General features: G+C 67.8%; 53 protein-coding genes, 1 tRNA gene and 3 pseudogenes (1 of these 57 cut by a window edge). 34 read left to right on the forward strand and 23 right to left on the reverse strand.

What is annotated here, in order from left to right; all coding sequences use genetic code 11:
* Positions 1–176: 176 nt before the first annotated feature.
* Positions 177–572 (forward strand): annotated as a pseudogene (locus A9X01_RS02495) (oxidoreductase); the annotation flags it as partial.
* A 504-nt stretch (positions 573–1,076) separates the two neighbouring features.
* Here A9X01_RS02495 and A9X01_RS02500 read toward each other — a convergent pair.
* On the reverse strand, positions 1,077–1,934 hold the full coding sequence (locus A9X01_RS02500) for an HAD-IB family hydrolase (RefSeq protein ID WP_065119146.1): 858 nt from the start codon (positions 1,932–1,934) through the stop codon (positions 1,077–1,079).
* A gap of 493 nt (positions 1,935–2,427) precedes the next feature.
* Between A9X01_RS02500 and ssd the strand changes: the two genes are divergently transcribed.
* Positions 2,428–3,480 carry a septum site-determining protein Ssd gene (ssd, locus tag A9X01_RS02505; RefSeq protein ID WP_155771893.1) on the forward strand — a complete coding sequence of 351 codons (1,053 nt, stop codon included), beginning with the start codon at positions 2,428–2,430 and terminating at the stop codon, positions 3,478–3,480.
* Positions 3,477–4,463 (forward strand): annotated as a pseudogene (locus A9X01_RS02510) (TadA family conjugal transfer-associated ATPase); the annotation flags it as partial. The gene ssd and the pseudogene A9X01_RS02510, both read left to right, overlap by 4 nt.
* A 230-nt stretch (positions 4,464–4,693) precedes the next feature.
* Here A9X01_RS02510 and A9X01_RS02515 read toward each other — a convergent pair.
* From A9X01_RS02515 to A9X01_RS02525, 3 genes are all read right to left on the reverse strand, one after another.
* Positions 4,694–5,290, reverse strand: coding sequence for a TetR/AcrR family transcriptional regulator (locus A9X01_RS02515; protein ID WP_065119148.1), 597 nt, complete (start codon positions 5,288–5,290; stop codon positions 4,694–4,696).
* Positions 5,291–5,311: 21 nt separating this feature from the next.
* Positions 5,312–8,395, reverse strand: coding sequence for an MMPL/RND family transporter (locus A9X01_RS02520; protein WP_081282177.1), 3,084 nt, complete (start codon positions 8,393–8,395; stop codon positions 5,312–5,314).
* Between the two features lie 159 nt (positions 8,396–8,554).
* Entirely contained in the window at positions 8,555–8,863 is a 309-nt protein-coding gene (locus tag A9X01_RS02525; protein WP_065035912.1) for a hypothetical protein, read from the reverse strand.
* A 155-nt stretch (positions 8,864–9,018) separates the two neighbouring features.
* Between A9X01_RS02525 and A9X01_RS02530 the strand changes: the two genes are divergently transcribed.
* From A9X01_RS02530 to A9X01_RS02540, 3 genes are all read left to right on the forward strand, one after another.
* Positions 9,019–9,642, forward strand: a complete 624-nt coding sequence (locus tag A9X01_RS02530) for a TetR/AcrR family transcriptional regulator (RefSeq protein WP_065035913.1) — start codon at positions 9,019–9,021, stop codon at positions 9,640–9,642.
* 155 nt (positions 9,643–9,797) lie between these two features.
* Entirely contained in the window at positions 9,798–11,138 is a 1,341-nt protein-coding gene (locus A9X01_RS02535; RefSeq protein ID WP_055578468.1) for an IS256 family transposase, read from the forward strand.
* A 193-nt stretch (positions 11,139–11,331) separates the two neighbouring features.
* Positions 11,332–11,922, forward strand: coding sequence for a TetR family transcriptional regulator (locus A9X01_RS02540; protein ID WP_065035914.1), 591 nt, complete (start codon positions 11,332–11,334; stop codon positions 11,920–11,922).
* Positions 11,923–11,943: 21 nt separating this feature from the next.
* Here A9X01_RS02540 and A9X01_RS02545 read toward each other — a convergent pair whose 3' ends face one another.
* The 5 genes from A9X01_RS02545 to A9X01_RS02565 form a co-directional block, all read right to left on the reverse strand.
* Positions 11,944–12,345: a hypothetical protein gene (locus A9X01_RS02545; protein WP_065035915.1), complete on the reverse strand. Its 402-nt coding sequence runs from the start codon at positions 12,343–12,345 to the stop codon at positions 11,944–11,946.
* Complete coding sequence (locus tag A9X01_RS02550; protein ID WP_065035916.1) at positions 12,342–14,567, reverse strand: tyrosine-type recombinase/integrase; 2,226 nt, start codon at positions 14,565–14,567, stop codon at positions 12,342–12,344. The genes A9X01_RS02545 and A9X01_RS02550 overlap by 4 nt, the downstream gene beginning before the upstream one ends.
* Complete coding sequence (locus A9X01_RS02555; protein ID WP_065035917.1) at positions 14,554–15,762, reverse strand: tyrosine-type recombinase/integrase; 1,209 nt, start codon at positions 15,760–15,762, stop codon at positions 14,554–14,556. The genes A9X01_RS02550 and A9X01_RS02555 overlap by 14 nt, the downstream gene beginning before the upstream one ends.
* 27 nt (positions 15,763–15,789) lie before the next feature.
* The gene (locus tag A9X01_RS31760; protein WP_065035918.1) at positions 15,790–17,022 is read right to left on the reverse strand and encodes an ImmA/IrrE family metallo-endopeptidase; all 1,233 of its coding nucleotides are present in this window, start codon (positions 17,020–17,022) and stop codon (positions 15,790–15,792) included.
* A gap of 64 nt (positions 17,023–17,086) precedes the next feature.
* Entirely contained in the window at positions 17,087–17,806 is a 720-nt protein-coding gene (locus tag A9X01_RS02565; RefSeq protein ID WP_065035919.1) for a hypothetical protein, read from the reverse strand.
* A gap of 169 nt (positions 17,807–17,975) precedes the next feature.
* On the opposite strand from A9X01_RS02565, the pseudogene A9X01_RS02570 reads away from it, so the two are divergent.
* The 6 genes and pseudogenes from A9X01_RS02570 to A9X01_RS31015 form a co-directional block, all read left to right on the forward strand.
* A pseudogene (locus A9X01_RS02570) lies at positions 17,976–18,158 on the forward strand (TadA family conjugal transfer-associated ATPase); the annotation flags it as partial.
* Positions 18,155–18,952 carry a type II secretion system F family protein gene (locus A9X01_RS02575; protein ID WP_065119150.1) on the forward strand — a complete coding sequence of 266 codons (798 nt, stop codon included), beginning with the start codon at positions 18,155–18,157 and terminating at the stop codon, positions 18,950–18,952. The pseudogene A9X01_RS02570 and the gene A9X01_RS02575, both read left to right, overlap by 4 nt.
* Positions 18,949–19,524 carry a type II secretion system F family protein gene (locus A9X01_RS02580; protein ID WP_155771887.1) on the forward strand — a complete coding sequence of 192 codons (576 nt, stop codon included), beginning with the start codon at positions 18,949–18,951 and terminating at the stop codon, positions 19,522–19,524. The genes A9X01_RS02575 and A9X01_RS02580 overlap by 4 nt, the downstream gene beginning before the upstream one ends.
* Before the next feature lie 15 nt (positions 19,525–19,539).
* Complete coding sequence (locus A9X01_RS02585) at positions 19,540–19,740, forward strand: DUF4244 domain-containing protein (protein ID WP_065119151.1); 201 nt, start codon at positions 19,540–19,542, stop codon at positions 19,738–19,740.
* A 23-nt stretch (positions 19,741–19,763) separates the two neighbouring features.
* Positions 19,764–20,063 carry a TadE family type IV pilus minor pilin gene (locus A9X01_RS31010; protein WP_253848892.1) on the forward strand — a complete coding sequence of 100 codons (300 nt, stop codon included), beginning with the start codon at positions 19,764–19,766 and terminating at the stop codon, positions 20,061–20,063.
* A gap of 10 nt (positions 20,064–20,073) precedes the next feature.
* On the forward strand, positions 20,074–20,385 hold the full coding sequence (locus tag A9X01_RS31015) for an Rv3654c family TadE-like protein (protein ID WP_366663625.1): 312 nt from the start codon (positions 20,074–20,076) through the stop codon (positions 20,383–20,385).
* Positions 20,386–20,394: 9 nt separating this feature from the next.
* Here A9X01_RS31015 and A9X01_RS02600 read toward each other — a convergent pair whose 3' ends face one another.
* The 3 genes from A9X01_RS02600 to A9X01_RS02610 form a co-directional block, all read right to left on the reverse strand.
* On the reverse strand, positions 20,395–21,435 hold the full coding sequence (locus tag A9X01_RS02600; RefSeq protein WP_065119181.1) for a PAS domain-containing protein: 1,041 nt from the start codon (positions 21,433–21,435) through the stop codon (positions 20,395–20,397).
* 569 nt (positions 21,436–22,004) lie between these two features.
* Complete coding sequence (locus tag A9X01_RS02605; protein ID WP_065119152.1) at positions 22,005–22,901, reverse strand: PE family protein; 897 nt, start codon at positions 22,899–22,901, stop codon at positions 22,005–22,007.
* A gap of 146 nt (positions 22,902–23,047) precedes the next feature.
* Positions 23,048–25,390: a DEAD/DEAH box helicase gene (locus tag A9X01_RS02610; protein ID WP_065119153.1), complete on the reverse strand. Its 2,343-nt coding sequence runs from the start codon at positions 25,388–25,390 to the stop codon at positions 23,048–23,050.
* A gap of 283 nt (positions 25,391–25,673) precedes the next feature.
* Here A9X01_RS02610 and cspA point away from each other — a divergent pair, with 283 nt between their 5' ends.
* The 5 genes from cspA (at position 25,674) to A9X01_RS02635 (ending at position 30,854) form a co-directional block, all read left to right on the forward strand.
* Entirely contained in the window at positions 25,674–25,877 is a 204-nt protein-coding gene (gene cspA, locus A9X01_RS02615) for a cold shock protein CspA (RefSeq protein ID WP_036363014.1), read from the forward strand.
* A 153-nt stretch (positions 25,878–26,030) separates the two neighbouring features.
* Positions 26,031–26,609 carry a hypothetical protein gene (locus A9X01_RS02620; RefSeq protein WP_065119154.1) on the forward strand — a complete coding sequence of 193 codons (579 nt, stop codon included), beginning with the start codon at positions 26,031–26,033 and terminating at the stop codon, positions 26,607–26,609.
* Between the two features lie 207 nt (positions 26,610–26,816).
* Positions 26,817–29,612 carry a type I DNA topoisomerase gene (topA, locus tag A9X01_RS02625; RefSeq protein ID WP_065119155.1) on the forward strand — a complete coding sequence of 932 codons (2,796 nt, stop codon included), beginning with the start codon at positions 26,817–26,819 and terminating at the stop codon, positions 29,610–29,612.
* A gap of 35 nt (positions 29,613–29,647) precedes the next feature.
* Positions 29,648–30,103, forward strand: a complete 456-nt coding sequence (locus A9X01_RS02630) for a MarR family winged helix-turn-helix transcriptional regulator (protein ID WP_065119156.1) — start codon at positions 29,648–29,650, stop codon at positions 30,101–30,103.
* A gap of 85 nt (positions 30,104–30,188) precedes the next feature.
* Positions 30,189–30,854 (forward strand): nitroreductase, encoded by a 666-nt coding sequence (locus tag A9X01_RS02635; protein WP_065119157.1) that lies wholly within the window; start codon positions 30,189–30,191, stop codon positions 30,852–30,854.
* Here the strand turns inward: A9X01_RS02635 and A9X01_RS02640 are convergent.
* Entirely contained in the window at positions 30,851–32,458 is a 1,608-nt protein-coding gene (locus A9X01_RS02640; protein WP_065119158.1) for an adenylate/guanylate cyclase domain-containing protein, read from the reverse strand. The genes A9X01_RS02635 and A9X01_RS02640 overlap by 4 nt on opposite strands.
* 154 nt (positions 32,459–32,612) lie before the next feature.
* Between A9X01_RS02640 and A9X01_RS02645 the strand changes: the two genes are divergently transcribed.
* Positions 32,613–33,818, forward strand: coding sequence for a DNA polymerase III subunit delta' (locus A9X01_RS02645; protein ID WP_155771888.1), 1,206 nt, complete (start codon positions 32,613–32,615; stop codon positions 33,816–33,818).
* A gap of 64 nt (positions 33,819–33,882) precedes the next feature.
* A tRNA-Thr gene (locus A9X01_RS02650) sits at positions 33,883–33,958 on the forward strand.
* Between the two features lie 9 nt (positions 33,959–33,967).
* Here A9X01_RS02650 and A9X01_RS02655 read toward each other — a convergent pair.
* Both A9X01_RS02655 and A9X01_RS02660 read right to left on the reverse strand, forming a co-directional pair.
* A complete protein-coding gene (locus A9X01_RS02655) occupies positions 33,968–35,092 on the reverse strand; it encodes a PE family protein (RefSeq protein ID WP_065119160.1) in 1,125 nt (374 codons plus the stop codon).
* A gap of 60 nt (positions 35,093–35,152) precedes the next feature.
* Complete coding sequence (locus A9X01_RS02660) at positions 35,153–36,955, reverse strand: hypothetical protein (protein ID WP_065119161.1); 1,803 nt, start codon at positions 36,953–36,955, stop codon at positions 35,153–35,155.
* Between A9X01_RS02660 and A9X01_RS02665 the strand changes: the two genes are divergently transcribed.
* Positions 36,921–37,862 carry an NAD-dependent epimerase/dehydratase family protein gene (locus tag A9X01_RS02665; RefSeq protein WP_065119182.1) on the forward strand — a complete coding sequence of 314 codons (942 nt, stop codon included), beginning with the start codon at positions 36,921–36,923 and terminating at the stop codon, positions 37,860–37,862. The two genes, A9X01_RS02660 and A9X01_RS02665, sit on opposite strands and share 35 nt — an antisense overlap.
* Before the next feature lie 76 nt (positions 37,863–37,938).
* Here A9X01_RS02665 and A9X01_RS02670 read toward each other — a convergent pair whose 3' ends face one another.
* The 4 genes from A9X01_RS02670 to A9X01_RS02685 are packed head-to-tail and all read right to left on the reverse strand — an operon-like array spanning position 37,939 to position 40,800.
* Complete coding sequence (locus A9X01_RS02670; protein WP_036363044.1) at positions 37,939–38,280, reverse strand: DUF2304 domain-containing protein; 342 nt, start codon at positions 38,278–38,280, stop codon at positions 37,939–37,941.
* 13 nt (positions 38,281–38,293) lie between these two features.
* The gene (ppgS, locus tag A9X01_RS02675) at positions 38,294–38,989 is read right to left on the reverse strand and encodes a polyprenyl-phospho-N-acetylgalactosaminyl synthase PpgS (RefSeq protein WP_065119162.1); all 696 of its coding nucleotides are present in this window, start codon (positions 38,987–38,989) and stop codon (positions 38,294–38,296) included.
* A 33-nt stretch (positions 38,990–39,022) separates the two neighbouring features.
* Entirely contained in the window at positions 39,023–40,315 is a 1,293-nt protein-coding gene (locus tag A9X01_RS02680; protein WP_155771889.1) for a hypothetical protein, read from the reverse strand.
* Positions 40,312–40,800, reverse strand: a complete 489-nt coding sequence (locus A9X01_RS02685; RefSeq protein WP_065035937.1) for an inorganic diphosphatase — start codon at positions 40,798–40,800, stop codon at positions 40,312–40,314. Before A9X01_RS02685 ends, A9X01_RS02680 begins: the two co-directional genes overlap by 4 nt.
* Positions 40,801–40,889: 89 nt before the next feature.
* Here A9X01_RS02685 and dacB point away from each other — a divergent pair, with 89 nt between their 5' ends.
* The 4 genes from dacB to hpt are packed head-to-tail and all read left to right on the forward strand — an operon-like array spanning position 40,890 to position 44,915.
* Positions 40,890–42,278 carry a D-alanyl-D-alanine carboxypeptidase/D-alanyl-D-alanine endopeptidase gene (gene dacB, locus A9X01_RS02690; RefSeq protein ID WP_155771890.1) on the forward strand — a complete coding sequence of 463 codons (1,389 nt, stop codon included), beginning with the start codon at positions 40,890–40,892 and terminating at the stop codon, positions 42,276–42,278.
* A gap of 41 nt (positions 42,279–42,319) precedes the next feature.
* Complete coding sequence (locus A9X01_RS02695; protein ID WP_065119184.1) at positions 42,320–43,360, forward strand: zinc-dependent metalloprotease; 1,041 nt, start codon at positions 42,320–42,322, stop codon at positions 43,358–43,360.
* Positions 43,339–44,301, forward strand: a complete 963-nt coding sequence (gene tilS / locus A9X01_RS02700) for a tRNA lysidine(34) synthetase TilS (protein WP_065119164.1) — start codon at positions 43,339–43,341, stop codon at positions 44,299–44,301. The genes A9X01_RS02695 and tilS overlap by 22 nt, the downstream gene beginning before the upstream one ends.
* Complete coding sequence (hpt, locus tag A9X01_RS02705) at positions 44,298–44,915, forward strand: hypoxanthine phosphoribosyltransferase (RefSeq protein ID WP_081282178.1); 618 nt, start codon at positions 44,298–44,300, stop codon at positions 44,913–44,915. Before tilS ends, hpt begins: the two co-directional genes overlap by 4 nt.
* 3 nt (positions 44,916–44,918) lie before the next feature.
* On the opposite strand, the gene A9X01_RS02710 is transcribed toward hpt, so the two are convergent.
* Entirely contained in the window at positions 44,919–45,650 is a 732-nt protein-coding gene (locus A9X01_RS02710) for an SIMPL domain-containing protein (RefSeq protein ID WP_065119185.1), read from the reverse strand.
* 614 nt (positions 45,651–46,264) lie between these two features.
* Here A9X01_RS02710 and A9X01_RS02715 point away from each other — a divergent pair.
* Both A9X01_RS02715 and A9X01_RS02720 read left to right on the forward strand, forming a co-directional pair.
* Positions 46,265–46,564, forward strand: coding sequence for a PE family protein (locus A9X01_RS02715; RefSeq protein WP_065119166.1), 300 nt, complete (start codon positions 46,265–46,267; stop codon positions 46,562–46,564).
* 17 nt (positions 46,565–46,581) lie between these two features.
* A complete protein-coding gene (locus A9X01_RS02720) occupies positions 46,582–47,799 on the forward strand; it encodes a PPE family protein (protein ID WP_081282179.1) in 1,218 nt (405 codons plus the stop codon).
* A 21-nt stretch (positions 47,800–47,820) separates the two neighbouring features.
* Here the strand turns inward: A9X01_RS02720 and A9X01_RS02725 are convergent, their stop codons facing one another.
* Genes A9X01_RS02725 through A9X01_RS02735 form a run of 3 tightly spaced genes read right to left on the reverse strand, consistent with a single transcriptional unit; the run spans position 47,821 to position 50,983 of the window.
* Positions 47,821–48,834 (reverse strand): zinc-binding dehydrogenase, encoded by a 1,014-nt coding sequence (locus tag A9X01_RS02725; RefSeq protein WP_065119167.1) that lies wholly within the window; start codon positions 48,832–48,834, stop codon positions 47,821–47,823.
* Positions 48,834–50,021 carry an LLM class flavin-dependent oxidoreductase gene (locus A9X01_RS02730; protein ID WP_155771891.1) on the reverse strand — a complete coding sequence of 396 codons (1,188 nt, stop codon included), beginning with the start codon at positions 50,019–50,021 and terminating at the stop codon, positions 48,834–48,836. The genes A9X01_RS02725 and A9X01_RS02730 overlap by 1 nt, the downstream gene beginning before the upstream one ends.
* On the reverse strand, positions 50,018–50,983 hold the full coding sequence (locus A9X01_RS02735; RefSeq protein ID WP_065119169.1) for an alpha/beta fold hydrolase: 966 nt from the start codon (positions 50,981–50,983) through the stop codon (positions 50,018–50,020). Before A9X01_RS02735 ends, A9X01_RS02730 begins: the two co-directional genes overlap by 4 nt.
* An 82-nt stretch (positions 50,984–51,065) precedes the next feature.
* Between A9X01_RS02735 and A9X01_RS02740 the strand changes: the two genes are divergently transcribed.
* The 8 genes from A9X01_RS02740 to A9X01_RS02775 form a co-directional block, all read left to right on the forward strand.
* Positions 51,066–51,479 carry a VOC family protein gene (locus A9X01_RS02740; RefSeq protein WP_065119170.1) on the forward strand — a complete coding sequence of 138 codons (414 nt, stop codon included), beginning with the start codon at positions 51,066–51,068 and terminating at the stop codon, positions 51,477–51,479.
* Between the two features lie 154 nt (positions 51,480–51,633).
* A complete protein-coding gene (gene ftsH / locus A9X01_RS02745; protein ID WP_065119171.1) occupies positions 51,634–53,841 on the forward strand; it encodes an ATP-dependent zinc metalloprotease FtsH in 2,208 nt (735 codons plus the stop codon).
* A complete protein-coding gene (gene folE / locus A9X01_RS02750; RefSeq protein WP_065119172.1) occupies positions 53,838–54,440 on the forward strand; it encodes a GTP cyclohydrolase I FolE in 603 nt (200 codons plus the stop codon). Before ftsH ends, folE begins: the two co-directional genes overlap by 4 nt.
* A complete protein-coding gene (gene folP / locus A9X01_RS02755) occupies positions 54,437–55,279 on the forward strand; it encodes a dihydropteroate synthase (RefSeq protein ID WP_155771892.1) in 843 nt (280 codons plus the stop codon). The genes folE and folP overlap by 4 nt, the downstream gene beginning before the upstream one ends.
* Positions 55,272–55,673, forward strand: a complete 402-nt coding sequence (gene folB, locus A9X01_RS02760; RefSeq protein WP_065119174.1) for a dihydroneopterin aldolase — start codon at positions 55,272–55,274, stop codon at positions 55,671–55,673. The genes folP and folB overlap by 8 nt, the downstream gene beginning before the upstream one ends.
* Positions 55,670–56,170: a 2-amino-4-hydroxy-6-hydroxymethyldihydropteridine diphosphokinase gene (gene folK, locus A9X01_RS02765; RefSeq protein ID WP_065119175.1), complete on the forward strand. Its 501-nt coding sequence runs from the start codon at positions 55,670–55,672 to the stop codon at positions 56,168–56,170. The genes folB and folK overlap by 4 nt, the downstream gene beginning before the upstream one ends.
* Positions 56,170–56,649, forward strand: coding sequence for a DUF3180 domain-containing protein (locus tag A9X01_RS02770; protein ID WP_065119176.1), 480 nt, complete (start codon positions 56,170–56,172; stop codon positions 56,647–56,649). Before folK ends, A9X01_RS02770 begins: the two co-directional genes overlap by 1 nt.
* A 77-nt stretch (positions 56,650–56,726) precedes the next feature.
* A protein-coding gene (locus A9X01_RS02775; protein WP_065119177.1) for a DUF6779 domain-containing protein crosses the window boundary here: on the forward strand, positions 56,727–57,010 show its beginning. 1,015 nt of this gene lie beyond the right edge of the window; the window shows 284 of its 1,299 coding nt (coding positions 1–284); it begins with the start codon at positions 56,727–56,729; the stop codon falls past the right edge of the window.

Raw genomic sequence — 57,010 nt, forward strand, 5'->3', positions numbered from 1 at the left:
GGCCGGGTCGCTATCTCGGCGAGCAGCTCCAGCCGCGGTGCGATCTGCGGGTCGCTGCGCGGACGGCCCAACCGCTCCTCGTCCACCTGGTCGGTCGCCGCCAGCACATGCAACCGCGCCAGCGCCTGCAGCGGCGCCTTCTGCCACACCGCGACCAACGGGCCGCCGCCACCCTCGAGCGGTTGGGCCGTCCGCGCAGCGACCCGCAGATCGCACCGCGGCTGGAGCTGCTCGCCGAGATAGCGACCCGGCCCACTGCGGCGTCGGCACCGGTGGTCGCCGCGGTGGCGCACGGAGAGTTGTTGACGCTCAAACCGTTTGGCAGCGCCGACGGTGTGGTCGCGCGCGCGGTGTCCCGGCTGATCACGATCGCGACGGGCTTGGACCCGCACGGACTTGGTGTGCCAGAAGTGAATTGGATGCGCCAGCCCGCCGCCTACCGTGATGCCGCCGTCAAGTTCGCCTCGGGCACACCTGACGGAGTGGCCAGCTGGCTGGTGCTGTGCTGCCGTGCGTTGAGGTCCGGTGCGCAGGAAGCCATCTCGATTGCGGATTCTTTGCCGGGACGTTAGCTAGCAGACCGCCGAACCGTCCGCGCCCTGAATCGGGCCGAAATGCGAAGCGGGCGACGACCGAAGAGATTCGATCGCCGCCCGCCAGCACGGTCCTCCGGTTACCAAGCGTGCACCTGTGGGGCTGCGTGGGTGGCCTCGGCGCGTTTGCGACACTTCCTGCTGCAGCCCCACCCAAAGGACTGTCGAGGCAATCCGTATTTCGCAATTACGCAGGCCCGCAACACTTCTGCCATTATCGCGGCTATGACGCAGCGTGGGTGCCGGAAACCGTGCTGGGTGCCCGGGTCGGGAGGACGATCCTTCTCTTCCGGATCGACCTTGGCCTCACCGGGCTGCCGTGACTCCTTTGTACTACTAGACCACAAGCTCAGCAAGGCCTAGGAGCGCGAAAGTTGATCCGGGATACCGGAAAGCTTCGTATTGCGCGCTGCGCGTGTTTGCTACGGGACGAGTGAGGAAGTTGGGACGCCAGTGCCAGAGCGGCGCACCACCAAGGCATGCCTAGAACGCGAAGCGACGCAACAGCGCGTAGGTGACCGCGCCGGCGGCCAGGGCGCTGATTCCGACCGCGGCCGTGGTGGCGACGGCGGCACCCGACGGGGCCGGGATCCGATCGCGCAACGACACCGGACGGGAGAACGACAACACCGGCCACCCGCGTTCGACGGCTTCCTTGCGCAGAGTGCGATCGGGGTTGACGACCGACGGGTGGCCGACCGCCTCGAGCATCGGCAGGTCGGTGATCGAGTCGGAGTAGGCGTAGCAGTGCTCCAGCGGGTAGCCCTCGCGAGCGGCGAGCTCGCGGATCGCTTGCACCTTGCCTTCGCCGTAGCAGTAGAAGGCGACCTCGCCGGTGTACTTGCCGTCTTCGACGACCATCCGGGTTGCCATCGCGTGCGTGGCGCCCAGCGCCCTGGCGATCGGCGCCACGATCTCCTCGCCCGAGGCCGAGACCACCACGACGTCGCGTCCGCACAGTTTGTGGGCGGCGATGAGATCTGCAGCCTCGGCGAATACCAGCGGCGTCACGATGTCGTGCAGCGTCTCGTTGACGATCGATTTCACCTGCGCGACGTCCCAGCCGGTGCACATGTTGGCCAGATGAGTGCGCATCCGATCCATCTGGTCATGATCGGCGCCAGAGAGCAGGAAGATGAATTGTGCATAGCTCGACTTCAACACCGCGCGCCGGTTAAGCAGGCCTTGGGCGAAGAAGGGTTTGCTGAAGGCCAGTGTGCTGGACTTGGCAATGATGGTCTTGTCCAAGTCGAAGAACGCGGCGGTGCGGGGGCTCGGATCAGCGGCTCCCGGCGTCTGCGTCGAGGTTTGCTGCGTCGCGGCCGAGTCGGGGGCGGTCACCAATCCAGCATAGGTCCGCGATCCGGAGATGCCGTGAGGCTGAGCCCAAATCGGACCGCTGAAATCCCTATGTTGTTGTTCTGCCCGCGGTGTTTTCAGGGGTCAAGCCGCGTTTTTCTTTCATCGCGGTACTTGCGTGAAGCCCGGCTGGCATGTGTATAGTAAGCATTACTCGGCCCTGAGCCGAGGGTGCATCAGCCCGACCCCCCGGGGCTGATACACGACGACCTCCGCCTCCTCCCCCCCTGGCGGGGGTCGTCCCTTTTGTAGGGCAAAAATTCCTCGCCCGGATCTGCGCACGCCCGTTGTCGGATGCGTTGCGGAGCGGCCGTCAAACCTCGACCGAGCGGGTGCTCAGCGAACCGCTTGTCCACAGCCTCGTTCTTATCCACAGATCGGGCTTTGGCACTGGTGTCCAAGATCCCTGGGCCAGCACGGTGGAGGAATGACTGATCCCTCGCACCGGGAACCGGCCGGTTGCGGCGTGCTGGCGGTGCTGGACGAACCTCAAATGCGGGACGAATTGGACCGCATCGGTGCTGCGGTCGGTATCCGAGTGGTGCATGCCGGCGGGCCGAACCCGGTGACCAGGAAAACGTGGTCGGCGGCCGCGGCGGTGGTGCTCGACCAAGCTGCGGCCGACCGCTACGGCCAGACGGCGCTGCCGCGGCGGGCCCACGTGAGCATCCTCACCAGCACCGAAGCCGGGGTCGACACTTGGACGGCGGCCGTCGCCGTCGGTGCCGAGCGCGTGTTGAGGGTGCCGCAGCAGGAGGAGGAACTCGTCGCCGAACTCGCCCGCGCCGCCGAAGCGGCCCGTGACGAGAGTGCGCTCGGAGAAGCCGTCGCCGTCGTCGGCAGCTGTGGTGGCGCCGGAGCATCGTTGTTCGCCGTAGCCCTGGCGCTGGTTGCTTCCGAGGCGCTGCTGCTCGACCTCGATCCGTGGGCGGGCGGTATCGATCTGGTGCTGGGCAGCGAGAGCACGCCCGGCTTGCGGTGGCCTGACCTGGCGTTGCAGGGCGGACGGCTGAACTGGCCGGCGATGCGCGAGGCGCTGCCGCGGCACCGAGGAATCAGCGTGCTGTCGGGCACCCGGCGGGGCTACGAGGCCGACGCTGGCCCGGTGGACGCCATCGTCGATGCCGGGCGACGCGGGGGAGTCACCGTGGTGTGCGATCTGCCGAGGCGGCTGACCGAGGCGACGCACGTCGCGCTCGACGGAGCCGACCTGGTGGTGATGGTGAGCCGGTGCGATGTGCGGGCGTGCGCGGCCGCCGCGACCTTGGGCCCGGTGCTGGCGTCGATCAATCCGAATCTCGGGCTGGTGGTGCGGGGACCGGCCCCGGGTGGGTTGCGAGCTGCCGAGGTCGCCGACATCACCGGGCTGCCGCTGCTGGCGGCGATGCGCGCCGAGCCGCGGTTAGCAGAGCGGCTCGAACACGGCGGGTTGCGACTCGGGCGGCGATCCGCACTCGCCGCGGCCGCGCGCTCGGTGCTGGGTGTACTTCCCGATGGCCGAAAGGCGCCGAACGGCAGGGCCGCATGAGCGCGTCGTTGATTGAGCGGGTGCGTGAGCGGTTGGCGGCCGAGCCCGGCCCGCTGCGGCCCAATGTGGTGGCGGCCGCGATCCGGGCGGAATCGGGCGGGATCGTCGGCGACACCGAGGTGTTGGCCAATCTCCGGTTGCTGCAGACCGAGCTGACCGGCGCCGGCATCCTCGAACCGCTGCTGTGCGTAGACGGCACCACCGACGTTCTTGTGACAGCGCCCGACGCGGTCTGGGTCGACGACGGAAACGGCCTGCGGCGCAGCTCGATTCGGTTCCCCGATGAGGCCGCTGTGCGGCGGCTGGCGCAACGGCTGGCGTTGACCGCCGGTCGTCGCCTCGACGACGCGCAGCCGTGGGTGGATGGACTCCTGACCGGGATTGGTGCCGGCGGGTTCGCGGTCCGGTTGCACGCCGTGTTGCCGCCGGTGGCCGCCGACGGCACCTGCCTGTCGTTACGGGTGTTGCGGCCGGCCACCCAGGACTTGGCCGCCCTGGCTGCGGCCGGTGCCATCACGAGTGAGGCGGGTCGGCTGGTCGCGGACATCATCGCCGCCCGCCTTGCCTTCCTGGTGTGCGGTGGCACAGGGGCGGGCAAGACCACCCTGCTGGCGGCGATGCTCGGCGCGGTCTCGCCGGCGGAGCGGATCCTCTGCGTGGAGGACGCCGCCGAGTTGGCGCCGCGCCATCCGCATCTGGTGAAGCTGGTCGCCCGGCGGCCGAACGTCGAAGGCGTGGGCGAGGTGACCGTTCGTCAGCTCGTCCGGCAGGCGCTGCGGATGCGGCCCGACCGGATCGTTGTCGGTGAAGTCAGGGGTGCCGAAGTGGTGGACCTGCTCGCCGCCCTGAACACCGGGCACGAGGGCGGAGCGGGCACGGTTCACGCCAACAGCCCGGGCGAAGTGCCCGCGCGGCTGGAAGCGCTGGGCGCGTTGGGCGGGCTGGACCGCGCCGCGCTGCACAGCCAACTGGCGGCGGCGGTCTTATCTGTAGGCGGTTAAGGGGTGTTTCTGGTTGTGTCCCATGATGTCGTTGAGGGTGGTTTCCTTCGTGGGGGACAGTGTTATCTGTGGGTCGTATCTGATGGTGGCGGTGTTGTTGAGATTCGTTGGCGTTGCTGGTGGATGGGGCGATGTGAGTAGTGCGTCCTGGGGTCGGTGGGTGGGGTGTGGGGATGGGGCCGCTCAAGCTTCGGCGGGAAGGCGCGGTGCTTTTATTGGAATCCGGCGAGGGTGATGTGAAGGGCGTGTTGTAGTTGGGTGTGCAGTGGCGGGGTGGTGGTGTTGAGCCAGTGTTGGAGCACGATTTGTGCAGTGCTCAGGGCTGTGTGGATGAGCAGTGTGGGGCGGATGTCGGTGGTGGGGTCGGTGTTCATGCGGGTTGCGACCATGGTGGTGAGTTGGCGGGTTTGGTTGTCGCTGAGCAGTGTTGAGCTGTTGAGTAGGTGTGGTGCGGTCTGCAGGGCTTGTTTCCACTGTTGGGAGTGTCGGTTGGCTGTTTCGCCGAGGTGATCGGCGAGGAGGTGGATGAGGGAGGTGGCCGCTGTTTCGGTGTGTGGGCGGGTGTTGTAGGTGGTGGTGATGTGGGCGATGGCTTGTTGGATCGGTGCGGTGAGTAGGTGTTCTTTGTTGGGGGCGTGGCGGTAGTAGGTGCTGATGGAGATGCCGGCGGTGGCGGCGATGTCGTCGGTGGTGACTGCGGAGTAGCCGTGTTGGGCGAAGAGTTGGTGTGCGGTGGCGTGGATGTGGGTGAGTAGTTCGGTGCGGCGTCGGTCTCTGAGGGTGGGGGGTGTGGGGTTGGCGGTGGTCATGGTCGGTCCCGGTGGGTGTGCCTAGGTTTGGGCGGGAGCGGGTTTGTGGCGCAGTGGGTTTCGTTGTGGCCACCAGCTGATTTCGCGGAGCAGGGTGGCGATGGCGGGCACGGTGAGGGTGCGCACGACGAAGGTGTCCAGGAGTAGGCCGCAGCCGATGATGAGTCCGGCTTGGATCATGATTGCTATCGAGCCGATCATGAGGCCGAACATGCTGGCGGCGAAGATGAGTCCGGCGGAGGTGATGACGGAGCCGGTGTTGGCGATGGTGCGGAGCACGCCGACGCGGATGTTGCGGGTGGATTCTTCGCGGAGTCGTGAGATGAGCAGCATGTTGTAGTCGGCGCCGACGGCGACCAGGATGATGAACGCCAGAAGTGGTACGGGCCAGGCAATTTCATTGCCGAGGCCGTATTGGAATACCAGGGTGCCGATTCCTAGTGATGCCCCGTAGTTGAGGATGACGGTGCCTAGTAGGTAGAGCGGTGCGACCAGGGCGCGGAGTAGGACGATCAGGATGAGGCCGACGACGAGCAGGGTGGCGATGGCCATCAGACGGAAGTCGGCGGAGAGCAGGCGTTGGATGTCTGCGTTGACGGCGGGGAATCCGGCGATGGCGATGGTGGTATTGGCCAGTGAGGTGTTGGGGCGTGCTGCGTCGGCGACTTCGGTGAGTCGGCGGGCCAGGGTCATCGCGTCGCTGCTGTAGGGGTCGTAGCTGGATTCGATGGCGTAGCGGGCGGTTTTGCCGTCGCCGGACAGGAAGTGTTTGGCGACGTCGGCGAATTGTTGGTTGTCGAAGACGTCGTTCGGGAGGTAGAAGCCGCTGGCGGTGTCTGTTCCGGTTGCTGAGCGTGCTGATTGTTGGAGTTGGGCGGCGATTTTTCCCATGCCGGAGAGCGTTTCGAGGTTGCTGTCGACGAGGGTGTGGACGCCGGTGGCCAGGGCGTGGGCACCGGATGCGAGTTGGTGGACGCCGGTTTGGAGCTGTCCGATGTTGGCGGCGAGGTCGCCGGAGCCTGCGGCGCCTAAGGCGTTGTCCAGGGTGGTGATGAGCCGGGTCACTTCGGCGAGGGTGCCGCCGCCGGCGTTGGTGTCCGGCTGATAGAGGTCGGCGAGGGTGGTGAGGTGGTCGAAGAATCCGTTGTCGCGCAACGTGATGAGTAGTTGGGCTTGGTCGTGCAGTTGGGTGCATTCGGTGGCGGCGGCGCAGGCGGGCCAGCTGCTGATCGCGGCGATGAGGGGTTCGAGAGTGGCGATGGCGGTTTGGGCTTGTTCGGCTTGGTGGTGTAGTGCGGGTCCAGAGGCGATCGCGTGCTCGACGGTCGGGGCGGTAGTGGAAAGCTCTTGCAGCAGCGACCGCAAACGCTGGGTTTGGATGCCCGCGGTTTGGGCTTTGCCTAAGAGCCCGATCAGCGGGGTCAGCGCGGTGCCCAGGCTGGTGTCGAGTTGGGTGAGCCCGTCGGCGAGCTGGTCGGCGCCGTTGGCGAGTCGGCCCAGATCGCTGCGGCGGGATTGGCCGTCGTTGACCGCGCCGGCGAGCCGGTCGCCGATTTGGCCGTTCTGCCAGGACAGTTGGGCTTGTTCGAGGCGGTTACCGCCGGGGCGGGTAACTCCGGAGACTTTGGTGACACCGGGTAGTTGTGCGATGCGGGAGGCCATTTCGTCGAGGTCGGCCAGTCCTCGGCTGGTGCGCATGTCGGTGGGTGATTGCACGACCAGGAACTCGGTGATCACGGTGTCTTTGCGGAAGTGGCGATCCAGCAGTCGATACCCTTCGTTGCTGGCTGAGGTGGTGGTTTGGCCGTGGCGGTCGTCGTAGCTGATGCGCATGGTGGTCGCCACCGCGCAGAGCGCTAGGACGAAGATCAGGCTGGCTGCCAGCAGCGGCATGGGGCGTCGTACGACGGCCACCGCGATCTGGTTCCAGTAGCGGCGGGTCCGGTCGGTGTTGGGTTCACCGATCCCGCGGCGGGCGGCCAGCGTGAGTACGGGGGGAAACAGGGTGACCGTGGCCGCGAACCCGATGACCACGGCGATGGCGCAGGCCGGGCCGAGTGCGGCGAAGACACTCAGTTCGGCGAAGGTCATGGACAGAAATGCCAGCGCGACGGTGGCGGCGGAGGCCGCGATGACACGGCCGATGGTGGCGGTGGCGTGGATGACCGCGGCCTGGGCGGGCACGTGTTGGCGGCGCTGTTCGTGGTAGCGGCTGATTAGGAACACCGAGTAGTCGGTACCGGCGCCCAGCAGGATCACCGTCATGAACGCAATGGTGAATTGAGAAACCGGCATGCCGGCTTCACCGAGTCCGGAGAGCACACCGCGCCCGACCGCGAGGCTGACACCGATGACCAGCAGCGGCAGCATCGCGGTGAACACCGACCGATAGATCAGCAGCAAGATCATCGCGATCAGCCCGGCGGTGGCCACCGAGATGAGGATCAGATCTTGTTCAGCGGAGTCGATTTGATCGCTGAAGGTGGCCGGCGGGCCGGTGACACGCACGGTGGTCGGCGAGTGCCCGAAAACCTCGGCGACGATCCCGCGTACCGCCCGCACCGATTCCGCGGCACTGGGATCACCGAGGGTTCCGGCCACCCCCACCGGCACATACCATGCTTTGCCGTCCGCGCTGAGGGCTTGCGCTGCGGTGACCGGGTCGGCCAAGAGGTCTTGGACCTGCTGGACGTGGCTGGTGTCGGCCCGTAACCGCTGGATCAGCGCGTCATAGCGCTGCCGGACCGGCGGGGTCAGCCCGCTGGGATCCTCCATCGCGACGAAGATCGTGGTCTTGGAGCCTTGTTCACCGAACGCCGAGCCCATCCGGTCCACGGTCTGCAGCGACGGCGCACCGGGCGGTATCAGATGCACCGACTGGTGCTTGACGACCGTTTCCAGTTGCGGGAAAAGGATCGCCAGCACCACCGCGGCGACGATCCAGGCTCCGATCACCAACGTTGTATGCCGGATCGCGAAGCCCGACAGCCGCGCCAGGCGCTCACTGTAGGTGTCGCGGCCCCGCGCCGCCGCCGCGGCGTCACGCTGCTCCTCGGGGCGGCTCAACGTCGCCATGCCCGCATCGCCCCAGCCCTTGATTACCATCCCGGCCCCCCGGCGGCATTAAGAAAACTGTCGGTATCGCAACAGTACTCTCGGTATCTTCGTGCGGCATCTGGCGAATCGCAACACCCCCGATTGCCGATCGCCGCCTGCCCGCGCGGTCACGCCACTGCCCCCCGCCAGCGGCAGTCGCGACTGCGCTCAGTCCGACATCTCCCGGTTCATCAATTCGTCGTCGAGATAGGAACACGACCGCGGCGGATAGTGGCGGGGACGCACGCGATCGCCCGTGGTCGCGACCCGGGCGTGCCCGAGCTTGGCCAGGTCGTGGCGGACGTGGCGGACCTCCTCGACGAGCGCCACGCCGGGCAGCAGCCGCTTGGCCGCCCGCGCCACCGCTGCGCCGGTGCGCCCGGTAGCTGTTGCAAGCCGCCGTTTCGGCGACGTCGCCGCCGTCGGGCCCTGGATTTGGCGCCGGATGAGTTCCCGGCGTTGTAAGTGATTCACCATGGCCTTACCCCCTCGGTGTTGGCCTGCGCGGCGATGCCAGTACTAATGGTATCTCTCCGATACTAACAGTATCGTTTCGGAGAGCGCCAGTCCCGTAGCGGTGCGGGTCCGCGGTATCGGCGTCAACGCCCAGCGGTGAGGATTACGGTGAACAGGTGGAGTCGGGTGCAGAGGAACGCGTGGTCGATGACGACGACGAGGTGGATCCACGCCTGGCGCGGTCACGGACCCGGCTGCTCGACGCCGCGGCCAAGCTGCTCAGTGCCGGCGGTGTCGAAGCTGTCACCATCGAGGCAGTGACCAAGGCCTCCAAGGTGGCAAGGACCACCCTGTACCGCCACTTCACCAGCTCCACCCACCTGCTGGCCGCCACCTTCGAGCGGCTGCTGCCCCAGGTCAGCCCGCCGCCGGCGCAAGGCCCGCTGCGCGAACAGCTCATCGAGCTGCTGAACCGGCAAGCGGTCCTGTTTCAGGAGGCACCGTTGCACGCCACCACGCTGGCCTGGGTCGCCCTGGGGCCAACACCGCAGCGCCCCGACGAGGTCCGTGACCGCTACGCCCTGCGCGCCCGCGTCGTGGCCCACTATCGGCAGCCTTTCGCCGAGCTGTTGCAAAGCCCTGCCGCCGCCGAACTCGACGACTTCGATGTTGACCTCGCCATGTGCCAACTCGTCGGCCCGATCGCCTTCGCCCGCCTGACCGGCCTGCGCGCCATCAACCGCGAGGACTGCGAACACCTCATCGACGACTTTCTCAACGCCCACGCCCGCACCCGATAACGCCGGCCGGTTCGACGCCGTCGGCAACCAGGGACTCACCGCTGCACCGCCCACCGTTGTGGTACGAAGGTCGCGTCCTAAAGCCGGTGTAAAAGGGGCCGGGCGTAGGTTCTGCTTCGAGACCGCCAAGTCATCGAAGGAAAGGACCTACGCCCGTGCCTGCACGAGTATCGCCGACCGATCGTGTTCGCGCCAAGATCGACGAGTTGTTCGCCTCGGATCGTGAGTTGCCCGAGATCCTGGAGGAGGTGGCACGGCTGGGTGCGCAGTTGCTGATGCAGGCCGCGTTGGAGGCCGAGATTACCGAGTTCTTGGGCCGTGAGCGCTACCAACGCAGCGCCACCGCAGCAGACGCGCAGCCCGGTGCGCGTAACGGTTATCGGGCTGCGACGGTCAAGACCACTGCCGGTCCGATCACCCTGGAGCGGCCCAAGCTGCGCGGCACGACCGCCGCGTTCGCCTCACGGCTGTTCGGCAAGCACGTCACCAAGACCAACGCGCTGGAATCGCTGGTGATCGCTTCGTTCGTGCGCGGGCTGTCGGTGCGCGATGTCGAAGCCACCCTCGCCGATGCGCTGGGTGATCAGGCCGCGATCTCGAAATCGACTGTCTCCCAGATATGTCAAGCCATCAAGACCGAGTACGACACCTGGGCGCGGCGCCCGCTCGGCGATGTGGTGCTCGATTACCTGTTCCTGGATGCCTCCTTCTTCCGGATGCATCCCGGCTCACCAGCCGAGCCGATCCTGGCCGCGTGGGGCATCACCACCGCCGGCAAGCCCATCTTCGTGGGCCTGGCCCCCGGAGTGGTGGAGTCCACCGACGCCTGGGCGGGTTTCCTGACCGATCTCACCGAGCGGGGGCTGGGGTGTCCGCTGCTGGTCGTCTCCGACGGCGCGGCCGGCCTGATCGCGGCGATCGAGCAGATCTTCCCGACCGCGCTGCGTCAACGCTGCCTGATTCACCGAGTCCGCAACGTGCTGGCCAAGATTCCCGCCGGGATGCAGGCCGAGATCCGCGACGGCTACTGGGCCTGCTTCGACACCGCCGAGGCCACCACCGAGGCCGGCCCCAACCTCGTCGAACTCATCGACGCCCGACTGGACGTGTTCGCGGCCCGCTACGCACCCACCTACCCCGCGGCGATGAAGATCCTGCTCACCGACCGCGCGGGCCTGACCGCTTACCTGCGGTTCCCGCCCGAACATCAGCACCGTATTCGGCATTCGAACTTCATCGAACGCACCTTCGGTGAAACCCGCCGCCGCACAAAGGTTATCGGTCGCTTCCCCGGCGAAACCAGCTGTGTCAGCATCGCCTGGGCCGTACTGGACCGCGCATCTCGCGGCTGGCGCGGACTCGCCATGACCCCGGCCGGGGTACGCCAGCTCCAAGACCTACGCCGCAGCCTGCTGCACCCACCCCGACAACTACGGCCCCAGCACGCCCCAGACTCCGCGAGCAGCACCACCGAAGCCATCAGCGCAACGGCGTAACATCACCCACCGAAGCCAGAAGCTCCGAAGGACCATTTACACCGGATTACGGACGCCACCTGGTACGAACGGTAGCGTAGGGATACTGCTCGTAGCGGGGGGTCGGTATGGGTGACTGTCGGGCCGGTGGAACACGATCACCGTCGAGAGCGGGTTGCCCGGGGCGGGCTCGCGGATCCGGCGCCGAGATGTCATGACCGCGGCGCAGCCTGCCGCTGACGCACCCCACGCGAGTGCGATCCTGGATGCGACCCTGCATGCGGCGACCCGCGGGGGCTATAGCGCGGTACAGATGCGTGCGGTGGCTGATGTCGCCGGCATTGGTGTGGGGACGCTGTACCGGTATTTCCCGTCCAAACCGCACCTGCTGGTCGCGGTGTTGCGTCGCGAATTCGACCGACTGGCCGCCGAGTGCGCGTGGCACCACCACGACATCACGCCTGCCCGGCGGGTCGCCGCCCTGACCTCACGACTGCACGCCGAATGGCAGCTCGACCCGAAACTGACCGAAGCCACCACCCGCGCCCTGGTGGTCGCTGATGCCACCGCAGCGCCCACCGTCACCCAAGCCGCCGACATCCTGCACCAGCTTTTCGCCCGCGCCCTGGGCGGCAACACCGTCACCGAGCGCCACCACGACCTCGCCGGACTGATCACCGATGTGTGGCTGGCCAACCTCACCGCGTTCAGTGGCCACCGGCTCTCGGCCGGCCAAGCACGTGAGCGCATCGACCGGGGCACCGGACTGCTGCTGCGCCACGCCTTCGGGCCAGTCGACCGCTGAGCGGCGCGTCCAATTGCCCGCTTAGGTGGCCGAGTCCCGTCGTTCCAGTTCGCCTTGCAGGACCGCGATGATCTGGTCGCGTTCACGCAGTTGGGTGCGCAGTCGCGCGATGTGGGTGTCTTTGGCGGTCAGTCGGTTGCGCAGTGCGGCGACGATGCTGGACTCGCCCGGCTCCGGTGCGGGCGGCGGGCCCTCGCCGACCGCCCTCAGCGTGCGGTGCGCCTCGATCTGGGCCAGCAGCTCGGGACGGTTGTGGATGCTTTTGCGGGTCACTCCGGCGCGGCGGGCGACGCTGCTGATGGTGATGTCGGCCTTCTCGCGGCGCAGGCTTTGCAGTGCTTTGCGGGCTCGGGTGTCGACGGAGTCCCGTCTTTTCTGGGTGTGGGCGGCCAGAGCGTTCAGCGATGCTTGTGTGGCGGTCACGGGCGTTGCCGCGGGTCGGCTTTGTGCAGGGCCGAGTCGTGGGCGCCGCGGGTGGCGATCGGCGTCAACGGCAGCCGCTTGTGGGTGCCGGCGCCGCTGATCCAGGCCGCGGTGTCGGACTGTTCGGCGGCCAGCCGGTCCAGGATGGCTTCCAGGGAGTGTAGCTCGCGCAGCCGGGCGGCGATCCAGACGTTGTCGTCGGTCAGTTCCCGGCCGGTGCGGGTGCGGTATTGATCACGGCGCAGCTCGATCAGCGCCAAGGTTCTGGCATGCTGATCAGCCAACTCGGCCCGGTGGGTGACATCAGTTGCGAAATGCCCACAACTCAAACACGCGTTCCCCCTGTCGCACGATTTCAACGGCGGCAGGAGACACACTCCGTTGGGCAGCACCCGGTCGGTGCGGGCCGACAGTTGAGTCATATCCAGGATGTCAGCGGGGCTGATCGCGATCTCGACGCCGTGGGCGCCGATCTTCTTGTGCTTGAGAAACTCTGCTTCCGCGGTGGCGGACAGGGTCGCGGCATAGCGCATCGTCATCTCCGGGCTCTTGTGCCCCAGATAGCGCTGCACGACATGGATGGGGACCCCGTCGTTGAGCAGCTCGGTGGCCCGGGTGTGGCGCAGCCGGTGGGTTTGACTGAACCGTAACGGATTTCCCGCCGCATCGGTCAGGCCGTGCAGGTCGTCGAGTTTGACCAGCGACTGGGAATAGGTGGCGTATGGGCGGGGCCGCTGGCCGTTGAGGTTGCTTTTGGTGCCGATGAACAAGTACTTGGGTGTCAGGTGCGGAAACCTCGCCTTCAGCCAGCGGTGTTGTTCGGCAATGACGTTGACCACCGCTTGCTCGACCAGGATGGTCGGCTCCACCCCGTCGACTTTGGTCTGCTGGTAACGCAGCTTGGCGACGAATGCATCAGGGTCAGCGTTGTCGACGTCGGGCGACGTTCCCGGGATGGGTTGCAGCGGCTGGTGGTCGAGCATCAGGATTTCAGAGGCCCGCCGCCCGGTGAGGGCCTGCAGCAGCCAGATCCGGGCGGCCTGGGGATCACCGAGGCCTTTGACCAGCGAGACGCTGCCATCGGGATGGGTCAGCCCGACCAGGGCGGTGCGGTCGGCGGCCAGCACGTCGAGGTAGGCCAGCATGCGTTGCAGTTCGGCGGTGGAGTACCAGGTCAGCTCGCGGGGCCGGTGGGCGCGGCGGGTGCGGAAAGCTGGGCCCCACAACCGTGTGTGTGCCGCACTCAGTTGCGCCCAGCGCGGTTCGCCGGTGGCCGCGGCCGCCTCGGGGCCGTGGTCGACCATGAACGTGTAGAACACCTGGGTCTGAGACTGGGTAGCGTCAATGGCGGCCTGGGACAGGGGTTTGTCCGGCTTGGCCCCTGCGGCAGGTGATTTGAGGTATTCGGTGAATTCGGTGAACATCAGCCGCAGCTGGGCGGGATCCTCGGTGAGTACGGGGTCGGTGGCGCCGCGGGCGGCCAGAAACGGTCCGAGGTGTCGCGCGGTGTCGCGGCAGCGTTCCACCGCTGAAGACCACCGCAGCAGCTCGGCGTCTAGACAGGTCCGTAGCCAGAACCGGACCCCTTCGCGCAGCCAGGCCGGGGTGATCGCGGCAAGGTTCAGGGTCAGGTCGTGTCGGGGCTCGTGTTCGCGTTGCGGAATGCGGGGATCGGCCTGCAGGTCCCAGATGTCGTGCGCCCACCAGGCGGTGTCGGTGCAGCGCACCGACAGATACAGGTGCAGATGCTCCACCAAGTGAGTGATGTTGCGTCGGGCACCGGCAGAGGGCAGCCGGGCGTTGCGTTTCTCGAAGACCAGCATCGCCGCCCGCACGATCGCGGCGGACTCCAGGTCGGTGATGCTGGCCGGTGGGCGGCGGCGTTGGCCGCGGTATTCGGTGGCCGCGGCGCTCAACGCCTGGCCGGCCCAGCGCAGCAGCGACGGTTCGATCTTGCGCAGGCCTTCGTGGTGACAACACCACACCCACCAGGCGATCTCGTCGGCGAACCGTGGCGGCACCGCGGCGGGGGTGAAGTCGTGCTCGGCGCGGCCGCGGTGTTCACGCAGGTAGTACCGGTTACGCAGGAACACGGTATCGGCGGGTGCGGCGTCGATCTGATAGACCGGGCGCCGCCAGGCCTCGGGCACGGCCGACCACTGCGCCTGCCACGACGGACTGGATTGGCGGGCAACAGGTGTGGGGTCGTCACGGCTGGGCATCGGTGAGCCCTTTCCAGCCGGCCACATAGTTGCGCCAGTGCGCCAGGCTGCGCATCTCGGCGTCCTCGGTGACCCACCCGTAGGTCGACAGGGTGGTCTGGACGTCGGCGTGCCCGAGGCGGCGCATCACCACGTGCGCGGGCACCCCGGCCAGCAACAGGGCGGTGGCGTGGGTGTGTCTCATCCAGTGCGGAGTCCACTCCGGCGGCAACTGCGGGTGAGCACCTTTGATGCCGCGGACCTTCTCATAGATCGTCTCCATCCGCATCGGTGAGAACTGCTCTCCCCGAGCAAGATTGACGAACACAAAATGGGTGCTCAGATCGGGGACCGTCACGTCGGCAGCCATCGCGACGAGCTGCCACACATACTCCGAATACAGCGCTTCCAGATCATCACCGATATAGAGCCGCCGCGTCCCGGTCTTGGCCCGCACCCCGTGCGGATGGTCCTGGCGGTCGACGACATCGAGGAACGGGGTCCCGCCGGCGCCGATGTGAAAGTCGTGATGGCGCAGACATAACGCCTCACCGGGACGCATCCCCGTCTCCGCGAGCACCGCGAAATACAAGCGGTTACGCACCGCGGCCGGCCCACCCGACCACCCGCCGTCGCCGGTCTGGACCGAGCAGCCATCCAGAATCGCGTTGACCTGCTCAGGCGTGAGAACCGGGGTGGCGCTGCGGCCGGGGCTGCGCAGGCCATAGATCGGGCGATCCCCCTGACGCTGCGGTCCGACCCCGTCGAGGAACCCCACGTAGCGGCGGTAGCGCCGCGCCGAGCCGCGGGAGGTGAACAACCGCTGGTAGGGCAGATCGGCGCCGTGTGCGTCGGCGTGATATCGATACATCGACAACACCGCCGCCGCCCGCGGCTGCAGTGATGACGCCGCCAGCTTCTGGGCCGGTGGTCCGATCCTGGCTGCGCCGGGCAGATCCCCGGTGCGCAGATACCGCAGGAACTGCCCGAACAGTCTGGTGGGAAAGTCATCCCAGGCATGCCCGGTGTGCTCGAGGACGGTGAACCACTCGGCGATCCCCGCCGCATACGCCCGCACCGTGTTCGGCGAACCGCCGCCATCGCGCAGGAACCGCAGATACTGCGCGGCCGCAGGGATCGGCAGATGGTCGGCACCGACCACGGTGTGGGTGTCGGGCTCGCCGTCGCTGAAACTCACCCGCTGAACTCGCGCCACTAGTCAGTCCCCGACCCAGACAGACCTTCAGCCCCGCCGCCGCCGGCCCACCGGAAACCTCACCACATTGGAGTGCGTGCCGGTCATCGCCACCACCGATGCCGGCTCCTCGACCACCCGCGCAGTGTTGGCCGGCGGCCCGGTGCGCTGACCAACGGCGAAGTCCTCCAACATGTCCTGCGGCCAGATCAGGCCGTACGGGGCCAACATCACCGGCGACGTCGCCGAGAACGCCATCTCCAACCACTTACTGAGCAGCCGCGGACGCTCCACCTCGCGGTCTTTCCAGCCCGGCTCGACCCGGCCCCACGTGGTGTCGGTCTCGGTGTTCGTGCGGGTGTAAAGCTGGCGCCGCAATGCCTCAAACCGCTCGTCGCTCAACAGCTTCGAGGTATGCAGATGCTTGAGCAACGCCCCCAGTGAAATCCCCCAGCGGGCCTTGACCGGCAACAACTCCGCCAACGACGGTGCACGCGAGACCTCATCGGCCAGCACCGCCGCCGGCGCCAAGAACTCCGAAGCGAACGCTGAGGCCTGCTCTTCCCGCTCCTCGTTGACCGATCCCGCGGCATGCAACACCAGATGCCCCACCTCATGCGACAGCGTCCACCGAGTCCGCTCCCACGAACTCGACTGCCGCACCACAATCAACGGCCTGGTGTTGAACTCACCGACCCGCACCGAATACCCCAGATGCTTATCGAGCTTGCCGGTGGAATCCTCATCGCCGAGGATGCGCCGCGACGACGACGTCAACAGCCGGCGCATCACAATCGCCACCCCGTTGCGTTCAATCTCATGCGTCAGATAACCGATCGGCGCATCCGGGTCCAACCCCCACGCCTTGCGGACCTCCGCAGCCGCCTGATCCACCGGTGTCTCACTGTCGAGCACCGGTACCCGCACCGGCGGCAACTTCACCCGAGTGTGCAACTCGTCGAGGAACTCACCTGCCAACGCCGCGAACTGCGCCAGATACTCCCGCTCGGTCGCCGTAATCGACCGCGGCGCCCGGAACAGCAGATCCCGGGGATGCACGCGCGAGGTCGGCACCGTGGTGAAGAACTTCGCCGGGAACCTCAACACCGCCACCAAGCGCTCAAAGTCCTCGGCCGACAATGTGGTCGTCGCCGAACGTTCCACCCGGTTGAGCCGAGAATGCTTCCAGCCCAACGATTCCATCACTGCGGTCACGGTCATCGCCCGGATCACCCGGGCCTGGTTGACCCGTAACCCGTACACATCCACGGTCGTGTTCATCGCAGCCCCGATTCAATAACGACCCCGCGACAAGTTGTGCGTCGCCCCCCACTGCGACGACCCGCTAGGCCGGTTCTGGCTGGTCGGGGTCGTCGGTACCCGAGGCCGCCGATGGTGGAGCCCATTCGCCGAAGTCGTCGGTGGGCACGATCGGAGCCGGGGGTGGGCCCAACAATAGCGGCGACTCGGTGACCGGTGGCAACGGTGTGGACGCCAAAATCTGTACCCGAGAAGCGTTGTCGATATCGATCACCGCCGCCAACTCCGCTTCTGCCAGGCCATACCCGTCCTTGGTCGGCCACCACAACGCGGCGATGTCCGGCTTGCCCATCGGGGTGGATGTCGGCGCCGGGAACAACCGCGTCTGCGCACCCTCGTCGAGGGTCATCTGCTCCCCAGGAGCCGCCGCCGTCGCCGCCATGGGATGCTGACCGCCGCCGGGGGTGATGACCATGCGGACCCGCTCGCCGTGCAGCACCCGCGACGGCCAGCGCCGCAGCCGGAAATCCATCCCGCGTGAATCGGACAGCTGAACCGAGAGCCCACTGCCGCACGAGCTCAGCAGCGTGTCGCCCGGCATCGGGCCGCGCAACTCGCGCTCCCGCAACACCAACAATCGCACGTTCGCGCAGAACGCCAACCCGTGGACATCCCGCGGATCCTCGAACCACGGCTTGTACATCGCGGCGACCTTCGGGATCACCCTCTCCAAGTCGTAGCGCAACGTCGCGCAGGACGGCCGATGATCGGCAACGATCCGATCCAGCCACCTTTGTAGGTTCATGAGGCGAATTTCGCACACTAAAGCAGTCTGCGCAAGTAACACGCCCAACTGTTACTCCGCCCATTAATGTGCAACTTCCCACCACCATAGGATACATGTATCTCACGATAAATAATCAGATCAACGCGCATATATTGCTAGCCATAGACCAGGTAATTACAGATAAGGCGTGCAGGTGCTGTTGCATGTCACGCGCAACCGGGCCGGCCGCCGTCGGCTGGAGGAGATCGCGGTGTTGCGCCAGGGCGACAGTGGACGTGTCCGCGCGGTCACCGCATGGCATGCCGACAGCGGGATGACCGCCGAGGCGGTCGAATTGCGCGCAATGCTGCAAAGCCGGGTGCCGGCATGACCGGGCTGCAACTGGCCGCTCTGCTGCTGTCGTTGGCGTTGTTGGTGATGCCGCCATCACCGCGTTCCCGACTGGTGCCCACCCGGCAAGCGCACCGGGTAATTGTCGACAGCCCGTGGGTGGTCGGCGGGGTGTGCTTGTGCGGGTTGGTGGTTGCGATTTTGCTGTTGCCGCTGACCACCGTTTTGGCGCTCGCGTTCGGTGCAGCGACCATGGGCTTACGCGGGTGGCGGCGGCGGCGCCACCGGCGCGGGACAGCGGAAGGGCTTGCGCTGCAAGCCGGTTTGGCAGTGTTGGTCGGTGAGCTGCGGGTCGGTGCCCATCCCGTTCACGCCTTCGACGTTGCCGCTGACGAAACTGATGGGTCGGTGTCGGGCTCGCTGCGCACCGTCGCGGCGCGGGCACGCATGGGCGCCGACGTGGCGGCCGGGTTGCGTAGTGCGGGGGACTCGTCGGCGCTGCCCCGGCATTGGGAGCGTCTGGCGATCTGCTGGCAGCTGGCGAGTGAGCACGGGCTGGCCATCGCGACCCTGATGCGGGCGGCGCAGCGGGACATCACTGCGCGGCAACAATTCTCGGCGAAAGTGGCGTCGAGTCTGGCGGGAGCCCGCGCCACCGCGGCAATCTTGGCGGGACTGCCGGTGCTCGGTGTACTACTGGGAGAGCTGCTCGGTGCCCGGCCGCTGCGCTTCTTGCTCGGCACCGGCGGTTGGTTCCTGGTGATCGGTCTGGCGCTGACGTGTACCGGGGTGTTGTGGTCGGACCGCATCACCGATCGGGTGGTCTCGACATGAGCGTCGCCGCGGTGCTGTTGGCGGCGGCGCTGTTGATCGGGGCGGGCCCGTCGATGGTGCGGGCCCGCGCTGGTGCGGTGCGCCGAATCCCGGGCGGACGGCGGCGCGCGGCCGGGCCCGATCCGTTGGGGGTGGCGTCCGGGTTGGACGTGCTCGCCGTGTGCTTGGCGGCGGGCATGGCGGTCTCGGCGGCCGCGGCCGCGGCGGCCCGCGCCGCACCGCCACGGCTGGCGTCAGTGCTGCGTCGGGCTGCCGACCTGTTGGCGTTGGGTGCTGATCCGGCGGTCGCGTGGTCAGCGCCACCGGACAAGATCGACGGTCAGACGGAGGGGTTGCTGCGGCTGGCCCGGCGATCGGCCTCGTCGGGCGCCGCGCTCGCCGAGGGTGTGGCAGAGCTGGCGGCCCAGTCGCGCCACGACGCCGCGCAGGCCGCCGCCGCTGCCGCCGAACGTGCCGGGGTGCTGATCGCCGGTCCGCTCGGGCTCTGCTTTCTGCCGGCGTTCGTATGTCTGGGCATCGTTCCGGTGATCGCCGGGTTGGCCGGTGACGTTCTGCAGTCGGGTCTATGGTGAGGAAGGAATTCGTTGATGTACAACATCTTTCGTCGATTCGGGGCGCGTCTGCTGGTGCTGGCGAGCGACGAGTCAGGCATGAGTACGGTCGAATACGCTATCGGCACCATCGCCGCCGCAGCTTTCGGCGCGATCCTCTACACGGTGGTGACCGGCGACTCAGTCGTTTCGGCGCTGAACCACATCATCGGTCGAGCCCTCAGCACCAAGGTCTGAGCTCGGGTGCGGGCGCCAGCACGGTGGAGGCCGCACTGGCGATCGCCGCACTCGTGGTGGTGCTGGTGCTGTGCCTCGCCGGGATCACGGCCGTGTCGATGCAGGTGCGCTGCGTGGATGCGGCGCGGGAGGCGGCCCGGCTTGCGGCGCGCGGCGATGGTGGGGACGCGGTCGAGGTGGCTCGCCGCATCGCGCCGGCCGGCGCGCAGGTGCAGGTGCACCGCGAGGGCGACTTCCTGGTCGCCACCGTGGTGGCGCACTCGAACCTGTTGCCCGCCTTGCGAATCGGTGCCCGAGCGGTTTCGGCGGCCGAGCCAGGATGAGGACGGCTCGGTGGCGGTGCTTGCTGCAGCGATGATCGCGGTGCTGTTGTCCGTCACCGGGGCGGGCGCCTGGGTGGGTGCTGTGGTGGTGGCGCGCCATCGCGCGCAGTCGGCGGCCGATTTGGCGGCCTTGGCGGCGGCCGCGCAGCTGCCGCGGGGTGCCGAGTCTGCGTGTGCACGCGCGCGGGCGGTGGCAACGCGGGTCGGCGGTGTCGAGTGCTGGGTCGATGGCCTCGATGTCGTTGTCACCGTGCAGGTGCCGGTCCCCGTCGCCGGCGCTGCCCGGGCATCCGCGCGGGCGGGCCCCACGGACACGCGATGACGGCGGGTCTTAGCCCTCTTCTCCCGAAGAAGCCGTCGAGAAATCGGTGGCGGCGAGCTCCTCGTCGGTGGGCAGCCGCAGCGAGAGGAGGCCGGCGAAGGTTTCCGGCTCGAGTTCCACCCGGTTGACGGTGACGTGCACCGGCACCCAGTCGGTGTCTCGCCCGGGGAGGCGCAACACCCGGCTGGTCGCACCGTTGGCGAATTCCTTCGTCATCGAAAGCATGACCTGCTCGTCGTCGGGATGGACCCGTGGCTTGTCGGCTTCGCTGCTGCGCCAGTCATAGAAGGTGCAGGGCTCGTCGAGCCATTTCAGCAGCGTCCAGTTCTTGAGGTCGACGAGTGCTCGATGGACACCGGCCTGCGCCAGTCCCCGCAGGATGCGTTGCGCCAGGTCGTCGGCAGCGACGGCGGGGCCCTTGCGTTCGGTGCGCCAATTCATGGCCCGCGCTATCAGGTGGTCACGGCCGTCGGGACCCGGCTCTAATGCACTGCGGGCGGTGAAACCGATCCGGACCGGATTTCCCTCCCAGTCGGTGAGATCCCAGGTGCTGCACAGGGTCATCCCGGGTTCGGCCCGCACCGCCATGGCCAGCACCTTGGTCTCGTTCGGATTGAGCTCCCGCGACGGCAGATCCTCGGCGAAGGCCCTGCCGAAGGTGACCTCGACTTCGGGATTCTTGCCGCTGTTGGCCAGCGACTCGGGGGTGTCGGTGGCCACCCCGCGCGTCAGGTCCCACTTCAACGGACCGGGGATGGGCCGCTCGGGTGGTTCCTCGTCGATCGGGCCGGTCCACACGTGTACCCCGTGGATACGCCCGTCGGACATCATCACCGGTTCGGTGCGGATGACGCGGTCGCTCTTCGGGGTGATGCTGGACAGCGACTGCCCCGTCTGCACCGACTCCGCGATCGCCGTCTTGACTGCCGCCAGGTACGGGCTGCGACGCAAGAACGTAGTGATCGGGACAAGGTTCTTCAGTTGCCGCCCCTGCGCGACGACGGCGGGCTCGTCCCCCAGCGTCTCCACGAGCAACCAGTCGTGGGCCATGCTGGGGAGCTTACTGATCGTCCGTCCGGACATTGCCGCGGGACTCGCCGTGGCAAATTCGGCATCGTCGAACGGGCGGTCGACCTGGCGCCATTGCGACCGGGGCCCGATGATCCGCCGGGTATCGCCAGTGTTGACAGTGGCGTCAAATCCATTGTGTCCGATAGTTTGCCGACGCACAGCAAGCCTGACAATGACCCTCAGTCGAGTGTGACAGTAGGGATTTCTCGGCAGTGCAACATTTCTCGTATTGCATCGACGGTTTTGTCATACTGTCAGCCGGATTAGAGGCCAAATTCCGCCGTGAAGTCGGCCACGTTTTTGTTGCATTCGAGACTGAATCCCAGGTAAATTTCCTGCTGCACTCGCGTTTTGAGGGAGTGCTGGATCGTATTGTCCGGCGCGCAGCAGTCCGTGGAGGTCGACCGTCGAGGGGTCGGTCGCCGTCCACCGGCTTCCATAACGCATCTGGCTGCGGTCCCGTTCGGCCGGATCCGTCATGTCGCGAAACCCTCTGCTGTGCAACTCATTTGCCACAACGTTTGTGAATTGAGCTGCGCTACAACAAGTTACGACGGACTGGCGATTTGCGCCGAGGCTTGGGCTGTCGGTCGCGCCGTACGCAGTGTTGCCCCGCCGGCGCCGTTGCGGCGCAGCGCGTTGGAAAGCCAGCGGTCCGGCCACGATCTCGTGATACGGAAGGCGCACCGGGCCGCCGCCGCTGGATTACGACCATCCTTCGGTTCGGCTGCCGCGCTACCCGGGCTCTCGGCATCGCCCGGAAGCAGCAGACGGCTCAGCAGTCCGCCGGATTCGACGCCGTGCCGGTCCGCGCCGTCGGTGGGCGATCCGCCCGATCCCCAGACAGCGAACAGGCCACCTCCCTGGTGGCCCGCGTCGCGCCAGAAGGAGCCCGCTCCCACCCCGCCAATCGCGCTCACCCCGCCGGATCCCGCAGCACCCACAGAGGCGTTGCCGCCAGGTGCGGCCATTCCGGCGGCGCCCGTGGTGCCGGCATCCGCGGATGCGGCCGACCCACCGGTGCCCTCGCTCGGCGCGACCCACCCGCCGTGCTCGCTTTCGGCCGCGCTCTCGGTGCCGAAGACCGGCCGCCTGTCTGCCGGATGGGCCGGCGCGTCGACGGGCTGGATCAGGTGTGGCAATGGGCTCTGCATCGCCGCGGCATTGGCCGCTTCTCCCAACGCATAGGTGCCGGCGCTCGAGCTCAGCGCGCGGACGAACTGATCATGAAAGGCCGCTACCTGCGTGCCGAGGGCTTGGTAACCGCGGGCGTACTTGGAGTACAGCGCGGCGACGGCTGCCGAGACCTGATCCTGCGCGGGGGCCGGGATGGCCGTGGTGGGGAGGGCGGCAGCCGCGTTGGCGGTCTGGATCACGGAATTGATCCCCGCCAGCTCAACGGCGGCCATGCCCATCGCGTCGGGCACCGCATTGAAAAACGACATCAAACACCTTTCGGCGTCTTCACCAGACTCGGCCAGTGTCTGATCACGTTGCAGCTATTCAACACGTGCACCGTATCGCCGCGTGTGGGCGAATGGAATAACAATTTCCCATCAGTTTGCGCAAGCGGCGGACAACCCTGGCGAACCTACGCTTCGTGTCGTCGATCAGTCGTCAGCCCCAGCTCCGGGTCGCCCAACTCCGCAAGCACCAGTCGCAGCACGGCGACCGCGCCCGCCTTGTCCAGCGGATCGTTGGCATTGCCGCACTTGGGCGACTGCACGCACGACGGGCACCCGCTGCGGCATTCACACGCCTCGATGGCTGCCGCAGTGGCGCTCAGCCAGGTGGTTGCCTTGCGGAAGCCGCGTTCGGCGAACCCGGCGCCACCCGGATGGCCGTCGTATACGAAGACCGTCGGCAGCCCGTCAGGGCCGATAGCGGTCGACAGGCCGCCGATGTCGCCACGGTCGCAACTGGCCACCAGCGGCAGCAGCCCGATGGCCGCATGCTCGGCGGCATGCAACGAACCCGGAACCCGCAACGCCTCGATGCCACTGCGCTCCAACGGTTCCGGCTCGATCGTGTACATGACCGCAAAGGTCGGCAAGGTGGCCCGCGGCATGTCCAGCTCGATGAAGTCGATCACTTCGCCGTTGGCCCGGCGGCGCAGGTACCCGACCACCTGATGGGTCACCGTCACCGGTACCAGTCCCAGCGTCACGGGCCCGAAGACTGACCGCTCACCCTGCCCGGTGACCGAGATGTCGGTGATCTCGCGGGCGAAGGTCGCATAGCCGGGGTCCTCGCTGTGGACGAACGCGACACCCTCCTCGAGGTCCAGTGAGTCGACGACGTAGCTTTCGCCCTGGTGGAGATAGACCGCCCCGGGGTGGATCGACGCCGGTGCCTGGCCGACCCCCGTGCTGCCCAGCAGCCGCCCGGTATCGGCCTCCACGATGACGATCTGGCCCCCGATGGATCCCCGGATATCCACCGCGCCATGAGGCTCCACGCCGGGTACCGGGAAGTATCGGCCGCCCCGGCGTTTCAGCAGCCCGTCGTCGACCAATCCCTCCGCCACGTCCACCGCATTCAGCGCTCGGACCTCGCTGTCGTCGAGCGGGAGTTCCGTTGCCGCGCAGAGCAACTGCGGGCCCAGAATGTACGGATTGCTCGGGTCGATGACGACGCGCTCGACGGGCTTGCCCAGCAGCGCGGCGGGATGGTGCACGAGATAGGTGTCCAGTGGGTCGTCTCGGGCGATCAACACCACCAATGCGCCCTGCCCGCGCCGCCCGGACCGTCCGGCTTGCTGCCAGAACGAGGCGACGGTCCCGGGAAACCCGGCCAACACCACGGCGTCCAACCCGGCAATGTCGACACCCAGTTCCAGGGCATTGGTCGTGGCCAGGCCGCGTAGCCGGCCGTCGGCCAGCGCTTTTTCCAGCTCGGTGCGGTCCTCGGCGAGATAGCCGGCCCGGTAGGACGCCACCGTGCCGGTCAGGTGCGGTGCGGTGTCGGCCAATCGGGCCTGGGCGCCCAGTGCGGTCAATTCGGCGGCGCGGCGTGACCGCACGAAGGTCAACGTCTGCGCGCCTTCGACGATCAGGTCGGCCATCACCCTTGCGGCCTCGGCACCCACCGACCGCCGCACCGGGGCGCCGTTCTCGCCGGTCAGCTCGGTCAGCAGCGCCGGTTCCCATAAGGCCACCGTGCGGGCGCCCTGCGGCGACCCGTCCTCGACGACCTCCACGACCGGCTGCCCGATCAGCTCGGTGGCCGTCGCGCCGGGCGAGTCCGTCGTCGCGCTGGCGAAAACCACCGTCGGATACGACGAGTACCGCGCGCACAGCCGCAGCAGCCGGCGCAGCACCATCGCGACATTGGAACCGAACACGCCGCGGTAGTAGTGGCATTCGTCGACCACCACGAACCGCAGCCCGCGCAGCAGCACCGCCCAGCGCGCGTGATTGCGCAGGATCGACAGGTGAATCATGTCGGGGTTGGAGAAGATCCATCGGGACCGCTCGCGGGCAAAACGCCGCACCTCGGTGGGACTGTCGCCGTCGTAGGCCGTCGGCGCCACGTCGTCGAGCGGTACGGCGGTCACCAGGGCGTGCGCCGCGCGCAGCTGGTCGTGGCCCAACGCCTTCGTCGGCGACAGATACAACACCCGGGCCCGCGGGTCGGTCGCCAGCGCGTTGAGCACCGGCAGCTGATAGGCCAGTGACTTGCCCGACGCGGTGCCAGTGCTGATGACGACATGACGCCCGGCGTGCGCCAACTCCGCGGCCTCGGACTGATGCGACCAGGGCGCGGTAATGCCGCGGGCGGCGAAGGCGCCGATTACCTGCGGTGCGGCCCACTGCGGCCAGCCGTGCGGCCGCCCGGTGCGGGGCGGCAGCTCGGTGACATGTCGCAGCGGATGCTCGTCGGTGGCGGTACCGGCCAGCGCCGCGGCAAGCAGTTCACTGCCGAAACTCGGCATCAGACCCCTCTCTCGGTCCTGGCCTGCGGTATGACGCTGACGTAAATTGATCCGCCGTTCCAGCTCCAGGCTGTCGCCGACGCCACGAACATGGTTGACTGAGTGCGGTCGCAGCTTCTGTGTTCGTGTAAAACTTTCGCAGGATCGACGTTGCGGTCGCGGTTCCTGCGAGGTTATCTGTCGGGTGAAGTTCCGGCGACTCCGCGAAGGTATGGCGGTCGCGGCTGGCCCGGGGCATCGAAAGGCGAGCCCCGCACCCAGATAGAAAAGGAAAGATCGAGAGATGCCACAGGGAACTGTGAAGTGGTTCAACGCGGAGAAGGGGTTCGGTTTCATCGCCCCCGAGGACGGTTCCGCGGATGTTTTTGTCCACTACACGGAGATCCAGGGGACGGGCTTCCGCACCCTCGAAGAAAACCAGAAGGTCGAGTTCGAGATCGGCCACAGCCCTAAGGGCCCCCAGGCCACCGGAGTTCGCTCGGTTTAATCCGGGCAGATTCTGACGCTGCCCCCCGGCGCAGTCCCGCTTACGGGAACGCTCCGGGGGGTTTTCGTTTCCAAGGTTCGGTATCGGCTCAGGTGGGACGCCGCGCCGGATGGGCGCAAGCCGCGGACCGGGTCGCTGGCCTACTGTCGTGGCGTGAGCCAGCTTTCCTTCTTCGCCGCGGAGTCGGTCCCGCCCGCGGTCGAGGACTTGTGCGGGCTGCTGGCTGGGCCGGGCCAGATCGTGGTCGTCGGCTCCGGGGCTCGCCTCTCGGTGGTCGTGGAAGAGTCCTGGCGGGCACAGGCGCTGGCCGAGATGATCCGGGAAGCCGGGCTGGTCGCCGAGATCACCCGGACCGACGAGGACACCCCGTTGGTCCGGACGGCCGTGGACCCCGCATTGCGCCCGATCGCCGCCGAGTGGACGCGCGGCGCGGTGAAGACGGTGCCGCCGCGCTGGCTGCCCGGCCCGCGGGAACTGCGGGCGTGGACGTTGGCCGCCGGCAGCCCCGAGGGGGACCGATATCTCTTGGGACTGGATCCGCACGCACCGGACACCCACTCGCCGCTGGCCTCGGCGATGATGCGGGTCGGGATCGCACCCACTCTGATCGGCACCCGGGGCGCCCGTCCGGCGCTGCGGATCAGCGGCCGCCGACGGCTATCGCGCCTGGTAGAGAACGTGGGAGACCCCCCGGACGGCTCCGAGGCGGTGGCCCAGTGGCCCCGGGTCTGACGGGCTCGGCGGACGCGGTTTCCGGCCGGTCGGTTTGCGTAGGCGCGCCCAATGGTGCGAAATTGTCAGGTGCCCGCGGGCCCAAGGGACGGGCGGTGTACCTGGATTTCATCGGAACTGCCCGGAATTTTCAGGACCCGAGTGTCATTCTTGCCTGCGGGACGGTTCCGCCCAGGGACCGATACAGGAGATGGAGCGTAGGCGCAGTTGGCTGACGGCGGCCCGAAACGGGCTACGAATGGGAGTACCCGGCGACTCGTGATCGTGGAGTCGCCCACCAAAGCGCGCAAACTCGCCGGTTATCTGGGCTCCAACTACATCGTCGAATCCTCCCGCGGCCACATCCGCGACCTGCCGCGCGCCGCGGCCGATGTGCCTGCCAAGTTCAAGTCCGAACCGTGGGCCCGCCTGGGCGTCAACGTCGATGCGGACTTCGAACCGCTCTACATCATCAGTCCCGAGAAGAAGAGCACCGTCACTGAGCTAAAGGGCCTACTCAAGGACGTCGATGAGCTCTACCTCGCGACGGATGGTGACCGCGAGGGCGAAGCGATCGCCTGGCACCTGATGGAGACACTCAAACCCCGCGTCCCGGTCAAGCGGATGGTCTTCCACGAGATCACCGAACCGGCCATCCTCGAGGCCGCCCAGAACCCCCGCGACCTGGACATCGACCTGGTCGACGCGCAGGAGACCCGCCGCATCCTGGACCGGCTGTACGGCTATGAGGTCAGCCCGGTGCTGTGGAAGAAGGTGGCGCCCAAGCTCTCGGCCGGCCGCGTGCAGTCGGTGGCCACCCGCATCATCGTGCAGCGCGAACGCGACCGGATGGCCTTCCGCAGCGCGTCCTACTGGGACATTCTGGCCAGGCTGGACGCCAGCGTGTCGGACCCCAGCGCGCAGCCACCCACTTTCGCCGCGCGCCTGACCAATGTGGACGGCCTCCGCGTGGCCACCGGCCGCGACTTCGACTCCCTGGGCCAGCTCCGCAAAGCCAACGAGGTCATCGTCCTGGACGAGGCCGGCGCCACGGGCATCGCCGCCGGCCTGCGCGGGGCTCAGCTCGCCGTGGCCTCGGTCGAGGAGAAGCCCTACACCAGGCGTCCGTATCCGCCGTTCATGACGTCGACGCTGCAGCAGGAGGCCGGCCGCAAGCTCCGGTTCTCCTCCGAGCGCACCATGAGCATCGCCCAGCGGCTCTACGAGAACGGCTACATCACTTATATGCGTACCGACTCGACCACGTTGTCGGCGTCGGCCATCAACGCCGCCCGCAATCAGGCGCGCCAGCTTTATGGCGACGAGTACGTGTCGCCGTCGCCGCGGCAGTACACCCGCAAGGTGAAGAACGCCCAGGAAGCCCACGAGGCGATCCGGCCCGCCGGGGAGACCTTCGCCACCCCGGACGCGGTACGCCGGGAACTCGACGGCGACGAATTCCGGCTCTACGAACTGATCTGGCAGCGCACGGTGGCATCACAGATGGCCGACGCGCGCGGCACCACGCTGAGCCTGCGGATCAACGGTCAATCCAATGGACGGGACGTGGTGTTCTCGGCCAGTGGCCGCACCATCACCTTCGCCGGCTTCCTCAAGGCGTACGTCGAGACGGTGGACGAACTGGCCGGCGGTGAGGCCGACGACGCCGAAAGCCGGTTGCCGCAGTTGACGCAGGGTCAGCGGTTGGACGCCATCGAGCTCACCCCCGACGGTCACTCCACGAACCCGCCCGCGCGCTACACCGAGGCATCGCTGGTCAAGGCCCTCGAAGAGCTGGGAATTGGTCGCCCGTCGACGTATTCGTCGATCATCAAGACGATTCAGGACCGCGGCTACGTGCACAAGAAGGGCAGTGCCCTGGTGCCGTCCTGGGTGGCGTTCGCCGTAACCGGTTTGCTCGAACAGCATTTCGGCCGGCTGGTCGACTACGACTTCACCGCCGCAATGGAAGACGAGTTGGACGCGATCGCCTCCGGCAATGAGCGACGCACCAACTGGCTCAACAACTTCTACTTCGGCGGCGATCACGGTGTGGCGGACTCGGTGGCCCGATCCGGCGGGCTGAAGAAGCTTGTCGGTATCAACCTCGAGGGTATTGACGCGCGAGAAGTCAACTCCATCAGGCTGTTTGACGATGCGCAGGGCCGGCCGGTCTACGTCCGGGTAGGCAAGAACGGACCTTATCTGGAACGTACGATCACCGGTGACAACGGTGAACCCACCCCGCAGCGGGCCAACCTCAACGATTCCCTGACTCCCGACGAGCTGACCCTCGAGGTCGCCGAGGAGCTGTTCGCCACCCCCCAAGAGGGGCGCGTGCTGGGTGTCGACCCAGCGACCGGCCACGAAATCGTCGCCAAAGACGGGCGTTACGGGCCGTACGTGACCGAGGTTCTGCCGGAACCGCCCGCCGATCCCAGTGCGGAGCCCGCCAAGAAGGGCAAGAAGCCGACCGGGCCCAAACCGCGGACCGGTTCGCTGCTGCGCAGCATGGACCTCCAAACGGTAACGCTCGAGGACGCTTTGAAGCTGCTGTCGCTGCCGCGCGTCGTTGGCGTGGACCCGGCCACCGGCGAGGAAATCACCGCGCAGAACGGGCGCTACGGCCCATACCTCAAGCGCGGCACCGATTCTCGGTCGCTGCAGAACGAGGACCAGATGTTCACCATCACCCTCGAAGAAGCACTCAAGATCTACTCCGAGCCCAAACGCTCTGGGCGGCAAGCCGCTTCGGCGCCGCCGCTACGTGAGCTGGGTACCGACCCGGCGTCCGGCAAGCCGATGGTGATCAAGGACGGCCGGTTCGGGCCCTACGTCACCGACGGCGAGACCAATGCCAGCCTGCGCAAGGGTGACGACGTGCTGTCGATCACCGACGAGCGGGCCTCCGAACTGCTGGCGGATCGTCGTGCCCGCGGACCGGTGAAGCGGACCGCGAAAAAGACCGCCCGCAAGACCACGGCCAAGAAGGCGCCGGCCAAGAAGGCGGCCAAGCGCAGCTAGTCGATCGATACCGTATCGACCGATATTGTTGGCCCGTGCCCGCCGACGTTCCCCGTGCCACCGGCCGCAGCGGGGACGCCTCACCATTCGCCCTCGGATTGCTGCTGCGCCGGGCGCACTGGCACGCGGCGGCGGTGATGTCCGAGGCGCTACGTCCCTTGGGGATTGAGTTGCGGCACTTCGCCGTGCTGATCGTGCTGGTTGACCGTGGGCCCACCCGGCAACAGGACCTGGTGGCAGCGACCGGTTCGGACAAAGCCGGAATCATGCGCGTGGTCGACGACCTGGAGCGCAAAGGTCTGGCCATACGCAAGCCGGTTCCGGGCGACCGTCGCGCGCGGGCGGTAGAGATCACCCCGGAGGGTGTGCAACTCTTCGACGCCGCGCATGTCGCCGCTGAGCCGTTGGCCGAGCGGCTGGTGGCCGGGTTCGGTCCAGGGGAGGCCGAACAGCTCACGGATTTGCTCAACCGGTTGACCGCTGCGGATTGATTTACCCTGTTCTGTCTCTCACATTAGTATTGAATGAAACAGTATCAAACAATACTATGGTGCTAGGAGTTACGAGGAGGCGGCCATGGACGTATACGAGGCAGTGCAGAGTCGACGCGCGGTGCGCCAGTTCTCGGACCGGCCGGTGCCGAAAGAAGTGCTGGAGCGGGTGCTGGCGGCGGCGGCCTGGTCGCCGTCGGGTTCGAACATCCAGCCCTGGAATTGCTATGTGGTCACCGGTGCGCCGCTGGCGGAGATCAAGAAGCGGGCCGCCGAGCGCATCGCGATCGGCGATGACTGGGACGAGCGGGAGTACGAGATGTACCCGGCGGCGCTGAAGTCGCCCTACCGGGAACGCCGGGCCGCTTTCGGAGAGCAACGCTATGGGGCCCTGGGCATTTCGCGTGACGATGTCGAGGGGCGTCAGCGGGCCGCCGTCGCCAACTGGGACTGTTTCGGCGCTCCCGCTGCCCTGTTCTGCTACATCGACCGCGACCTGGGCCAGCCCCAGTGGGCGGACGTCGGAATGTATCTGCAGACGGTCATGCTGCTGCTTCGCGCCGAAGGGTTGCACAGCTGCCCGCAGATGGCGTGGTCGGTGTACCGCAAGACCGTCGCCGATGTGCTGTCGCCGCCCGACGGGCTGATCCTGTTCTGCGGCCTGTCGATCGGGTACGAGGACGACACCGAGATCCAGGAGCGCACCGGTCGGGCCCCGCTGGCCGAGACCGTCACCTTTGTCGACGGCTAATTGGCCTTGCTGGAAGCTTTTTCGGCTTCCCTTGTCACGTTTTCCGGCGCAGCGAGATTCAGCGGGCGGGCCAGCTGGGTGGGCGCGGTGCGACCGCGCAGCTCGACCACTTCGCCGACATCCCAACACAATGCCTCGGCGTCCAGTGCGCCGCTGACCGCGATCGCCGACGCCAGTACGTGGCCCTCTTCGAGCTTGGCCAGCTCGGTCAGGCGGGCGGCCTCGTTGACCGGGTCGCCGATGACGGTGTACTCGAAGCGGGCCTGGGCGCCGATGTGGCCGGCGATGGCTCGACCGGCTGACACCCCGATGCCGAACTCGGCGGATCCGAGCACCGGGATCAGCTCGTCGTGCAGGGCGCGGGCGGCCGCGAGCGCCGCACCGGCACCGTCGGGATGCTCGATCGGCGCGCCGAAGATCGCCAGCGCCGCGTCGCCCTGGAACTTGTTGACGAACCCGCCGTAACGGCCGACGGTGTCGACCACCACCCGGAAGAACTCGTTGAGCAGGCTCACGACCTCGGCAGGCGGCCTGGTCGCCGCCAACTGGGTGGAACCCACCAGATCCACGAACAGCACCGCGACGTCGCGTTCCTGCCCGCCGAGTTCGGTGCCCCGCTCGAGGGCCCGCCGGGCCACGTCCTCGCCCACATAGCGGCCGAACAGGTCGCGCAGCCGCTGCCGCTCCGACAGGTCACGCACCATGTCGTTGAAGCCGGACTGCAGCAGGCCCAGCTCGCTGGCGTCGTAGATCTGCATGTGCGCGTTGTAGTTACCCCGCTGCACTTCCGACAGGGCCCAGCGCAGCTGACGCAGTGGGTCGGCGATCGACATCGACACCAGCAGCGTGCTCGCCGCTCCGATGCCCAGTGCGGCCAGCGCCAGCAACAGAATGGGATTGAACAGGCTCTGCGCCGGAGCGTGCAGCAGCGCGATCTTGTCCGACACGACCGCAAGGACGATGGCCAACAGCGGCACGGCCGTGGAGAGCACCCACGTCAGCATCAGCCGCAGAATGACGCCGGGCGCCTTCACGTTCTCCGGTACACCGCTGCGCAGGGCCGCGACCGCCACCGGCCGCAACACCCGCTCGGACTGCAGGTAACCGATGATCCCCGTCGCCGTCGCACCCAGCGCGTTTGCCACCACCACGACCGGCGCCGCGTGCCGGGCCACCGACCAGCTGGCGACCACGAACACGACACTGCCGATGGCCCAGGCGAACGCGCTGGTCAGGGTCCGATAGAACGGCATTCGCAGCGCGCGGGTACGGGCCAGTTCGGTGGTGGACGGATCGGCTTCGACCAGCAGGTTGTCACGTCGCTGCCAACGGAAAACCGGCACCAGCAACTTCAGGTTCCAGGCAAAGCCCGCCAGGAAGAGGAAGACCACCGTGGCGATGAAGATCGCGACGTTGAGGGTCGGCAGATCCTGCAGCTGGATGCGGTCGTGCGGGGGCAGCCCGTAGCGCAGAAAGCCGAGCACGAACAAGCCGCCGATGATGTCCGCTTGCAGCATGCTCAGCGAAAAAACCGGCCACGGAGTGCGCACCACCCACCGGACGAATCCACTGATTCGTCTGGGAAGTGTTGCCACTGTGGTCACGAACCCACCGTATCGGTCGAGGGGGACTCGTCGGTAACAAAAAAGTGCTCCGGCAAGTCGCGCGACGTGCCGAAAGACGGCGAGAGATCACGGAAATGTCGCGAAACGGACGCTGATCGGTATCCGTCGGTGGAGCTCACTAATGTTGCCGGGGATGACGGGAGTGTTTACGCGGCTGGTAGGCCAGGAAGTGGTCGAGGCCGAGCTGCTCGCGGCGGCCAGATCCGCACGCGGTGACGCGACTCACAGCCCCTCCGGCGAAGGGAATATGACACATGCCTGGCTGATCACCGGCCCGCCGGGGTCCGGGCGGTCCGTCGCGGCGCTGTGCTTCGCGGCGGCCCTGCAGTGCACCTCCGACGGCCCGCCGGGGTGTGGCGAGTGCCGAGCGTGTACGACCACCATGGCCGGCACCCATGCCGACGTCCGACGGGTCATCCCCGAAGGGCTGTCGATCGGTGTCGACGAGATGCGCGGCATCGTCCAGATCGCGTCCCGGCGGCCGACCACGGGGCGCCACCAGATCGTCGTCATCGAGGACGCCGACCGCTTGACCGAAGGCGCGGCCAATGCGTTGCTGAAGGTCGTCGAGGAGCCGCCGCCGTCCACCGTCTTCCTGCTGTGTGCCCCATCGGTGGACCCGGAGGACATCGCAATCACGCTGCGGTCGCGGTGCCGGCATGTCGCGCTCGTCACGCCGCCCACCGAGGCCATCGCACAGGTACTCATCGACGGTGATGGGCTGGACGCCGACGTCGCGAATTGGGCGGCATCGGTCAGCGGCGGTCATGTCGGCCGCGCCCGCCGGCTGGCCACCGACTCCGACGCCCGGCAGCGACGAGAACAGGCGCTGGAGCTGGTCCGCGACGCCGTGCGGCCCGCCCGGGCATACGCCGCGGCGGAGGATTTGGTGACCGCCGCCGAAGCCGAGGCGGTGGCGTTGACCGCCGGGCGCGCCGAGGTGGAGACCGAGGAGCTACGGACGGCGCTGGGAGCCGGTGGCACGGGCAAAGGCGCTGCCGGGGCGATGCGAGGGGCCGCCGGTGCGATCAAGGATCTGGAGCGACGGCAGAAGTCCCGCCAGACCAGGGCCTCGCGCGACGCCCTGGACCGTGCGCTGATCGACCTGGCCACCTATTTCCGGGATGCGCTGGTCGTGTCGGCGGACGCGGGCCAGGTTCGGGCCAACCACCCCGACATGGCCGAGCGGGTGAGCTCGCTGGCCGGGCACGCAAGCCCCGATCGGCTGCTGCGCTGCATCGAAGCCGTGCTGGAATGCCGGGAAGCGCTGGCGATCAACGTCAAACCCAAGTTCGCCGTCGATGCCATGGTCGCGACCATCGGGCAGGAACTGCGCTGAGTTGCCGGAGTTGGGCGCGATGGGCCGCCTGCCGTAGACTCGTGCCGCCCGACTATCGGGTACCGCCGCCTTAGCTCAGTCGGTAGAGCGATTCACTCGTAATGAATAGGTCAGGAGTTCGATTCTCCTAGGCGGCTCCATATTTCGTGTCATCCGCCCGGTCCGGGCAGCCCGTCCTCGCCGAATATCGCGCCTTTGGTGCCGCCCGGCCCGCCCGGGCCGCCGGTGCCAGTGCCCAGCGGCAGGCCCGGGACGCCGCCGGCCCCGCCGTCGCCGCCGCTGCCCACGTATTTCGCCGGTGCGCCCGCGCCGCCCGCGCCGCCGTCACCGCCGGTCCCACCCGGTCCCCCGATGCCGCCCGCGCCTCCTGCGCCGCCTATCCCGCCGGTGCCGACCAGCCCCGGGGTGCCGCCGTCGCCACCCGCGCCGCCTTCACCGCCGAGCCCGCCGGCAATGCCCGCGGCGCCGCCACCGTCACCGCCCGCGCCCCCGTGGCCGCCGTTGCCCAGCAGAACGCCGGCCGCGCCGCCGGCACCACCAGCGCCGCCGGCCCCACCCACGCCGCCGGCGTCGGCTGCGCCACCCTGGCCGCCGGCGCCCCCGAAACCGCCGCGGCCGAACAGCAGCGCGCCCTGGCCGCCGGCACCACCGTTGCCGCCGGCACCGCCGAGCAGACCGGCGCCACCTGCACCGCCCAATCCGCCGAATCCGAGCAGCCGTCCGCCGGCGCCGCCGGCACCACCGGTACCGCCGCCGATACCGCCCGCACCGCCGGCCCCGCCGATCCCGATCAGTCCGGCGTCCCCACCGGCCCCTCCGGTGCCGCCCGGCACACCGGTCGCGCCGTCGCCGCCGTTGCCGATCAACAACCCGCCGGCCCCGCCCGCTCCACCCGGCGTCGTCGCGTTGGCCCCATTGCCGATCAGCGGGCGGCCCAGCAGCGTCTGGGTCGGGGCATTGATCAGATCAAGCACCGGTTGCAGCGGCCCGGCGTTGGTCGCCTCGGCGCTCGCATACGACCCGGCGCCGCCGGTCAGCAACTGCACGAAGCGTTGGTGGAACGCCGCCGCCTGGGCGCTGAGCTCCTGATACTCGCGCGCATGCCCGGTGAACAGCGCTGCGACCGCGGCCGAGATCTCGTCGGCTCCCGCGGCAGGTAGCGCTGAGGTGGGTAGGGCCGCAACCAGGTTGGCTAGGGTCAGCGACGACCCGAGGCGGGATAGATCCGTAGCGGCGGCGGCCATCAGCTCGGGGACCGCGATCAACTCCGACACAACCAGGTATCGAGATCGAGGTTCAGAACGTTTCAGCCGGGCAGCGCGCGGATCACAAGATCAGGCCGGGGCCAGGAACCCGACGGGCCCCGACGCGAGGCAGACCGAGAGCGCGGTAGTGGTGGCTCGCGCCACGATGGCATCCCCGGCCCCGGGCAGCCGGGCATACACGCGGTTCAGGCCCGGATGCACGGGCACCTTGACCTCGTGGCCCTCGGACAATGCCAGCACCATCGAACCATCGGAATTGGCGAGGTAATTGAGTTCAACGGTCCACTCCGCCGGAAGCAGCGGCCCGTCCAGAAGCAGGCGGGCCGGCTGGTCGGGCTGGACGAAGTAGCCGCATTGCGGCACCGGGCCGGGCGCTATCGTCCGCACCCAGGTCACCCGAGCGTCGACCAGCCGGCCTTTGCTGTCGATAACTCGTAATTGTGTTGTCGCGGAGGCGAATTCAGGGCGCTCGCGGATCAGGGCGAACATGTGACTGGCCAGGTTCTCCGGCCAAGCCACCCGCTGGAGTACCAGCGGGTCGACTTCCTGGTCCAGCAGCGGCACCGCCCTGTTTGTATCCGCCAGGCCGGCCTGGGCGTTTTTCAGATAGGGCTCCGCCGGGTTGTCCCGCCACGAGGTGAGGAACGTGGCCGTCGAATATCCGCTGCTGATCAAAAACAACAGCGCCGCAACGCATGTCAGCACGGTACGCAGCCGGGATGCGTCGAGCCGGCGGGCCGATTCCCGGTTTGGCGCGGTGAACGCGACCGCCGCCAGCAGTGCCAGCACCACCACCAGATCAGGGAAATACCGAAGCGTCTGGGCGAGTTCGAGGGCGGTGAACCGCGACGAGCGCATCAGATAGATGGGCACCTGGCAGGCGACGGCGTAGCCCGCCGCGGTCAGCCATACCAGCCCGATCCGCTGCTTGCGTACCAGCGAAACAGCAAGCGCTGCAGCCAGAACCAGCCATCCGAGCACCATTACCGAGACCGGCGGCGTGGCCCACGGCGAGGCCGGCGCCCATCGCGCCCAGTCCCATGGGCCGCCGGCCAGCCCCGGGACTATCCCGTGTGTGATCGAACGGCGCAACAGCGCCCACGTCATCGCCAGATCCGAGCTCCATCGCCGCTGGTTCACCACCGACAGGTACAGCGCTACCCAGCACAGCGTGATCGCCAGCGACGCCACCCACAGCCGCGCACCCGCCCGCCAGGCCGTGCGCAGCGGATTGGCTTCACCTTGCACGTGCTGAAGCAGGCCCACCACCGCGAACGCGACGAACGGGATCACCGCCGCCTTCTCGAAGAACAGCAGGCCGCCGAGATAGGCCAGCACACCGGTGACTGCGTAGCGCTGGTTGCCGGTGCGGATCAGCAGCACCGCATCGGCGCACACCCAGGCCATCGCAGTCAGCATCGGCAGTGAGTTCAGCGCGGCCGCCCACCACGCGAATCCCGGCACCCCCAGCGGAGTGAACAGCGCGAACGTCAAGGGGATCAGCAGCACCGGCCGCCACCCCAGGATCACGTACAGCGTCCGTAGCAACGCCAGGGATGCCAACAGCTGCAGCACCACCAGGCTGACCGCCGGCCACGTCCACACCAGCGGCGCCAGCCGGATGATGGCCCCGGCCAGCAGGAAGGCGCCGGGCATCACGTGCCCGTCGTGGTCGTCGAACAGATAGGACGGTGACAACAACCCCTGTGTCCCGGCCCGGCCGACGAGAATCAGATCGTCCCAATAGAAATAGCCACCGAACGCCAGTACCGCCCGGATCCCGAGCTGCGCCACGAGCAGCGCGGCTGCCGCCAGCGCCAGTCGGTATGGTGGGCCGGTGCGCGCACTGGTCACCGGGGCAGCCGGTTTCATCGGGTCGACGCTAGTCGACCGTCTTCTGGCCGACGGCCACACGGTCGTGAGCCTGGACAACTTCGCGACCGGCCGCGCGACCAACCTGGAACACCTGGCCGGCAACACCGGGCACGTCTTCGTCGAGGCCGACATCGTGTCCGCCGACCTGGAGTCGATCTTCGACGAGCACAAGCCCGAGGTGGTCTTTCACCTGGCTGCTCAGATCGATGTGCGGCACTCGGTGGCGGACCCGCAGTTCGACGCTTCGGTGAACGTGATCGGCACCGTGCGAGTCGCCGAAGCGGCCCGGCGCACCGGTGTCCGCAAGGTGGTGCACACCTCGTCCGGGGGTTCCATCTACGGTGTTCCGCCGCAGTACCCGACACCGGAGACGGTGCCGACCGACCCCGCTTCGCCCTATGCCGCGGGCAAAGTGGCCGGTGAGATCTATCTCAACACCTTCCGGCATCTGTACGGGCTGGACTGCTCACACATCGCGCCGGCCAACGTCTACGGTCCGCGCCAAGACCCGCACGGCGAGGCCGGTGTGGTCGCGATCTTCGCGCAGGCGCTGCTGGAAGGTAAGCCCACCAAGGTTTTCGGGGACGGCTCCAACACCCGGGACTACGTGTTCGTCGACGATGTGGTGGACGCCTTCGTGCGGGCATCCGGTGATGCGGGTGGCGGTCAGCGGTTCAACGTCGGCACCGGGCTCGAAACCTCGGACCGCCAGCTGCATTCGGCGGTGGCCGCCGCGGTCGGCGGTCCGGACGACCCGGAGTTCCACCCGCCCCGGCTGGGCGACCTGCGCCGGTCCTGCCTCGACATCGGTCTGGCGGCAGAGGTTTTGGGCTGGAGACCGCAGGTCGGTCTCGATGAGGGTGTACGCCGGACCGTGGATTTCTTCCGAAGCCAGCGGGCCTAGTAGCTATGGCGAGCAGACGCAAAAGCACCCGCACGCACGGCGTGTCGGGTGCTTTTGCGACTGCTCGCGCAAACCGCTAGCGCGGCTCGGGGACCTGCGCGCTCTCCAAGGCGATGGCCCGAGCCAGCCGCGCATAGCGCAACTCCAGGTCCTTGAACCGCATATAAGTACTCAACGTGGTGAAACTGAACGCCATGATCAGGGCGTACAACATCAAATCCGTGCCGCGGTTGACCCCGAACCAGTGCGCCACCACCGTCGTGTCATCTGGCCGCAACACCGCGTAGATGCCCAGCAGCACGAACAGCACGTAACCGACCTTGACCCACGCCCGCGCCCGCGCGCTGCGGCGCGATCGCAGCAAGAAGATCAGCAACGCGATGATCGAGCCGATCAGCAGCACCTTGATCCAGTTCATTTCTTCGTCCTTGTCAACGCCGAATCCTCCCGCGCAGGAACCCGTCGAAGATGATGTTGACGCCGTTCAGTAGCGGCTGACCCTTCGATTTGGAGTACTCGGTATAGAGCACCTCGACCGGCTCTTCGGCTACCCGCCACTGGTTTTCGGCGATCATCATGACAATCTCGGTGGCGTGGCTCATGCCGCTCATGGTGATGTTCAACCCGTCGGCGACGGTCTTGTTGAATACCCGCAGACCGTTGTTGGTGTCGGTCAGGCCCAGCCGCCGGCCGCGCCGGCTGAGGCGCGCAGCAGTCTGCAGGACCACCCGTTTGAGGAACGGGGGCCGGCTGCCGACCGGCCGGCCGAATCGGGTGCCGATCACGATGTCGACGTCACCGACCAGAAGCCGGTCCACCATCGCGGACAGGTCCTTCACGCGGTGCTGGCCGTCGGCGTCGAAGGTGGCGAAGACCTTGGCGCCGGGCTGGCTGCGGGCGTACTCGATGCCGGTCTGGATGGCCGCGCCCTGGCCCAGGTTGATCGGATGGCGCACCAGGTGGGCTCCGGCCAACCGGGCGATCTCGCCGCTGCCGTCGGAGCTGCCGTCGTCCACGCAGACAACGTTGTCGAAGACCGAGCGCAGCTCGGAGATCACCTCGCCGATAACGGGGCCTTCGTTGAAGTTGGGGACGACGATCCAGACGTCGCGCGTATCAGAACCCATTGCAAGCCACAAAGTACACGTCGGACCGGGTGATCAGCCGTCGGCGCGTCCGCCACGCCCCAGGGCGAGGAGATGGACGCCGATTCCCACCAGCGGACCGCAGAACAGGGCCACCACGGTGCGGGTCTCCAGCGCCAGCGGCAGCATCAGCAGCAACCCGGCGGCCACGGTGGCGGCAACCCACCCGAGCGAATACGCGCGGTGCAGCGCGGCCGCGACCGCCGCCGAACCGGTGAGTGTGAGCAGGGCGATGGCCACCGCTGCGGCCGTCAGCCAGGCCAACAGCGCGCTGCTGGCCTGGTAGTCCGATCCGAACGCGGACCGCAGTAGCCACGGCCCCACCAGCCCGGCCAGCAGCACACCCAGCCCGCCGATCCCCGCGACCAGCAGCCCGGGGGATACCAGCGCGCGCAAGCGGTGGCTGCGTTCGTCAACGAAGTGGGCGATCAGATTGCCCTGCATCGCAAATAGCGGCACCAGCAGCGGCGCCCGGGTGAGCGTCACGGCCAGGATGATCACGCCACCCTCCGCGCCCAGGTCGGCCGACGTCAGCTTCAGCAGCACCGGGAAACCCATCACCAGGATCGCGCTGGCGCCCGACGCCGTGATGGAGTGGGCGGCGCCGCGCAGGAACGTCGGAGTGTTGCCGGGGGTTTGCACACGCGCCGCGGCGCGCGCCTTCGGCGAGCCGACCAGCATGATCAGCCACGCCACCGAGCCGGCAACCGTTGCCCACAGGTAGCCGACCAGCCCCCAGCCGACCACGAACGTGACCGCGGCGACCGTCACGCGCATCACCGCGTCGGTCACCATCAGCGTTCCGTACTGCCCCCATCGATCGAGCCCGGCCAGCATGCCCAGCAGGGTCGAATGCAGACAGATGCCGGCCAATCCCACGCTGAGCAGCGCGATCGACTCCCCGCGCGCCTCGACGAACACGCGCCCGGCCCACAATGGTGAACTGCCCGCGATGAGGGCGGCCGAGATCAGACCGACCATCCCGGCCACACGCAGCGGACGGATCCGCGATTCGTCCGGGGCGTCCAGGTACTGCATGGCGCGGACTTCCCGGGTGGTTTCCTGCAGTAAGCCGTTGGCGGCCCCACCGACCAGACCGAACGCACCCCAAAACACCCCGAAAATGGAGAAGCCGCTCGGGGACAGGTTGCGCGCGGCCAGATAGACCACCGCGTAGCCGCACAACGCGGTCAGCGCCGTCGCTATCCCGACCCTGACGACGCTGCTGCGCGCGACCGGGCCGACCGACGCCCCCGCGGCTGCCGGTGTCGCCGCGCCGTCCGTCACCGTGGCGACACTACGGTTCAGTGTCCTTCGGTCTTGAACCGCTCCACCGAACGCTGCACCTCGGCCTCGGCTTCTGCGCGGCCTACCCAGTCGGCGGCCTTGACGTACTTGCCCGGTTCGAGGTCCTTGTAGTGCACGAAGAAGTGCTTGATGGCTTCCAGTTCGTACTCCGGCACGTCGCCGATGTCCTGGATGTGGTCCCAGCGATTGTCACCGGCCGGAACGCACAGCACCTTGTCGTCGCCGCCCGCCTCGTCGACCATCCGGAACATGCCGACCGGGCGCACCTCCACCAGGACGCCGGGGAACAACGGCTGCGGCAGCAGCACCAGCGCGTCCAGCGGGTCACCGTCCTCACCGAGGGTGTCCTCGATGAAGCCGTAGTCGGTGGGGTAGGCCATCGGGGTGTAGAGGTAGCGGTCCAGGCGCACCCGGCCGGTCTCGTGGTCGACCTCGTACTTGTTGCGCTGGCCCTTTGGGATTTCGATGGTCACGTCGAATTGCACGGCTACACACTAATCCAGCGGGTGCCGCGGGGATGCTTTGCGGCCGGTTCGGCAGAATGGGACGCGACGACAGGAGTTCGACGATCTCTATGGGCCCCAAAAGCTGGCGCAAGTCCACCCACGTGCTGATCGGGCTGGTGGTACTTGTGTTCGTCGCTGCCGTCGTGGCGGCGGCGGTGCTGTTCACCACGGGCGGTCACGGCACCAGCGGCGCGCGCTCGCCGGTGCCGCCGCCGCGGCCCCCCACGGTCAAGGCGGCGGTGTCACCGGTCGCCGACAACGCCGACACACCCAGCGCCGGCGGTGTGGCCGCGGCCCTGGCCGCCGCCGCGGCCGATCCCAACCTGGGCAGGCTGGGCGGGCGGGTCACCGATGCCCTGACCGGCAAGGAACTGTGGCGCGTGCTCGATGATCAGCCGATGATCCCGGCGTCGACCAACAAGGTCCTCACCGCCGCCGCGGCCCTGCTCACGCTGGACCGGCAGGCCAGGATCAGCACCCGGGTGGTGGCGTCCGCGCAGAACGCGCAGGGCCCGGTCGTGCTGGTGGGCGCCGGCGACCCGACATTGTCGGCGGCGCCTCCCGGAGTGGAGACCTGGTATCACGGGGCGGCGCGGATCAGCGATCTCGTCGAACAGGTGCACCGCAGCGGCGTGACGCCGACATCGGTGCAGGTGGACATCTCCGCGTTCAGCGGTCCGACGATGGCGCCGGGCTGGGACCCCGCAGACGTCGACAACGGTGACGTCGCGCCGATCGAGGCGGCGATGATCGATGCGGGCCGCATCCAGCCCACCACCGTGAACTCGCGGCGATCCCGGACCCCGGCGCTGGACGCCGGACGGGAATTGGCCATCGGGCTCGGCCTGGATCCGGGTGCGGTGACGATCGGCTCGGCCCCCTCCGGTGCCCGGCAGTTGGCCGTCGTCCAGTCGCCGCCGCTGATTCAGCGGCTGTCCCAGATGATGAACGCCTCCGACAATGTGATGGCCGAGTGCATCGGTCGCGAGGTGGCGGCCGCGATCAACCGGCCGCGCAGTTTCACCGGCGCGGTCGACGCAGTGACCAGTCGGCTCAACACCGCACACGTCGACACCAGCGGGACCGCGCTGGTCGACTCCAGCGGGCTGTCGGTGAACAACCGGCTGACCGCCCGCACGCTGGACGGCACGGTGCAGGCCGCCGCGGGACCGGACCAGTCGTCGCTGCGCGCCCTGCTGGATCTGCTGCCCATTGCCGGCGGCAGCGGCACGCTCGGGGAACGGTTCCTGGACCGGTCCACCGACCAGGGGCCGGCGGGCTGGTTACGCGCCAAGACCGGCTCGCTCACCGCGGTGAACTCGCTGGTCGGGCTGCTCACGGACGCCAGCGGCCGCGTGCTGACGTTCGCGTTCGTGTCCAACGACGCCGGCCCGAACGGCCGCAACGCACTGGACGCGCTGGCCACCCGACTGTGGTTCTGCGGGTGCGCGACGTGACCCAACCCCCGTCCTCGTCCTCGGGGTCCTCCGGACTCACCATGGGCAACGCCGTTGACTGGGGGTTTGCGGCCACCGTGGGCGAGAAACTGGCCCGCGGCGGGCCGGTGACCTCCGACTACACCCGCCGCCAGGTGATGGCGCAGTTACTGACGGCGGCCGAACAGGCCGAGCCACCCGTTCGCGACGTCACCGGCCTGATCACCGAGGGCCCGGTGCCGCCGGCCCGCGTCGTCGACCGTCCCGAATGGATCCGGGCGGCAGCTCAATCGATGCGCGCCATGACCAACGGCAGCGAGAAGCCACGCGGCCTGATCACCGGGCGGCTCACCGGGGCGCAGACCGGCGCGGTGCTGGCGTTCGTGTCCTCCGGCATCCTCGGGCAGTACGACCCGTTCAATTCCCTCAACGGCCACCAGGACCAGCGCACCGGAACGCTGCTCCTGGTGTATCCGAACGTCATCGCCGTCGAGCGTCAGCTCAAGGTCGACCCGTCCGACTTCCGGTTGTGGGTGTGTCTGCACGAGGTCACCCACCGAGTGCAGTTCACCGCCAATCCGTGGATCGCGGACTACATGTCGAGCTCACTGGGCCTGCTGACCCAGGAGCCCGCCGACGACATCCGTGAGGTGGCCGGCCGGCTCGCCGAATACGTGCGGACCCGCGGCAACGGTTCGGACGACACCAATGCCACCGGGATCCTGGGCTTGATGCGCGCGGTGCAGTCCGAGCCGCAGCGCAAAGCCCTCGATCAGTTGCTGGTCCTGGGCACACTGCTCGAGGGTCATGCCGAGCACGTGATGGACGCGGTGGGCCCGATGGTGGTCCCCTCGGTCGCCACCATCCGCCGCAGGTTCGACGAACGCCGCCAGCGCAAGCAACCGCCGCTGGCGCGACTGGTGCGTGCGTTGTTGGGTGTCGAGGCGAAGCTCAGCCAGTACACCCGCGGCAAGGTGTTCGTCGACCAGGTGGTGGAGCGCGTCGGCATGAAGCGTTTCAACACCGTGTGGACGAGCCCCGAAACGTTGCCGTTGCCCGCCGAGATCGACGAGCCCCAACGATGGATCGACAGGGTGCTGTAGCCCAACTGCGCAGGGCCGTAACAGAATTCGCGCAGACACGGTTGGCCGGTACGGACGCACGCTGGTGCGTGGGATTGTCCGGCGGCCCGGATTCGTTGGCGCTCACCGCGGTTGCCGCAAAGCTGCGGCCCACCATCGCGCTGATCGTGGACCACGGGATGCAGCCCGCTTCGGCTGAGATCGCGGAAACGGCACGTGCGCAAGCTATTTCATTGGGATGCGAGCAGGCGCGGGTGCTTCGCGTCGAGGTCGGCGGTGATGGCGGCCCGGAAGCCGCGGCGCGTGCCGCCCGCTACGCCGCGCTGGACCACCATCGCGACGGCCCGGTGCTGCTGGCCCACACACTCGACGACCAGGCCGAAACGGTGCTGCTGGGTCTGGGCCGGGGCTCGGGCGCCCGGTCCATCGCCGGCATGCGTCCCTACGATCCACCCTGGTGTCGCCCGCTGCTCGGGGTGCGCCGGCAGGTGACCCACACCGCGTGCGTCGAGCTCGGCCTCGACCCGTGGTGGGATCCGCACAACCGGGACCCCCGCTTCACCCGGGCCCGGCTGCGCAACGAGGTGCTTCCGCTGCTGGAAGAGGTCCTGGGCGGCGGCGTGGCCGAGGCGCTGGCGCGCACCGCGACCGCCTTGCGCGAGGACACCGATTTGATCGACGCCGTCGCCGCCGCTGCGCTGCCCGAGGTCACAACGGGAGACGGGCTCGACACCGCCGCCCTGTCCGGATTGTCCGCACCGGTGCGACGGCGGGTGATCCGGGCGTGGCTGCTGGGGGGTGGCGCGATCAACCTCACCGACAAGCAGATCCGCGGGGTGGACACGCTGGTGACCGCATGGCGGGGTCAGGGTGGGGTGGCCGTCGGCTCGACGCTGCGCGGTCGGCGCCTGGTGGCGGGTCGCCGCAACGGCCTACTTACGTTGCGGCAGGAGGCAATTTGACGGCTGCGTTGGTTCCTCACAGCAAGTCATGGCACGCTGTGCACGTGGCGGCCGAGCTGTATCCGGGGGACATCAAGTCGGTGCTGCTCACCCAGGAGCAGATTCAGGCCCGCATCGCCGAGCTCGCCGCACAGATCGGCGAGGACTACCGTGACCTGGCGGCAACCACCGGCCAGGACCTGCTGTTGATCACCGTCCTCAAGGGCGCGGTGCTATTCGTCACGGACCTGGCCCGCGCCATCCCGCTGCCAACTCAGTTCGAGTTCATGGCGGTGAGCTCCTACGGTTCCTCGACGTCCTCGTCGGGCGTGGTGCGAATCCTCAAGGACCTCGACCGCGACATCCACGACCGCGACGTGCTGATCGTCGAGGACGTGGTCGACTCCGGCCTGACGCTGTCCTGGCTGCTGCGCAACCTCACCAGCCGCCATCCGCGCTCGCTGCGAGTGTGCACGCTGCTGCGCAAGCCGGAAGCGGTGGGCGCCAACGTCGACATCACCTACGTGGGCTTTGACATCCCGAATGACTTCGTCGTCGGCTACGGCCTGGACTACGACGAGCGTTACCGCGACCTGTCCTACATCGGGACGTTGGACCCGCGGGTTTACCAATAGCGGTCAGCTCAGTTCCCAGACCGCGGTCACCGAGAAGTTCACCGTCTGTTGGCCCGGCTCGAGCGGCGCCATTGAGGCGCGGGGGGCGGGTTGCGGACCGGCAGTGGGTGGGGTGCCCGCGGCCTCGGAAATGGACAACACCTTGCCCAGCCTGAGTCCGGACAGTTGGGCGTACTGCTGGGCACGCGTCTTGGCGTCTTCGAAGGCGCGGGCACGCGCGTCCTTGACCAGTTGCGAGTCGTCGGCGATCGAGTAGTTCACCGAGCGGATCCGGGTCGCGTTGCCGCCGGTGCTCACGACGAGGTCCAGCAGCTTCGAGGCGGCGTCGGTTGGGTGGATTCGGACCTCGATCGTGTTGTCGGCGCGGTAGCCGGCGACCGCGGCGGTTTCGGTGGGCACCGGCGCGGTGTATTGCGGCTGCAGGGCGACTTGCGTGGTCCGAATGTCTTGCCGGTCCAGGCCGGCGCCGAGCAGCGCGTTGATCACCGCTTGTTGCCGGTCGTTCGTCTGGTTCATCGCCGCGGTCGCATCGGCGGCGATGAATTCGATACCGACGACCGCGGTCAGGGTGTCCGGGACGCCCTGGACTTGACCGGATCCGAGCACGGTCACCTGACGTGGACCGGCGGGTGGAGCGTTGGCCGGGGTCGGTGCGTCGCATGCCGACGCGGTGACCAGTGCCAGGCCGGCGGCCACCGCGATGAAAACTTTGCGGGTGCGGTTTGCAATCGGCATGGCTCGGACCTTAGTCTCTTTGGCCGGGGGATCGTGATCCCGGCCGTTCACCGTCCCGTTATGTGGCCGTTTACCCCGCAATATCTGGCGAGCAAAGGTGTGAGAGCGCAATTGGCGCCTAGGGCGGCCGTCGTCCGAGCCGCCTGCGATCACAGGATGCAGCATTCAGGGCGGCGCGAGTGAAGCGTCGCGTGTGAAGTATAAGCGTGACCGGGTACGCATCGACGCAACCCGTCGGCGTGTGTCCGGGCGACCCCCGCGCCCTCCCGTCAAGCGACGTAATCCCGTTGTGCAGCAGCGTCTTTGGAAAGTAACGCAGGTCACATAACGGTGACGGTGTGGCCTGTCCCGCGCCATGGCCCCGGCTGGGCCGGCCAATCAGCAGAATTCATATAGCTTGTCGATCATATTTGATTCAGATAAGACTCATAGAAAGAATTCAAATGCCCGTCCGTAGGGCCCCAGCAAATGAACAATTGCTAACTCGACAGTGAACAGGTTTGCCGAAGCCTGTGTTGCGCGCGTGTGGCTGCCTAACCTGACGGAGGATGCGCGTCAGTGACGTACCAGTTGCTGGAAGTCACTGATGCAAGTGCTCTAAGGGAGGAACACAAATGTCACTCGTCATCGCCCGGCCCGAAATCGTGGCGGGCGTCGCCGGGGAACTGCAGTCCATCAACGCAATGGCGCGGGCAGGGGACGAACTTGCGGCAGCACCGACAACCGGGGTGGTTCCGGCCGCCGCCGACGTGGTCTCGCAGCTGACCGCCGCCCAGTTCGCAGCGCACGCACGGCTATATCAGGTGATCAGCGAGCAGGCAGCAGCCGTACAGGAGCAGTTGGCCACGACACTCGCCGTCACCGCAGGTTCTTACGCGGACACCGAGGCCGCCAACGCCGCCAGCATCGGCTAGGCGGGAAAGTAGTAGCAGTGGATTTCGCATTACTTCCCCCGGAGGTCAACTCCACGTTGATGTACTCCGGGCCGGGTGCCGGATCGATGCTGGCCGCGGCCGCCGGATGGCAATCGCTGGCCGCTGAACTCCGCGCGACAGCAGGGTCCTACCGGTCGCTGTTGTCCGGCCTGACCGCCGGACCATGGATCGGGCCGGCCGCGGCGGCGATGTCGGCCGCGGTCGCACCCCATTTGACCTGGTTGGACAGCACCTCTCTGCTGGCCGAACAGGCCGGGGCCCAGGCCTCGGCCGCGGCCGCCGCCTACGAGGCGGCGTTCTCCGGGACGGTGCCGCCGGTTGAGGTCGCGGCCAACCGGGCGCTGCTCGCGCAGTTGGTGGCGACCAACATCTTCGGCCAGAACACCCCGGCGATAGCCGTGGTCGAGGCCGACTACGCGGAAATGTGGGCGCAGGACGCCGGCGTGATGTATGGCTACGCCGGCTCGTCGGCGGAGGCGGCTGCGCTGACACCGTTCACCCCGCCGACTCCCGCGACGACGCCAACGGCGTTGGCGGGACAGGCCGCCGCGGTCGGCCAGGCGGTCAGCAGCAGCGCGGCCGCCGATGTGCCGCAACTGCAGCAGTTGATTTCGAATCTGCCCACCACCCTGGGCAACATGTCCGCGCTTAACCCCGCCGCTACGGCGTTGGGTCTGCCGATCGAATTCACCAGCGATTCGATCTCCTTCGACGGGCCGCTCGGGGACGTGCTGGAGGCGCTGACCGGATCGTCGACGTTGAACGCCGGCAGCGGCATCGATGCGTTCATCCGTCTGATTTCGCCCACCCGACTGTTCGCAACCACCTTCAGGGACATCACCGGCCTGGGTCAGACTTTCTTCCCGGCAGCTAAACAGGCCGCGGAAGGTGCGGCCAAAGCGCTCGAGGCGTTGCCGCAGAACTTCAACTTCTCGGGACTCGGGGCCGGAGGTTTGGCTGGCATCGGTAAGGCCGCGCAGATCGGTGGATTGTCGGTGCCGAATGCTTGGGCGTCCGCGACTCCCGGGATCGGGCGCATGGCAACGCTGCCGCTTGCTACGCCCGGCGCGATGGCTGAGGCCGCGGCGCCCAGCCAGCACTTGCTGGGCGGCATGCCGCTTACCGGCGGGCTCGGACGCGGCCTCGGTGCGGCCAACGCGCCGCGCTACGGCTTCCATCCCACGGTGATGACGCGGCCACCGTTCGCGGGGTAAGAGTGACGAGGGTGGCGGCGGCTACGGCGTCACCAGGATCTTGCAGTGCCGGTCCGGATCGGCCAGATCGTCAAAGGCCGCCGCCACCTGGTTTAGGCCGACCTCGCCGGTGATCAACGGACCGACGTCGATGTCGCCCTCGGCGATCGCGCGCAACGCGTCCCCGAACTCCTCGGGTGTGTAGGCGTTGACGAACTGCATATTGATCTCCTTGGCGGTGCCGAAGAACGGGTGAATCGCATCCGGCTCCATGCATACCCCCGCGACGACCAGCCGGGTTCCGTTGCGGGCACGCCGCATTACGTCGTCGATGATGCCGGGAACGCCGACCGCCTCGAACACCACGCGAGCTTTCACGGTGTCAAACGGCGAATTCTGAGCCGGGTCCACAGTTTGATGTGCGCCCATCCTCGCCGCCAGCTCCCGCCGCTTCGGTGAGAAGTCCGATGCCACAATGGTTTCCACGCCCCGCGCCTTCAGTGCGGCGATGATGGCGATTCCGATGGGTCCGCAGCCGATCACCAATGCGGTCTCGTCGACCCGGATTTCCGACTTGTTGACCGCGTGCAACCCCACCGCCATGGGTTCGGCCAGGGCGGCGTGTTTGACATTCATCCCGTCCGGGATGGGCAGCAGCAGCGGTGCGGAGAGCAGCATCCGCTCGGCATAGCCACCGAGCGCGGTGTTGCTGAAGACGATCGGCTGAACACCCTTGTCCGAGAGCAGGACTGGCAAAGAGGTGACCAGAGTCCCAGGCGGATGGGTCTCGGTGTCGGGCCCGGCCTCGAGCACCTCGGCGCTGAACTCATGACCCATGAAGATGTCTCGCTCCAAGTCGAGATCCATGCCGCCGCGACCGCGGGCCAACTCGTTGCTCAGCGCCACCACCTTTGCGCCGTGGGCGGCGAAATGCAGGTCGGAGCCACAGATTCCGCACGCACGGACCGCAACGAGCACCTGTCCCGGGCCCGGCACGGGTTCCGGCACGTCGTCGCGGTAGACCATCCGCCCGCCACGTAGCACCGACGCGCGCATCAGTTTTCGGTGCCGTCGTGCTCGGCGACGTGCTGGGTGATGGCCTGCACCACGGCCTGACCCGCGCGTCCGATCAGCTCCTCGCGCTTGTCCTTGGCCCACTCGTGGGACGCGCGGGGCGCTTCGAGTTGACCTTTGAAGTAGGGAATCACTTTGCGGGCGAACAAATCATAGGAGTGGAAGGTCGCCTGCGGCGAGGCCCAGTCGTGGCCCAGCAGCAGCAACGTGCCGAAGCCGCCCGAGCGCTCCAGCAGATCCTCAATGTGCGCGATCGCGTCCTCCGGCGTGCCGATGCAACAATTCCCCTTGGCCGCATAGTCTTCGACGAACTCCCGGGGTGACTGCGCGCCTTCAACCGAGTTGGCCAGCGGTACGAATCCGGCGGCGCCGAAGTACTTGGCAAAGTCCATCAACCCGTACGTGCAGTCCTCGATCGCCTGGTCGCGGGTGTCGGCGATGTGCATGATGCTCAACACCCGCCAGTCGGTGCGGTCGGGTTCGGCCCGTCCCGCTTTGGCGGCCTGTTCGCGCACCACCTCCCAGGTGTTCTCCAGCGCGGCGTAGCCGCCGGGCACCGACATCGACAGCGACAGCAGCGAGGTGCCCAACGCCCCGGCCAGGCGGGGTCCCGACGGAGAAATCATTGCGGCCGTGGATATCTCGGGGTATGGCCAGGTGTAGGGACGAATGTGCAACTGTGCGTCGCGCAGGGTGAACCACTCGGTGTGGCGGTCGATGCGTTCTTCGGGTGCGGCACGGAACAGCGCCAGGATCGCCTCGAGGGATTCCTGCATCATGCGTCGCTGATCGACGGGATCGATACCCATCATGTAGGCGTCCGACGGCAGCGCCCCGGGGCCCGTGCCGAACATCACGCGCCCCCGGGTGAGGTGGTCCAGCAGCACCCAGCGGTCCGCCACCATCAGCGGGTGGTGATAGGGCAGCGAGACCACGCCGGTGCCCAGTCGGATGTGTTTGGTCCGCTCCGCGGCGGCCGCGATGAAAACCTCCGGGCAGGCGATCAATTCGTAACCGCCGGAGTGGTGTTCGCCGAACCATGCTTCGTCGTAGCCCAACCGGTCCAGCGCGACGACACGTTCCATGTCGTATTCCAGTGCCACCGTGGGGGACTGGCCGGTCGGGTGAAACGGCGTGATGAAGACGCCAAATCGCATTGGTGTACTCACCATTCCACTCCTTTGAGGAATTCCAACAACGCAGCGTTCACTTCGTCGGGCCGCTCCTGCTGCAACCAGTGGCCGGCGCCGTCGATCATCAGCTCGCGATAGGGGCCGCTGACCACCTCCGCGGCCCGGTCTTTGCGGGTGAAGCTCAACACGGGATCGGCAGTGCCGCCGATGAACAGGCACGGCACCTCGATCGTGGCACCGTCCAGGTGCGCGGTGGTCTCCCAATTGCGGTCCATGTTGCGGTACCAGTTCAGCCCGCCGGTGAATCCGGTACGGCTGAATTCCGTGACGTAGTGGTCGAGTTCGTCCCGACTGATCCAGTCGGGGAGTCCGTCGGGCTCGGGCAGGCGGTCGATGAATCCCTCGGACCCGGGTGCGAACATGCGCAGCGCCGCGTCCTGGTCACCGGATAGCTGCAGGCTCCCCATCATCCGGCGCATCGTGCGGCCAGGATCTCCGTCGAGTTCGGCGTCGGCGACACCGGGCTCCTGGAAATACAGGATGTAGAAGAAGTTGTCGCCGAACGTGCGCTTCAGGGCCACCGTGACGGGCCGTTTCGCGCGGGGTACCGGCGGGACGCTCAGTGCAGCCACCGCACCCACGCGATCGGGGTGTAGCAGTGGCGCGTTCCACACCACCATGGCGCCCCAGTCGTGGCCGATCCACGCGGCGCGCTCGGCGCCGACGTCGTCGAGCAAGCCGGTGATGTCGGCGGTCAGGTGGTGGATGTCGTAAGCCGCGAGTTCCTCCGGCCGCGACGAGCCGCCGTAACCGCGCTGATCCGGTGCCAACACGTGATAACCGGCGTCGGCCAACACCGGGATCTGGTGCCGCCAGGAGTAGGCCAGCTCTGGAAACCCGTGGCACAGCACCACCACGGGCGCCCCGCGGTCGCCGGCCTCGATCACCCGCAACCGCACCCCGTTGGTGTCAACTAACCGTTCGGTAGAGGAGCCCATCGTCACACCAAATCACAACAGCAGCGGGCTGAGAAGCTTGGCCGGTGGATATCGGCGGGGCTGCCGCGGATGATGGTGAGCCATGCGACTGGACCATGTGGTGCTGTGGACAAAAGACGTGCGGACATCGATGGACTTCTATACCCGGGTGGTGGGCCTGGCGCCGGTGCGCTTCGAGGAGTTCGAGTCCGGCACGGCGCCGTTCCCGAGCGTGCGGGTGAGCGAGGACTCGATCATCGATCTGATGGCGGCCGAAGGCGCGCCGGTCACCGAATCGATGACGAAGGTAGGGGGAAGCGCGGGCCATCGCGTCAACCACGTCTGCATCTCAATGTCGAAGTCGGAGTACGACGAATTGGATCGGCGCCTGCAGGCGGCCGGGATAGACACCAGCGCGCGGCTCGACAATTCCTTCGGTGCGCAGGGCTGGGCGCCGCAGGGTTACTACTTTCCCGATCCGGACGGCAATGTCATCGAGGCGCGCTATTACGAGTGATCCCGGCGGCGAAGGTGAACCGGCGCATGCTTGGCGGGGGTTTCGGGAACCCCCGATCGTTGTCCCGTTGGAGCCCGGCGATCGTCATGGGCGGTAACCTGGACATTTCCACGTGTGCGTATTGGGAAGGACCTGGCCGACTCGGCCGTGAGTGATGAACCGTAAAAACGTGATCCGCACGATGACGGCGGTCGCCGTATTGGTATTGCTCGGCTGGTCGTTCTTTTACTTCAGCGACGACACCCGCGGGTACAAGCCGGTCGACACCTCGGTGGCGATGGCCCAGATCAACAGCGACAACGTCAAGTCCGCGCAGATCGACGACCGCGAACAGCAGCTGCGGCTGACCCTGAAGAAGGGCAACAACGACACCGAGAACTCCGACAAGGTCATCACCAAATACCCGACGGGCTACGGCGTCGACCTGTTCAACGCGCTGAATGCCAAGAACGCCAAGGTCGCCACCGTCGTCAATGAAGGCAGCATCGTCGGCGAACTGCTGGTGTATGTGCTGCCACTGTTGTTGCTGGTGGGTCTGTTCGTGATGTTCTCCCGCATGCAGGGCGGCGCCCGGATGGGCTTCGGCTTCGGCAAGTCCCGAGCCAAACAGCTGTCCAAGGACATGCCCAAGACCACCTTCGCCGACGTCGCGGGCGTCGACGAGGCGGTCGAGGAGCTCTACGAGATCAAGGACTTCCTGCAGAACCCCTCCAGGTACCAGGCGCTCGGCGCCAAGATCCCCAAGGGCGTGCTGCTCTACGGCCCGCCGGGTACCGGCAAGACCCTGCTGGCCCGCGCCGCCGCGGGCGAAGCCGGGGTGCCGTTCTTCACCATCTCCGGCTCGGACTTCGTCGAGATGTTCGTCGGTGTCGGCGCCTCGCGCGTCCGTGACCTTTTCGAACAGGCAAAACAAAACAGTCCCTGCATCATCTTCGTCGACGAGATCGACGCGGTGGGGCGCCAGCGCGGCGCCGGGCTCGGCGGCGGCCACGACGAGCGCGAACAGACGCTGAACCAGCTGCTGGTCGAAATGGACGGTTTCGGCGATCGCGCCGGGGTCATCCTGATCGCGGCCACCAACCGGCCGGACATCCTGGACCCGGCGCTGCTGCGGCCCGGCCGGTTCGACCGGCAGATCCCGGTCTCGAATCCCGACCTGGCGGGTCGGCGGGCGGTCCTGCGGGTGCACTCCAAGGGCAAGCCGATCGCCGATGACGCCGACCTCGACGGGCTGGCCAAGCGAACCGTCGGCATGACCGGCGCGGACCTGGCCAACGTGGTGAACGAGGCGGCGCTGCTGACCGCCCGGGAGAACGGCACGGTGATCACCGGCCCAGCGCTCGAGGAAGCCGTCGATCGGGTCATCGGCGGCCCGCGGCGCAAGGGCCGCATCATCAGCGAGCAGGAGAAGAAGATCACCGCCTATCACGAGGGCGGACACACCCTGGCGGCGTGGGCGATGCCCGACATCGACCCGGTGTACAAGGTGACGATCCTGGCCCGGGGGCGCACCGGCGGGCACGCGGTTGCCGTCCCAGAGGAAGACAAGGGCCTGCGCACCCGCTCGGAGATGATCGCCCAGCTGGTGTTCGCGATGGGCGGCCGCGCGGCCGAAGAGCTGGTGTTCCGCGAGCCCACCACGGGCGCGGTGTCCGACATCGAGCAGGCGACCAAGGTGGCTCGGGCCATGGTCACCGAATACGGCATGAGCGCGCGGCTGGGCGCGGTGAAGTACGGCACCGAACACGGTGATCCGTTCCTGGGCCGCACCATGGGCAACCAGGCCGACTACTCGCACGAGGTCGCCCGCGAAATCGACGAGGAGATCCGCAAGCTCATCGAGGCCGCGCACACCGAGGCCTGGGAAATCCTCACCGAGTACCGGGACGTGCTGGACACCCTGGCCGGTGAGCTGCTGGAGAAGGAGACGCTGCACCGCCCCGAGCTGGAAGCGATCTTCGGTGACGTCGAAAAGCGGCCGAGGTTGACCATCTTCGACGACTTCGGCGGCCGGATCCCGTCCGACAAACCGCCGATCAAGACCCCCGGGGAGCTGGCCATCGAGCGGGGTGAGCCGTGGCCGCAGCCGGTGCCGGAGCCGGCCTTCAAGGCCGCCATCGCGCGGGCCAGTAAGGCCGCCGAGGAGGCCAAGGGCGAGTCGCAGGGCAACGGTGACAGCGCCTCCCGGGGCGCCAACGGATCGCACGGACCCACTCAGCCCGACTACGGCGCCCCGGCCGACTGGCACGCGCCGGGCTGGCCGCCGCGACCGTCGAACCAAGCGCCGAGCTATCCCGCACCGGATACCGAGGACCAAGAAACCGACGAGCCGTCCGATCAGCGCGGCGGGAGGTTTGGATGACGCAACTGGATGCCAGGGGTACCCGGGTGCACGTGTTCGACCAGCAACGCGCTGAGGCGGCCGTCCGTGAGCTGCTGATCGCGCTCGGGGAAGACCCGGACCGGGAGGGGCTGCGGGAGACGCCGGCCAGGGTGGCCCGCGCCTACAAGGAGGTTTTCGCCGGGCTCTACACCGATCCGGCCTCGGTGTTGAACACCATGTTCGACGAAGACCACAACGAATTGGTGATCGTCAAAGAGATCCCGCTGTACTCCACCTGCGAACACCATCTGGTGTCGTTCCACGGGGTGGCCCACGTGGGCTACATCCCCGGCGCGGACGGTCGAGTCACCGGTTTGTCGAAAATCGCTCGCCTGGTTGACCTTTTCGCCAAGCGCCCGCAGGTGCAGGAGCGCCTGACCAGCCAGATCGCTGACGCCCTGGTGCAGCGGCTGAATCCGCTGGGGGTCATCGTGGTGATAGAAGCCGAGCATCTGTGCATGGCGATGCGCGGCGTCCGCAAACCGGGCGCTGTTACGACGACCTCGGCGGTGCGCGGTCAGTTCAAGACCGACGCCGCCTCCCGAGCCGAAGCGCTCGATCTCATTCTGCGTAAGTGAGTTTGGCGCCCGTGCAGGTTATGGGGGTGCTCAACGTCACGGACGACTCATTCTCTGACGGCGGCCGCTACCTTGACGCCGACGACGCCGTCCAGCACGGGCTGGCATTGGCCGCCGAAGGCGCCGACATCGTCGACGTCGGCGGGGAATCGACGCGGCCCGGCGCTGCCCGAGTGGCACCCGATGTCGAAGCGGCGCGCGTCGTTCCGGTCATCAAAGCCCTTGCGGCGCATCACATCACCGTCAGCATCGATACCATGCACGCGCAGGTCGCGCGCGCGGCGCTGGAGAACGGCGCCCAGCTGGTGAATGACGTGTCGGGTGGCCGCGCTGACCCGGCGATGGCGCCGCTGCTCGCCGAGGCGCGCGTGCCGTGGGTGCTGATGCACTGGCGTCCGGTGTCGGTCGACAACCCGCACCGGGTACCGCATTACCGGGATGTGGTCGCCGACGTTCGCGCCGACCTGCTCGCCAGCGTGGAGGACGCGGTGGCCGCGGGAGTCGACAGCGACAAGTTGCTGATCGACCCCGGACTGGGATTCGCCAAGACCGGCCAACACAATTGGGCATTGCTGCGCGCCCTGCCGGAGCTGGTGGCCACCGGCTTCCCGGTGTTGATCGGGGCCTCGCGCAAACGATTCCTGGGCACGTTGCTGGCCGGCGCGGACGGTACGCCGCGCGCGGCCGACGGACGGGAAACCGCGACCGCGGTGATTTCGGCTTTGGCGGCGCTGCACGGCGCCTGGGGTGTTCGGGTGCACGACGTGCGCGCTTCGGTCGACGCCCGCAAGGTCGTGGCGGCATGGCAGGGCGGGGAAGGGGACGGGCGCGATGGCTGATCGAATCGAATTGCGGGGCTTGACAATCCGTGGCCGGCACGGGGTGTTCGAACATGAGCGGCGGGACGGTCAGGACTTCGTCGTCGACATCACGGTGTGGATGGACCTCGCGGCCGCGGCCGCCAGCGACGACCTGGCCGACACTTACAACTACGCGGATCTGGCCCAGCTGGCCGTCGACATCGTCGGCGGAACACCGCGGAACCTGATCGAAACCGTCGGGGCCAACATCGCCGACGAGGTGATCAAGGACGAGCGCCTGCACGCCGTCGAGGTGACCGTGCACAAGCCGCAGGCGCCCATCCCGCACGGGTTCGACGACGTGGCGGTGGTGACCCGCCGGTCCCGGCGTGGCGGTCGGGGTTCGGTGATCCCGGCGAGCGGGGCGGTATGACGCGCGTGGTGCTGTCCATCGGCTCCAACCTCGGCGACCGGATGGCCCGGCTGCAGTCGGTGGCCGACGGCCTGGGCGACACGGTGACGGCGGTGTCGCGGGTGTATGAGACCGACCCGTGGGGCGGGGTCGAACAGGGTCCGTTCCTCAACGCCGTGCTGATCGCCGAGGATCCGGCGCGCGACGCTCACGCCTGGCTGCGCCGGGCGCAGGAGCTGGAACGCGCCGCGGGCCGCGTCCGGGCGGTGCGCTGGGGGCCGCGCAGCCTGGATGTCGACCTGATCGCCTGCTACGACGCGCACCACGAGATCACGCTGGATGAGCCCGATCTGACGTTGCCGCATCCGCGCGCGCAGGTGCGGGCATTCGTCTTGGTGCCGTGGCTGGACGCCGACCCGGCCGCTCACCTGAGCAGGCCGGTGCGGGAGCTGCTGGCCGAACTCGACCCCGACGAACGCGCCGGAGTACGCCCGACGACGTGGACGCTGGACACCTGATGGGCCCCACCCGCAAACGTGACCTGACCGCGGTCGTCTTCGGTGCCGCCGTGCTGGGCTACCTGCTGATCACCGTGCTGTACCGGTATTTCCCGCCGATCACGGTGTGGAGTGGGGTGTCGCTGCTGCTGGTCGCCGTGGCCGAGGGGCTGTGGGCCCGCAACGTGCGGGCCAAGATCAACGAGGGCGAAATCGGTGACGCTCCCGGCTGGCTGCATCCGCTGGCGGTGGCGCGCAGCCTGATGGTCGCCAAGGCGTCGGCCTGGGTGGGTGCGGTGATGCTGGGGTGGTGGTTGGGCGTGCTGGTGTATTTCCTGCCGCGGCGGTCCTGGATGCGTGCGGCCGCGGAGGACACCGGCGGGGCGGTGGTGGCTGCCGTCAGCGCTCTGGCCTTGTTGGTGGCCGCGCTGTGGCTGCAGCATTGCTGCAAGTCGCCGCCCCAGGAACCGGGCGAGCAGGGCGAAGGAGCGGAGACCTAGCCGGTGCTGAACTCGGCGCGAGAATCGCCGCGCAGGCGCGACACGCCAACTGACCTCGCCCGGTACAGTCAGGGGCCATGACCGTTCTGTCCCGCGGCGCCCGGGTCCGGCGCGGCGGCCGCAGGCCGGGTTGGGTGCTCTTGACGACGTTGCTGGTCCTGGCAATCGGGGCCAGTTCCGCGTTGGTTTTCACCGATCGGGTGGAACTCCTCAAGCTCGCTGTGATCCTGGCGCTGTGGGCCGCCGTCGCCGGCGCCTTCGTGTCGGTGCTGTACCGCCGCCAGGCCGAGGCGGATCAGGCGCGGGCGCGCGATATGAAGCTGGTTTACGACCTGCAGCTGGATCGAGAGATCTCGGCCCG

Origin of the sequence: Mycobacterium asiaticum, from assembly GCF_001668675.1 — a bacterium.
GTDB classification, from domain to species: Bacteria; Actinomycetota; Actinomycetes; order Mycobacteriales; family Mycobacteriaceae; genus Mycobacterium; species Mycobacterium asiaticum_D.

Excerpts from the sequence above, each read along its gene's own strand:
- A9X01_RS02770 (WP_065119176.1), top strand. The coding sequence starts at position 56,170 with ATGGGCCCCACCCGCAAACGTGACCTGACCGCGGTCGTCTTCGGTGCC.
- A9X01_RS02725 (WP_065119167.1), bottom strand. The coding sequence starts at position 48,834 with ATGCGCGCGTCGGTGCTACGTGGCGGGCGGATGGTCTACCGCGACGAC.
- A9X01_RS02600 (WP_065119181.1), bottom strand. The coding sequence starts at position 21,435 with ATGGCCCACGACTGGTTGCTCGTGGAGACGCTGGGGGACGAGCCCGCC.
- ppgS (WP_065119162.1), bottom strand. The coding sequence starts at position 38,989 with ATGGGTTCTGATACGCGCGACGTCTGGATCGTCGTCCCCAACTTCAAC.
- dacB (WP_155771890.1), top strand. The coding sequence starts at position 40,890 with ATGGGCCCCAAAAGCTGGCGCAAGTCCACCCACGTGCTGATCGGGCTG.
- A9X01_RS02715 (WP_065119166.1), top strand. The coding sequence starts at position 46,265 with ATGTCACTCGTCATCGCCCGGCCCGAAATCGTGGCGGGCGTCGCCGGG.
- A9X01_RS02520 (WP_081282177.1), bottom strand. The coding sequence starts at position 8,395 with ATGGTAATCAAGGGCTGGGGCGATGCGGGCATGGCGACGTTGAGCCGC.
- A9X01_RS02695 (WP_065119184.1), top strand. The coding sequence starts at position 42,320 with ATGGGCAACGCCGTTGACTGGGGGTTTGCGGCCACCGTGGGCGAGAAA.
- ftsH (WP_065119171.1), top strand. The coding sequence starts at position 51,634 with ATGAACCGTAAAAACGTGATCCGCACGATGACGGCGGTCGCCGTATTG.
- A9X01_RS02660 (WP_065119161.1), bottom strand. The coding sequence starts at position 36,955 with ATGAAACCGGCTGCCCCGGTGACCAGTGCGCGCACCGGCCCACCATAC.
- A9X01_RS02710 (WP_065119185.1), bottom strand. The coding sequence starts at position 45,650 with ATGCCGATTGCAAACCGCACCCGCAAAGTTTTCATCGCGGTGGCCGCC.
- A9X01_RS02645 (WP_155771888.1), top strand. The coding sequence starts at position 32,613 with ATGACGGGAGTGTTTACGCGGCTGGTAGGCCAGGAAGTGGTCGAGGCC.
- folE (WP_065119172.1), top strand. The coding sequence starts at position 53,838 with ATGACGCAACTGGATGCCAGGGGTACCCGGGTGCACGTGTTCGACCAG.
- A9X01_RS02575 (WP_065119150.1), top strand. The coding sequence starts at position 18,155 with ATGACCGGGCTGCAACTGGCCGCTCTGCTGCTGTCGTTGGCGTTGTTG.
- A9X01_RS02735 (WP_065119169.1), bottom strand. The coding sequence starts at position 50,983 with ATGGGCTCCTCTACCGAACGGTTAGTTGACACCAACGGGGTGCGGTTG.
- A9X01_RS02740 (WP_065119170.1), top strand. The coding sequence starts at position 51,066 with ATGCGACTGGACCATGTGGTGCTGTGGACAAAAGACGTGCGGACATCG.
- cspA (WP_036363014.1), top strand. The coding sequence starts at position 25,674 with ATGCCACAGGGAACTGTGAAGTGGTTCAACGCGGAGAAGGGGTTCGGT.
- A9X01_RS02610 (WP_065119153.1), bottom strand. The coding sequence starts at position 25,390 with ATGCCGAGTTTCGGCAGTGAACTGCTTGCCGCGGCGCTGGCCGGTACC.
- A9X01_RS02670 (WP_036363044.1), bottom strand. The coding sequence starts at position 38,280 with ATGAACTGGATCAAGGTGCTGCTGATCGGCTCGATCATCGCGTTGCTG.
- A9X01_RS31760 (WP_065035918.1), bottom strand. The coding sequence starts at position 17,022 with ATGAACACGACCGTGGATGTGTACGGGTTACGGGTCAACCAGGCCCGG.
- A9X01_RS02635 (WP_065119157.1), top strand. The coding sequence starts at position 30,189 with ATGGACGTATACGAGGCAGTGCAGAGTCGACGCGCGGTGCGCCAGTTC.
- A9X01_RS02550 (WP_065035916.1), bottom strand. The coding sequence starts at position 14,567 with ATGCCCAGCCGTGACGACCCCACACCTGTTGCCCGCCAATCCAGTCCG.
- A9X01_RS02585 (WP_065119151.1), top strand. The coding sequence starts at position 19,540 with ATGTACAACATCTTTCGTCGATTCGGGGCGCGTCTGCTGGTGCTGGCG.
- A9X01_RS02515 (WP_065119148.1), bottom strand. The coding sequence starts at position 5,290 with ATGACCACCGCCAACCCCACACCCCCCACCCTCAGAGACCGACGCCGC.
- A9X01_RS02565 (WP_065035919.1), bottom strand. The coding sequence starts at position 17,806 with ATGAACCTACAAAGGTGGCTGGATCGGATCGTTGCCGATCATCGGCCG.
- tilS (WP_065119164.1), top strand. The coding sequence starts at position 43,339 with ATGGATCGACAGGGTGCTGTAGCCCAACTGCGCAGGGCCGTAACAGAA.
- A9X01_RS02580 (WP_155771887.1), top strand. The coding sequence starts at position 18,949 with ATGAGCGTCGCCGCGGTGCTGTTGGCGGCGGCGCTGTTGATCGGGGCG.
- A9X01_RS02525 (WP_065035912.1), bottom strand. The coding sequence starts at position 8,863 with ATGGTGAATCACTTACAACGCCGGGAACTCATCCGGCGCCAAATCCAG.
- folB (WP_065119174.1), top strand. The coding sequence starts at position 55,272 with ATGGCTGATCGAATCGAATTGCGGGGCTTGACAATCCGTGGCCGGCAC.
- A9X01_RS02605 (WP_065119152.1), bottom strand. The coding sequence starts at position 22,901 with ATGTCGTTTTTCAATGCGGTGCCCGACGCGATGGGCATGGCCGCCGTT.
- folK (WP_065119175.1), top strand. The coding sequence starts at position 55,670 with ATGACGCGCGTGGTGCTGTCCATCGGCTCCAACCTCGGCGACCGGATG.
- A9X01_RS02540 (WP_065035914.1), top strand. The coding sequence starts at position 11,332 with ATGACCGCGGCGCAGCCTGCCGCTGACGCACCCCACGCGAGTGCGATC.